This window comes from Aurantimonas sp. A3-2-R12 (genome assembly GCF_036016755.1).
Classification (GTDB): Bacteria; Pseudomonadota; Alphaproteobacteria; order Rhizobiales; family Rhizobiaceae; genus Aurantimonas; species Aurantimonas coralicida_A.
The window spans coordinates 1-41,025 of sequence record NZ_JAYXIH010000039.1; the positions used below are offsets into that span (position 1 = coordinate 1).

General features: G+C 65.7%; 36 protein-coding genes and 2 pseudogenes. 16 read left to right on the plus strand and 22 right to left on the minus strand.

The features are described 5' to 3' along the window. The first annotated feature begins 104 nt into the window (after positions 1-104). Together VSX60_RS17270 and VSX60_RS17275 are read left to right on the plus strand one after the other, a co-directional pair. Complete coding sequence (locus VSX60_RS17270) at positions 105-470, plus strand: secondary thiamine-phosphate synthase enzyme YjbQ (RefSeq protein ID WP_327625542.1); 366 nt, start codon at positions 105-107, stop codon at positions 468-470. 127 nt (positions 471-597) lie between these two features. Further along, positions 598-1,254, plus strand: a complete 657-nt coding sequence (locus VSX60_RS17275) for a response regulator transcription factor (RefSeq protein WP_327625507.1) — start codon at positions 598-600, stop codon at positions 1,252-1,254. Between the two features lie 27 nt (positions 1,255-1,281). Here the strand turns inward: VSX60_RS17275 and VSX60_RS17280 are convergent, their stop codons facing one another. Then, a complete protein-coding gene (locus VSX60_RS17280; protein ID WP_327625508.1) occupies positions 1,282-4,743 on the minus strand; it encodes a hybrid sensor histidine kinase/response regulator in 3,462 nt (1,153 codons plus the stop codon). 179 nt (positions 4,744-4,922) lie between these two features. Here VSX60_RS17280 and mscL point away from each other — a divergent pair, with 179 nt between their 5' ends. From mscL to VSX60_RS17295, 3 genes are all read left to right on the plus strand, one after another. Further along, positions 4,923-5,360, plus strand: coding sequence for a large conductance mechanosensitive channel protein MscL (mscL, locus tag VSX60_RS17285; protein ID WP_253962464.1), 438 nt, complete (start codon positions 4,923-4,925; stop codon positions 5,358-5,360). A 114-nt stretch (positions 5,361-5,474) separates the two neighbouring features. Next, a complete protein-coding gene (locus tag VSX60_RS17290; RefSeq protein ID WP_327625509.1) occupies positions 5,475-6,644 on the plus strand; it encodes a pyridoxal phosphate-dependent aminotransferase in 1,170 nt (389 codons plus the stop codon). Then, positions 6,641-7,753, plus strand: coding sequence for an AbrB family transcriptional regulator (locus tag VSX60_RS17295; RefSeq protein ID WP_327625510.1), 1,113 nt, complete (start codon positions 6,641-6,643; stop codon positions 7,751-7,753). Before VSX60_RS17290 ends, VSX60_RS17295 begins: the two co-directional genes overlap by 4 nt. Here the strand turns inward: VSX60_RS17295 and VSX60_RS17300 are convergent. The 4 genes and pseudogenes from VSX60_RS17300 to VSX60_RS17310 form a co-directional block, all read right to left on the minus strand. Then, complete coding sequence (locus VSX60_RS17300) at positions 7,721-8,098, minus strand: cupin domain-containing protein (RefSeq protein WP_327625511.1); 378 nt, start codon at positions 8,096-8,098, stop codon at positions 7,721-7,723. The two genes, VSX60_RS17295 and VSX60_RS17300, sit on opposite strands and share 33 nt — an antisense overlap. Positions 8,099-8,146: 48 nt before the next feature. Continuing rightward, a pseudogene (locus tag VSX60_RS22610) lies at positions 8,147-8,701 on the minus strand (aminotransferase class I/II-fold pyridoxal phosphate-dependent enzyme); the annotation flags it as partial. Positions 8,702-8,726: 25 nt separating this feature from the next. Beyond that, positions 8,727-9,533: pseudogene (gene hemA / locus VSX60_RS22615) on the minus strand (5-aminolevulinate synthase); the annotation flags it as partial. Between the two features lie 133 nt (positions 9,534-9,666). Next, complete coding sequence (locus tag VSX60_RS17310; protein ID WP_327625512.1) at positions 9,667-9,861, minus strand: hypothetical protein; 195 nt, start codon at positions 9,859-9,861, stop codon at positions 9,667-9,669. A gap of 150 nt (positions 9,862-10,011) precedes the next feature. Between VSX60_RS17310 and VSX60_RS17315 the strand changes: the two genes are divergently transcribed. After that, positions 10,012-10,566 carry a sugar transferase gene (locus tag VSX60_RS17315; RefSeq protein ID WP_327625513.1) on the plus strand — a complete coding sequence of 185 codons (555 nt, stop codon included), beginning with the start codon at positions 10,012-10,014 and terminating at the stop codon, positions 10,564-10,566. A gap of 124 nt (positions 10,567-10,690) precedes the next feature. Beyond that, the gene (locus VSX60_RS17320) at positions 10,691-12,007 is read left to right on the plus strand and encodes an NAD(P)H-dependent oxidoreductase (RefSeq protein ID WP_327625514.1); all 1,317 of its coding nucleotides are present in this window, start codon (positions 10,691-10,693) and stop codon (positions 12,005-12,007) included. A 33-nt stretch (positions 12,008-12,040) separates the two neighbouring features. Here the strand turns inward: VSX60_RS17320 and VSX60_RS17325 are convergent, their stop codons facing one another. The 4 genes from VSX60_RS17325 to VSX60_RS17340 all read right to left on the minus strand — a co-directional run bounded on the left by VSX60_RS17325 (position 12,041) and on the right by VSX60_RS17340 (position 15,751). After that, positions 12,041-12,481 carry a MarR family winged helix-turn-helix transcriptional regulator gene (locus tag VSX60_RS17325; protein ID WP_327625515.1) on the minus strand — a complete coding sequence of 147 codons (441 nt, stop codon included), beginning with the start codon at positions 12,479-12,481 and terminating at the stop codon, positions 12,041-12,043. Positions 12,482-12,680: 199 nt separating this feature from the next. Further along, positions 12,681-14,081, minus strand: a complete 1,401-nt coding sequence (locus VSX60_RS17330; RefSeq protein ID WP_327625517.1) for an amidase — start codon at positions 14,079-14,081, stop codon at positions 12,681-12,683. Positions 14,082-14,255: 174 nt separating this feature from the next. Further along, entirely contained in the window at positions 14,256-14,969 is a 714-nt protein-coding gene (locus tag VSX60_RS17335) for a class I SAM-dependent methyltransferase (RefSeq protein WP_327625518.1), read from the minus strand. A gap of 101 nt (positions 14,970-15,070) precedes the next feature. Continuing rightward, positions 15,071-15,751, minus strand: coding sequence for a glutathione S-transferase family protein (locus VSX60_RS17340; protein ID WP_327625519.1), 681 nt, complete (start codon positions 15,749-15,751; stop codon positions 15,071-15,073). A 340-nt stretch (positions 15,752-16,091) separates the two neighbouring features. Here VSX60_RS17340 and pncB point away from each other — a divergent pair, with 340 nt between their 5' ends. Continuing rightward, positions 16,092-17,396 carry a nicotinate phosphoribosyltransferase gene (pncB, locus tag VSX60_RS17345; protein ID WP_327625520.1) on the plus strand — a complete coding sequence of 435 codons (1,305 nt, stop codon included), beginning with the start codon at positions 16,092-16,094 and terminating at the stop codon, positions 17,394-17,396. A 12-nt stretch (positions 17,397-17,408) separates the two neighbouring features. Here the strand turns inward: pncB and ggt are convergent, their stop codons facing one another. Further along, positions 17,409-19,172, minus strand: a complete 1,764-nt coding sequence (ggt, locus tag VSX60_RS17350) for a gamma-glutamyltransferase (RefSeq protein ID WP_327625521.1) — start codon at positions 19,170-19,172, stop codon at positions 17,409-17,411. A gap of 262 nt (positions 19,173-19,434) precedes the next feature. On the opposite strand from ggt, the gene VSX60_RS17355 reads away from it, so the two are divergent. Together VSX60_RS17355 and VSX60_RS17360 are read left to right on the plus strand one after the other, a co-directional pair. Continuing rightward, entirely contained in the window at positions 19,435-19,707 is a 273-nt protein-coding gene (locus VSX60_RS17355) for a BrnT family toxin (RefSeq protein ID WP_327625522.1), read from the plus strand. Next, the gene (locus VSX60_RS17360; protein WP_327625523.1) at positions 19,667-19,954 is read left to right on the plus strand and encodes a BrnA antitoxin family protein; all 288 of its coding nucleotides are present in this window, start codon (positions 19,667-19,669) and stop codon (positions 19,952-19,954) included. Before VSX60_RS17355 ends, VSX60_RS17360 begins: the two co-directional genes overlap by 41 nt. A 29-nt stretch (positions 19,955-19,983) precedes the next feature. Here the strand turns inward: VSX60_RS17360 and VSX60_RS17365 are convergent, their stop codons facing one another. After that, on the minus strand, positions 19,984-21,132 hold the full coding sequence (locus VSX60_RS17365) for an acyl-CoA dehydrogenase family protein (RefSeq protein WP_327625524.1): 1,149 nt from the start codon (positions 21,130-21,132) through the stop codon (positions 19,984-19,986). A gap of 55 nt (positions 21,133-21,187) precedes the next feature. Then, positions 21,188-22,390 (minus strand): pimeloyl-CoA dehydrogenase large subunit, encoded by a 1,203-nt coding sequence (gene pimC, locus VSX60_RS17370; protein ID WP_327625525.1) that lies wholly within the window; start codon positions 22,388-22,390, stop codon positions 21,188-21,190. Positions 22,391-22,585: 195 nt separating this feature from the next. Between pimC and VSX60_RS17375 the strand changes: the two genes are divergently transcribed. Continuing rightward, complete coding sequence (locus VSX60_RS17375; RefSeq protein WP_327625526.1) at positions 22,586-24,661, plus strand: 3-hydroxyacyl-CoA dehydrogenase NAD-binding domain-containing protein; 2,076 nt, start codon at positions 22,586-22,588, stop codon at positions 24,659-24,661. A 274-nt stretch (positions 24,662-24,935) separates the two neighbouring features. Further along, positions 24,936-25,247: a hypothetical protein gene (locus tag VSX60_RS17380; protein ID WP_442873117.1), complete on the plus strand. Its 312-nt coding sequence runs from the start codon at positions 24,936-24,938 to the stop codon at positions 25,245-25,247. Between the two features lie 70 nt (positions 25,248-25,317). Here the strand turns inward: VSX60_RS17380 and VSX60_RS17385 are convergent, their stop codons facing one another. Continuing rightward, the gene (locus VSX60_RS17385; protein WP_327625528.1) at positions 25,318-26,211 is read right to left on the minus strand and encodes a quinoprotein dehydrogenase-associated SoxYZ-like carrier; all 894 of its coding nucleotides are present in this window, start codon (positions 26,209-26,211) and stop codon (positions 25,318-25,320) included. A 156-nt stretch (positions 26,212-26,367) separates the two neighbouring features. Beyond that, a complete protein-coding gene (locus VSX60_RS17390; protein WP_327625529.1) occupies positions 26,368-27,315 on the minus strand; it encodes a quinoprotein relay system zinc metallohydrolase 2 in 948 nt (315 codons plus the stop codon). A 615-nt stretch (positions 27,316-27,930) separates the two neighbouring features. Here VSX60_RS17390 and VSX60_RS17395 point away from each other — a divergent pair. The 4 genes from VSX60_RS17395 (at position 27,931) to VSX60_RS17410 (ending at position 32,211) form a co-directional block, all read left to right on the plus strand. Then, positions 27,931-29,778 (plus strand): methanol/ethanol family PQQ-dependent dehydrogenase, encoded by a 1,848-nt coding sequence (locus VSX60_RS17395; protein WP_327625530.1) that lies wholly within the window; start codon positions 27,931-27,933, stop codon positions 29,776-29,778. Positions 29,779-29,955: 177 nt separating this feature from the next. After that, entirely contained in the window at positions 29,956-30,669 is a 714-nt protein-coding gene (locus VSX60_RS17400) for a c-type cytochrome, methanol metabolism-related (protein ID WP_327625531.1), read from the plus strand. Between the two features lie 4 nt (positions 30,670-30,673). Then, on the plus strand, positions 30,674-31,561 hold the full coding sequence (locus VSX60_RS17405; RefSeq protein WP_327625532.1) for a substrate-binding domain-containing protein: 888 nt from the start codon (positions 30,674-30,676) through the stop codon (positions 31,559-31,561). Beyond that, positions 31,558-32,211, plus strand: a complete 654-nt coding sequence (locus tag VSX60_RS17410) for a PQQ-dependent catabolism-associated CXXCW motif protein (protein ID WP_327625533.1) — start codon at positions 31,558-31,560, stop codon at positions 32,209-32,211. Before VSX60_RS17405 ends, VSX60_RS17410 begins: the two co-directional genes overlap by 4 nt. 22 nt (positions 32,212-32,233) lie before the next feature. On the opposite strand, the gene VSX60_RS17415 is transcribed toward VSX60_RS17410, so the two are convergent. The 8 genes from VSX60_RS17415 to VSX60_RS17450 form a co-directional block, all read right to left on the minus strand. After that, a complete protein-coding gene (locus VSX60_RS17415) occupies positions 32,234-33,016 on the minus strand; it encodes a hypothetical protein (protein WP_327625534.1) in 783 nt (260 codons plus the stop codon). Positions 33,017-33,051: 35 nt separating this feature from the next. Beyond that, positions 33,052-33,897: an ABC transporter permease gene (locus tag VSX60_RS17420; protein ID WP_327625535.1), complete on the minus strand. Its 846-nt coding sequence runs from the start codon at positions 33,895-33,897 to the stop codon at positions 33,052-33,054. Further along, positions 33,894-34,706: an ABC transporter ATP-binding protein gene (locus tag VSX60_RS17425; RefSeq protein ID WP_327625536.1), complete on the minus strand. Its 813-nt coding sequence runs from the start codon at positions 34,704-34,706 to the stop codon at positions 33,894-33,896. Before VSX60_RS17425 ends, VSX60_RS17420 begins: the two co-directional genes overlap by 4 nt. 101 nt (positions 34,707-34,807) lie before the next feature. Then, on the minus strand, positions 34,808-35,401 hold the full coding sequence (locus VSX60_RS17430) for a hypothetical protein (protein WP_327625537.1): 594 nt from the start codon (positions 35,399-35,401) through the stop codon (positions 34,808-34,810). Between the two features lie 54 nt (positions 35,402-35,455). After that, positions 35,456-36,430: a YVTN family beta-propeller repeat protein gene (locus VSX60_RS17435; protein ID WP_327625538.1), complete on the minus strand. Its 975-nt coding sequence runs from the start codon at positions 36,428-36,430 to the stop codon at positions 35,456-35,458. Positions 36,431-36,578: 148 nt separating this feature from the next. Beyond that, entirely contained in the window at positions 36,579-37,217 is a 639-nt protein-coding gene (locus VSX60_RS17440) for a response regulator transcription factor (RefSeq protein WP_327625539.1), read from the minus strand. Further along, entirely contained in the window at positions 37,214-38,578 is a 1,365-nt protein-coding gene (locus tag VSX60_RS17445; protein ID WP_327625540.1) for a sensor histidine kinase, read from the minus strand. The genes VSX60_RS17440 and VSX60_RS17445 overlap by 4 nt, the downstream gene beginning before the upstream one ends. Before the next feature lie 195 nt (positions 38,579-38,773). Beyond that, positions 38,774-41,025: hypothetical protein (locus VSX60_RS17450; protein ID WP_327625541.1), on the minus strand; the 2,252-nt coding region annotated here is incomplete at its 5' end.

The following is a 41,025-nucleotide window of genomic DNA, read 5'->3' on the forward strand; positions in this document are numbered from 1 at the left end:
CGAAGGGGAACCGGTGCTGCCATGACAAACCTCCGTTTGCCACAGTGATTCAGAATTCTGTCAGCTTGGGAATCCCCGAAGAGTCGGCCTTCGCTCCCGTTGGTATCAGTCATCAGATCGCCGAATGTCTCGCCGCGGCGGGAGCCCGCGACGGCCTCGTCACGCTGTTCATCCGGCATACGTCCGCGTCTCTGACAATCCAGGAGAATGCCGATCCCGACGTCCAGCACGATCTGCTGGGGGCACTCGACCGCTTGGCGCCCGAGGATGCCCCCTATACGCACACGATGGAGGGGCCTGACGACATGCCCGCCCACATCAAGTCGGCGCTGACGGCGACCAGCCTCGCCGTGCCGGTTTCGGCGGGACGCATGATGCTTGGAACCTGGCAGGGCATCTACGTCGTCGAACATCGTGCGCGGCCGCATTCGCGCGAAATCGTCCTCCATTTCGCCGGAAGTATCCCGTGAAGCGGCTGCCATTAGGGAATGGTCTTGATCCGGAGGACCAAGAGGGTCAAGAAAAGCCGACAGCCGGGAGGACCGGCCGCCGCAGCGCCGCGGCGGCACCGGGAATACGACGGGAGGAACAACGGACATGAGCCATGTCTTCATCGTGGCCGACGACCATCCACTGTTTCGCGGCGCCCTGCGGGAAATCCTGACGGCGCTGCCGGACCCGGCCGAGATCGTCGAAGCGGCGGATTTCGACCAGGCCGCGGCGGCGCTGACGGCCAATCCGGACGCTGACCTGATGTTGCTCGATCTCAATATGCCGGGCACCAGCGGGCTGTCCGGTCTGGCATTGCTCAGGGCCGATCACCCCTCGGTTCCTATCGCGATCGTCTCCGGCAGCGAAGACGCGCCGATCGTGGCGCGGGCCCTCGATCTGGGTGCCTCGGGGTTCATCCCGAAATCGTCGAGCTTGGACACGATCCGTCAGGCGATCCTTTCGCTCCTCGCCGGCGAGGTCTTCTTGCCGCCGGACATTTCACTTGATGCCGAGCGCGACCCGGAGGTGACGCAGCTGATCCGGCGCATCCGGACACTGACGCCACAACAGACGCGGGTGTTGACCATGCTTGGCCGGGGGCTTCTCAACAAGCAGATCGCCTATGAACTCGGCATATCGGAGGCGACGATCAAGGCGCATGTCTCGGCCGTGCTCTTGAAGCTCGGCGTCGACAGTCGCACGCAGGCGGTGATCCGCCTCTCCAAACTCGGCATCGATCTGGAAGGCGGTTTCGCGGCCTGAGAGCATCTGGCCTGGCGCCAGGCTCGGCTACTCGGCTGCTTCGCGGCGATTGCTCCTGCGGCCCATCGCGGCTCGCAGGGAGGCAGGCTTCAGCGGCTTCGTCAGCACATCGACGTCCATGGCGAGGGCCTGTTCGCGCAGATCCGGCGACCGGTCCGCGGTGACGAGGATCACCGGAAGCTGCGGATCGAGCGTCCCGCGAAGCAGGCCGATGGCGTCGAGCCCGTTGCCGTCATCGAGATGGTAGTCGACGAGGGCGATATCCGGCAGGATACCTCGCTTCGAGAGCATGTCGACGGCCTCACCCGCCGAGCCGAAAGCTTCGACCTCGCAACCCCACCCGGTGAGAAGGACCCGCATCCCCTCGCGGATGGCGACCTCGTTGTCGATACACAGCACCCGCGTGCCGCCGAGCGCCAAGCCGGACCGCGCCGGTAGCAGCGGCGTTTCCGTCAGCAGAACGGGCTTAGCCTCGGCGACCGGCAGGGTGATGCGGAAGCGGGTTCCCCGCCCATGCTCCGAGGTCGCCTCGACCGGATGGTCGAGAACCCGCGCGATGCGGTCGACGATGGACAGGCCGAGGCCGAGACCGCGGGCGGTCCGGCTGCCTTCATCGAGTCGCACGAACTCCTGATAGATCGTTTCCAGCTTGTCGGCGGGGATGCCGATGCCGTTGTCGGCGATCTCGATGTCGACGCTGCCGCCGACCCGATGCCGGACTCCGACGACGACCTTGCCCGCGCGTGTGTATTTGACGGCGTTCGAGACGAGATTCTGGATCAGGCGTCGGAGCAGGTTACGGTCCGAGCGGACGGCGGCGCTGGTGCGCACGAAGCGCAGCACGATGGCCTTTTCCTCGGCGAGCGGCCGCATGTCGGTTTCGATCTGGCGTAGCAGCCGGTCGAGCGGGAAGTCCTCGACCTTGGCCTGCATTCCGCCGGCCTCGAGACGGGAAATGTCGAGTACCGCGCCGATGATCGCCTCGACGGCCTCCAGCGAGGAGCCGATATTGGCGGCGATCTCCCGGCCGGTACCGGTGTCCTGACGCTCTTGAAGCGCGGCCGCATAGAGCCGCGCAGCGTTGAGCGGTTGCAGGATGTCGTGTCCGGCGGCGGCGAGAAACCGCGTCTTGCCGAGATTGGCCGCGTCGGCCACTTGACGGGCCTTGGCGAGTTCGTTGTTGGCGTTCAGAAGTTCGCCGGTGCGCACACGGACCCGTTCCTCCAGGCTTTCGTTCATCTCGCGCAATGCCGCGGCCTGCATGACGCGCTCCGTCATGTCAGAGACGGTGGCTACCAACCCGCCCTCCGGCATCCGATTGGCGCGGAACTCCAGAACCCGCCCGGAGCGCTTCAGGCCGATCTGGCGCAAGGCGGGGGCGCGTGTCAGGCTCTCGAAGCTCACCTCGTATTCCTCGCGATCGATCTCGCCCGCGTCGAGCAGCTCGTCGAGCACGACGGTGAAGGGCGTGCCGATCTGGCCGAAATCCGGCGACAGGCCGACCAGATCGCGGAACTGGCGGTTCCAGAAGGTCAGCCGATAGTCGGAATCGAAGATCGCCAGCCCCTGGTCGACCTGATCGAGCGCGATCCGCAAGAGGTCGCGATTGTATTGCAGCGCTTCGGAGGCGTCGTCGAGGAGCCGAAGCGCCGACCGGCTGGAATCGGCGTGCCGCTGGAACAGGAGCGACAGGACCAGGCGGGAGGAGGCCGAGCCGATCGCGGAGGCCAGAAGCTGTTCGGAGAAGCGGATCGTCGCGCTGTCGGCGGTCGCGTTGGCGTCGAGCGTTCGGCCTTCCTCCTCGGCGAAGCGCGCCAGCGATCGTTCGGTGCGCTCGGCGCCGAGATAGCGCGCGATGGTCGCCGTCAGCTCGCCGACGCTGACGCCGGAGCGGGTGCGGCGCAAGCCGGCGGCCGGCCCGGCGTCCTTGGCCGCGAAGATGGCGCCCTGAATCCGCTCAAGGGGAGTCGCCGGGCGACTGAGCGAGCCGATGACGAGACAGGCGATATTGGCCAGCAGGCTGGCGAGGCAACCGAACAGCAGCGGATCGATGTCGGGTGTGGCCGCGGCCGCTGCCGCAAGGGATCCGGTGACCGCCGGCGCCTGGATCGCCGGCAGGAGCAGCGTATAGGCCCAGACCAGGATGCCGGCGATGAGCCCGGCCATGGCGCCGCGTGCATTCGCCCTCTTCCAGAACAGGCCGGCGAGGAAGGGCGGGGCGAGCTGTGCGATGGCGGCGAAGGACAGGAGCCCGATCGAGGCAAGACCGCTGCCCGTTCCGGCGAAGCGGTAATAGCCGTATCCCAGAAACACCACGACGAGAATCGCCGAGCGGCGCACGTTGAGGATCAGCCGGGTTTCGTCCTGGCGGGTGTCGATGCCGGGACCGCGGCGCTTGAGCAGCCACGGCAGGACGAGGTCGTTCGAGATCATGATCGACAGCGCGACACTGGCGACGATGACCATGGCGGTCGCCGCCGAGAGGCCGCCGATGAAGGCGACGAGCGACAGGGCGTCCTGACCCTGCGACAGGGGTAGCGACAGCACGTAGAGGTCGGCATCGACCGTGCCGCCAAGCTTGATCAGGCCGGCGGCGGCGATCGGGGCGACGAAGATGTTGATCAGAACGAGATAGAGCGGAAACAGCCAGCGGGCGCGGCGGATTTCGTCGCGGGTGCGGTTTTCCACCACGGTCATATGGAACTGCCGCGGCAGCAGCAGGATGGCCAGCGCGCTCAGGCCCATCGACGCGAGGAAGCGGCCTCCGATTTCCGAGCTGAAGGCGCTGGTCACGGCCGGGCTTGCCAGAGCGGCGCTCCAGAGTTCGCCGGGCTCGAACAGCACGAAAGTGACCCAGATCCCGATCGCCAGGAAGGCGGCGAGCTTGACGATCGATTCCATCGCCACGGCGAGGACGAGACCGTCCTGGTGCTCGGTGGCGTCGGCATGACGGGTGCCGAAAAGAATTGCGAAGATGCCGAGAACGGTCGCGACCAGCAGGGCGAGGTCGTTGAACAGCGGCGGCATCTCGGGGGTCGCGCGATAATGGGCGACCAGCGCGGCGACGCTGGTCGAAATCGCCTTGAGCTGCAGCGCGATATAGGGGACCGTGCCGATGATGGCGATCAGCGTGGCCAGGGCCGCGACCGAAGGGTTCTTGCCGTAGCGCGAGCCGATGAAGTCGGCGACGGTGGTGATGCGCTCGGCCTTGGCGTGCCGGACCAGCCGTTCGATGAAGGCCGGCGCGAGCAGGAACACGAGAATCGGACCGAGATAGATTGCCAGGAAAGACAGCCCGTCCCGCGCGGCGACGCCGACCGACCCGAAGAAGGTCCAGGAAGTGCAATAGACGGCGAGACTGAGCGCGTAGACGCCAGGCCGGCTCTGGTTTGCATGGCCGTCCGCGGCCCGCCGGTCGCCCCACCAGGCGACGGCGAACAGCAAAAGCAGATAGGCGATCGCCGTGACGACGATGATGCCACTGTTCAAATCCAGCCTCCCACGGCGGATGAGGTCCGCCGTCTGTCGGCGAACAGAACCACCGGGGCCGCCGCAAGTCCAGATATGGCGGGGAGAATGCCGCCGGTCATGCCGATTGTGTCGGCGCGGCGAGTTTGTATGATCGCGCGCAACCGCGCGACATCACGCCGTCGATATCAGGACGAAGAATGCTTCAGGAATTCAAGGAATTCGCCCTCAAGGGCAACATGGTCGATCTGGCGATCGGCATCATCATCGGGGCGGCGTTTTCCGGCCTCGTCAATTCACTGGTCAGCGACCTGTTCATGCCGCTGGTCGCGGTCCTCACAGGTGGCGTCGATTTCACCAACAAGTTCGTCGCCCTGTCCTCTGTCGTGACCGCGACGAGCCTTGAGGCCGCCCGCGAACAGGGGCCGGTCTTCGCCTATGGCAAGTTCGTGACGCTGACGATCAACTTCCTGATCGTCGCCTTCATCCTGTTCCTCGTGGTCAAGGGCATGAACCGGATGCAGCGCAAGGAAGAGGCCAAGCCTGTCGAAGTCTCCAAGGTGCCGCGTCAGGAAAAGCTGCTCGAGGAAATCCGCGATCTGATGGCGGTCGCTACCGACAGAGCGCCGCGCGCCTGAGACGCGTTCAAACATCCGTAAGTTGGGCGAAGGGATTGACGCGGCGCGCGCGAGGCGCGATGGCGAAATCCGCGAAGCTGTCGCGCCGCAATCTCCGTCCTTGAAGGCCGAACCATGAGCGATCTTACCCAGTTGCGCCGCGAAGCGGTCGCGGCACCGGAAAGCGGCATCGTCGCCGTGATCAACTATGCGCGGGAACGTGAGGGGCTGATCCCGATGTGGGCCGGCGAGGGCGATCTCGCGACGCCGGATTTCATCTGCGCCGCCGCGTCGGCGAGCTTGAGGGCTGGCGAGACGTTTTATACATGGCAGCGGGGGTTGCCGGAATTGCGCCAGGCGCTCGCCGACTACACCGCGCGGCTTTACGGACGACCCTCCTTGCCGGATCGTTTCTTCGTGACCGGTTCGGGGATGCAGGCGATTCAGATCACGCTGGCGGCGCTCGCTGGGGCCGGCGACGAAGTCGTCTGCTTCGGCCCGGCTTGGCCGAATTTCGCGGCGGCGACCGAGCTCCAGGGTGCAGTCGCGCGCGAGGTCGCGCTCGACTGGACCGAGGCGGGTTGGCAGTTGGATCTGCAGAAATTCAAGGATGCGATCGGCCCGAAGACCCGGGCAGTGTTCGTCAATACGCCGGCCAACCCGACCGGCTGGACGGCCGCCGAGGCGACATTGCGCGCCATCCTAGAAATCGCCCGTGATGCCGGTATCTTCATCATCGCCGACGAGATCTATAGCCGCTTCTACTATTCCGGCGGACGGGCGCCATCGTTTCACGATGTGATGGAGGAGGACGATCGGATCGTCTTCGTCAATTCCTTCTCAAAGAACTGGGCGATGACCGGCTGGCGGATCGGCTGGATCGAAACCAACGCCGCCTTTGGCGACATCATCGAGAACCTCATTCAATATTCGACCTCGGGCGTCGCTGCCTTCATGCAACGCGGGGCGCTCGCAGCCTTGGAACAAGGTGAGGCGTTCGTGGAAAGCCAGATCGCTCGTGCTGCCGAAGCGCGGGAGATTTTCGCCTCGCGGCTCCTGGCCACCAACCGGGTGTCGATGACGCCGCCTGACGGGGCGTTCTACGCCTTCTTCGCGATCGACGGCATCGCGGATACCCGCGCCGCGGCCTTTCGCATCGTCGACGAGGCCGGGGTGGTACTCGCGCCCGGCACCGCCTTCGGCCAATCCGGCCATCGGTTTCTCAGAGCCTGCTTCCATCGCCGGCTGGACGAGGTGGAAACTGCCGCCGACCGTCTCGTCGATTGGATCGGCCGGGCGGCGTGAGAGCCGTTGACGGTCGCACCCTCTCGCATCGCTTCGCAACGCTCGCCCTCGCCGGACTCGGCGGCCTTGCCGCCTCGGCGCTCGGTCTGCCGGTCGCCTGGCTGCTGGGACCGGTGCTCGCGGTGTCGGCGGCGAGCATCGCCGGGCTCGATACGGAACTGCCGCAGGTATTGCGCACGCTGGCGTTCTTCGTTCTTGGCGTCCAGGCCGGTTCCGGGGTGACGCCGGACGTGCTGGAGCAGATCGCCATCTGGCCGCTGTCCTTCGCCGTCCAGATGCTCGGAGTCGGCGTGGTCATCGTGCTGACCCACGCCTTCCTGCATCGCGTGCTGCACTGGGACAAGGACACCGCGCTGTTCGCTTCGCTTCCCGGCGCGCTGTCCTTCGTGCTGGCCGCCGCGTCCGAAACCCGGGCCGATCTCACCCGGATCACCATCGTCCAGAGCGTCCGGCTGCTCTTTCTGATCGGTGCCCTGACGCCGATCCTCGCCTGGCTGGAAGGCGGCGCCGACGTGGTCGCAATGGCGCGCGGTACGGAGGGGACTCTCGCCGACTACGCCTTGCTCTTCAGCCTATGCGCACTGGTTGCGTTCGCCGGTCATCTGATCCGGTTGCCTGGCGGGATGATGCTGGGCGCCCTGATCGGCAGCGGGGCGTTGCACGTCGGCGGCGTCTCGACGGTGGCGATTCCACCGGTGCTCGCGATCCCGAGCCTCGTTCTTCTCGGCACGCTGATCGGTTCGCGGCTCAAGGGGATCAATATCACGGCGTTTTCGCGACTGCTTCCGGCCGCCATAGGGTCCTTTGCGATCGGTCTGGTCGTCTCCGCGGCGGCGGCCGCTGTGGCCGTGGTGGCGCTCGGAATCGGCTTTGGAAAGGTGGCGCTCGCCTATGCGCCTGGCGCTCTGGAGGCGCTGACCGTGCTGGCATTCCAGTTCGACGTCGATCCTGCCTATGTGGCGGCCCATCATGTCGTGCGTTTCGTCAGCATCGCGATGGTGGTTCCCCTGCTCGCGAAGCGCCGCGCGCGACCGGGCGACACGGTCGCGCCCCCCATCGACGAGAAAGAACGCTTGTCAGGCGTCGATGGCAGCGAAGACCGAAGGTGAGGGCGCCGGCGCCTCGCCGCCCGGTGGTCCCCAGAAGACCACCCATGTGACGAAGTTGTCGGACATCCCCTCGAAGCGGTGCTCCGTCCCGGCCCGCACGAACAGCGCGTCGCCGGCTCTGACATGTCCGCGCTCGCCGTCCCTGACGACATCCGACTGGCCGGACGCGATGATGTAGAGCTCGTCCTGGCTGTGCGGACGCTGGCGGTCCTCGCCGCGCGGCGCGAAGATCTCGAGCGTCATGGTGCCGTGGGACAGGGCCTCGGCATGAAAGACGCCATCAGGCCATTCGGCGGTGGCCGGCAGCGGCAGCTTTCCCAGGAAATGATCGAGCGAGACTTTCATCAAAATACCCCGCAACGATGGTTGGACGAAGCCTTTTCTAGCCGGGGCTCAGCCGCCGGCTTGCGAAACGACCAGAGGCGTCACCTTCGCGGAGCGTTCGGCATGGGCCGGCCGCTCGGTCGCGAAGGGAATGCCGACGGCCTTCCATGTCTCGACCAGGGCGTCCTTCAACGTCTCGATCAGAGCGTCGGAATGCAATGGCGTCGGGGTGATCCGCAGCCGCTCGGTGCCGCGCGGCACTGTCGGGTAATTGATCGGCTGGATGTAGATTCCATGCCGCTGCAAGAGATGGTCGCTGGCCTTCTTGCACAGGTCGGGGTCGCCAACCGCCAGCGGAACGATATGCGTGTCGGACTCCATCACCGGCAGGTCGGCGCCGCGCAGCACGCTCTTGGCCTGAGCGGCCTGGCGCTGTTGCGCCTCGCGCTCGGCTTGGCTGGTCTTCAGGTGGCGGATCGAGGCGGTCGCTGCCGCCGCCAGCGCCGGCGGCAGCGCCGTGGTGAAGATGAAGCCCGGCGCGTAGGAACGCACGGCGTCGATCACCGCCTTCGTGCCGGCGATGTAGCCGCCGAGGACGCCGAAGGCCTTGGCCAGGGTTCCCTCGNGTGGTGAAGATGAAGCCCGGCGCGTAGGAACGCACGGCGTCGATCACCGCCTTCGTGCCGGCGATGTAGCCGCCGAGGACGCCGAAGGCCTTGGCCAGGGTTCCCTCGATCACGTCGATGCGCTGGGCGAGCGCGTCGCGCTCCGAGATGCCGCCGCCGCGCGGGCCGTACATGCCGACCGCATGGACCTCGTCGATATAGGTCATGGCGTTGTAGTATTCGGCGAGTTCGACGATCTTCTCGATCGGTGCGATGTCGCCGTCCATCGAATAGACACTCTCGAAGACGATCAGCTTCGGCTGCGCCGGGTCGGCGGCTTTCAGCAGCTCTTCCAGATGCTCCATATCATTGTGACGGAAGACCTGCTTCTTGGTTCCGGCCTTGCGGACCCCTTCGATCATCGAGGCGTGGTTCAACTCGTCGGAGAAGATGAGGCAGTTCGGCAGGAGCTTGGCGATGGTCGAGATCGAGGCTTCGTTGGAGACGAAGCCGGAGGTGAAGACGAGCGCCGCCTCCTTGCCGTGCAGATCGGCCAGTTCGCGCTCGAGTTCGACCAGCGGATGATTGGTGCCTGAGATGTTGCGGGTGCCGCCGGCGCCGGAGCCCATTGCCGAGACGGTCGCCGTCATCGCCGCGATCACATCGGCGTGCTGGCCCATCCCGAGATAGTCGTTGGAACACCAAACAGTGATCTCGCGAACCTTGCCGTCATGCCGCCAGAGCGCCTTCGGGAATTGCCCGGCGATCCGTTCGAGATCGGCAAACACCCGATAGCGCTTTTCGGCATGCAATGCCTCGATCGCCGACTCAAATTGGCTCTGGTAATCGATCATCGCGAACTCCTTGTCAGAACGGTTCTAAATGCGGCATGGCGCAAAGTCCACGTCCCGCCAGCATGATGCGGGAGTCCGAGGAACGTGACATTGACCAAGGTCAAGCGACCGCGCGGGTCGCCTCGAACCGTCACGAGTTCGGCTCGTCCCCCGGAGCGGAGGAGGGGCCGATTTCTGCGGCATCCGCCGGATCTCGCTCCGTGCTCTCGTCACGGCGCGCGCGGGCCTGCTCCTTGCGCCGGCGGAGATTTTCCCGCAATTGCGCCTCCAGCCGCTGCTGCCGCCTTGATTTTTGCTTGTCGCCCGCTGTACCGCCGTCGCTCATGATCCACCTCTTGCCAGCCTCATTCGATAGTGTCAGGGGCGGGGCGCCGTCAATTTCCTCTGCGTCGACTCCGATACTCCGGCGCAGTCTTGTCAGGACCATGGCCGGGTTTCGCTGCAAGAGCGGCCCCTGCGCCTCGCGGAAGCTGTGATGAAACGACTGTTCGACCTCTTCGCCAGCCTTGTCGGGCTGATCCTGCTCGGCTGGCTGGTCGGCGTCCTCGCCATTCTCGTGCGCCGCGACAGCGACGGCCCTGGCCTTTTCGCCCAGGAGCGGGTCGGTCTGCGGGGTCGAACCTTCGTCTGCTACAAGCTGCGAACCATGCATCGGGCGACCAAATCCGCCGCTTCCCACGAGACGCCCGCCGCGGCTGTGACCCCGCTGGGGCGGCGATTGCGGGCCTTCAAGCTCGACGAGCTGCCGCAATTGTGGAACGTTCTCAAGGGCGAGATGAGCTTTGTCGGGCCGCGCCCCTGCCTGCCGTCGCAGACGGTACTGATCGCCGAGCGGGAACGGCGCGGCGTCCTCGAGGTGCGGCCGGGTATCACGGGCAAGGCGCAGGTGATGGGTGTCGACATGTCCGACCCCGTTCGGCTCGCCGAGATCGATGCCACTTATGTCGCGGAGCGCAGCTTCGTCGGCGACCTCGTCCTGATCCTGCGAACCGTTACCGGCAGCGGCCGCGGCGACAGGGTCGCCCAGTGAGGGAACCGGCCGGCCCTGGTATGGTTGCCTCTGCGTCGCGCGAGCCAATTCCATTGGAGCCCATGTTGCTCTAGAACGCGCACACTCCGCCTTGCGGGGCCGCCACCTTAGGACTGTCTGCCTCATGATCGAACGCATCGGCTTTGCCGCCGAGCTCGCCGCCTACACCGACCGGCACGGACCGGTGACCATCGGTCTGGCCGGGGCCGGGCAGATGGGCACGGACATCGTCGTCCAGATCGCGCTGATGACCGGAATCCGCGTCGGCGCCGTCGCGGCGAACAGCGCCCGGCGGCCAATGCAGGCGATCGCCATGGCGGGCTACAGCGACGATCATGGCGTCGTCGCGGCTAGCGCGTCGGACATCGACCGGACGATCGAGGCCGGTCAAATCGCCGTGACCGATGATCTCGGCGCGCTGTGCGCGGCCGGCCGCATCGACGTCGTCGTCGATGCTACGGGCAGCCCGGAGGTCGGGACCTTCCTGGCGATGGAGGCGATCCGCAACGGCAAGCACATCGTGATGCTGAACGTGGAGGCCGACATCACCGTCGGCCGCCTGCTCGCCCGCAAGGCGCGGGAGGCCGGCGTGGTCTATACCGGATCGGCCGGCGACGAACCCGCCTCGACGCTGGAGCTGATCTCGTTCGCCCAGAGTCTCGGCATGGAGGTGGTTGCCGCCGGCAAGGGCAAGAACAATCCGCTGCGCCATTCCGCCATTCCCGAGGAATACGAGGAGGAGGCGCGGCAGCGGGACATGAACGCCCGCATGCTGGTGGAGTTCATCGACGGCTCGAAGACGATGGTGGAGATGACCGCCATCGCCAATTGCACCGGCCTCAAGCCGGACGTGCCGGGCATGCACGGCCCGGAAGCGACGGGTGACAATCTTGGCCAGGTGCTGTGCACGGCCGAGGATGGCGGCATCCTGTCGAAGACCGGATGCGTCGACTACACGATCGGCAAGGGGGTCGCGCCCGGCGTCTTCTGTGTCGTGAAGCCGCGCCACCCCCGCGCGATCGAGCGGATGGCGGATCTGAAGGTCGGCCCGGGCCCGTGCTTTGCGTTGATCCGGCCGTTTCATCTGACCAGTCTGGAGACGCCGTTGTCGGCGGCCCGCGCCGTGATGTATCGCCGTCCGGACATGGTGCCCGTGGATCGGCCGGTGGCCGAATGCGGCGCCATCGCCAAGCGCGATCTGAAGCCGGGCGAGATGCTGGGGCGGATCGGCGAGGCCGACTATCGTGGCTATGCGATGACCTGGGACGACGCGCGCGCCAGGCGGGCCTTGCCGCTCGGCCTGGTCGAGAAGGCGACGGTGGCGCGGCCGGTGAAAGCCGGGGAGCTTGTCACCCACGACAATTGCGCGCCCGACGACAGCCTGCTCGTCACAAGGATGCGGGCCGAACTCGACGCGGCCGACGGCCGGTTCGCCGACTAAATATCCAGATTGCGCCGGGCCGTTCGATCCGGGTCAAGAGGCGTCCGGCCTGTCCCCCGCCATCGTCGAGCGGATCGCGATATCGAGACCTTTCGCCAGGATCTGGCGCTCGTTCTCGCTCAGGGGCTCGAGCGCTGCCGCGATGGACTGCAGCGGGTCCTTCTTCAAAAGGACGACGCCCCGATCGGTCAGTTCCAGCTGTTCGGCGCGGCCGCGTCCGATCGTGCCCAGCTTGGCGAGATAGCCCTTGGTGATCAGGGTGCGGACGGTGCGCGCGACGGCACCCGACGCGAGGCCCTGGAAGCGGGCGAGATCGATCGCCGTGCGCAAGTGCGGCGGTGCCGACTGGACATAGCGCAGCGCCACCCACTGGGCCGGAAACAGCTGCGAGGTATAGCCCTGCGAGTGCAGCCGGCGCGCGATCTGTTCGAGCAGTCCGGCCAAATCGGCAGTGGAAACCGGGTCCGTGTCCAAAAATTCGCGCCATCGTCGTTGAATTACGCCTGCGTCTTATCGCGGAAGCGCAGGAATGTTCAATCTGATGCCGTCCGGAATGGGCGGGCGTCGGCGCGATCTTGCCGGAAAAGCGCCAAGAACCCGCCCAAGAGATGAACGACCCGTTAATCGGGACAATCAAAGGCTTTTGAAGCAGGCTGTTGCGAAGCTCCGACGCTCACGCAGCTGAGGGATGCAGGCTCGCCCAACGCGGCTGGGCATCGACGGCGTGGGTCAGCAAGGCGGCCAGCTTGAGAACAAAGCCGTCGGCATAGCGCGGTCCGATGATCTGCACGCCGATCGGCAGCCCGGTTCCGGTAAACCCACCATTGACGCTGATTGCCGGCTGCTCGCCGACATTCCACGGCAGAGTGAAGGCGATGTGCTCGAACGGCCGGGCGGGATCGTCGATCGGCGAGGCCGCTTCGGCCGGCCAGGATACCTGCGGGTTGACCGGCGAAAGAATGGCGTCGAACCGGGCGAAGGGCGCCGCGGCGGCCGCCTTGATCGCCTGGATCTGGTCGAAGGCCTCGGCGACATCGGTGCCGGAAAGGACCGCCGCGCCGGCCGCCCATTCCCGGATATAGGGCAGCACCATCGCGCCTTTGTCGTCGGGCAGGGCCGACATCGTCGCCCAAAACCGGGCGCGAAAGAAATGGTCGAAACCGTCCAGCATGGCGCGGGTGAGGATTCCCGGTATCGGTTCGATGACGGCGCCAGCCTCTTCCAGGGCGCGCGTGCAATCGGCGAGCGCCGTCGAGACGTCCGGACCGACGGGGAGGCCGCATCCAGCCTCCGCCATGACCCCGATCCGCAGCCCCTTCGGGTCGAGCGTGAAGTCGCTCCAGTCGATCGTCGACGGCGGCAGGCCTGTCGGATCGCGGACGTCCGGCCGCGATAGCGTCGCCATCATCAGCGCTGCGTCGGCAACGGTCCGGGTCATCGGTCCGGCGACGCGGCCGATATAGGTTGGATCGATCGGCACGCGGCCGTAGCTCGGCTTGAAGCCCACCGTTCCGGTGAGGCCGGCGGGAATGCGGATCGAGCCGCCGATGTCGGTGCCCAGATGCAGCGGCCCGAAGCCGGCCGCCGCCGCCGCGCCGGCGCCGGCGCTGGAGCCGCCGGGGTTGAACCGGATGTCCCAGGGATTGCGCGACAGTTTGTGGAAGCTCGACAGGCCCGACGACAGCATGCCGTAATCGGGGCAGGTGGTCTTGGCGAAGATGATCGCGCCGTCCTCGCGCAGCCGCGCGGCCGGCGGTGCGTCTTCAGGCGCGGGAACGAGCGTGGTCGCGGCGGTGCCGTTGGGCATTGGGGTGCCCTCTGTCGCGATCAGTTCCTTGATCGTCACCGGCACGCCGTCGAGCGGACCTTTCGGCGCGCCCTTGGCCCAGCGCTGTGTGGCTGCCGCCGCGTCCGCCCGGGCGCTCTCAGGATCGTAGGCCCAAAGCGCCGCGATCGACGGCTCCCAGATCGCGATGCGGCGTTCGACGTCGGCCCAGACCTCCGTTGGGGACGTTCCGCGGCTGCGGAACATGGCGAGAAGGTCGCTGGCCGGAATGTCGCTGAGATCCGTCATGGGGAAAAGCTCATGGTCTGCGCGCAAGGCGGTTCGCCAGAAGACTCCGCTCCGGGAAAAGCATTACCGGCCGCGGCGTCGAGAGTTTTTGCCGGCCCTTGCATCGGGCGTTGCCATTTCGGTTGAAAATTTGGAGTGGCGCAAGCGCGCTTCGCGATGTTGTCGGTGTGTCCCTCAAGCGGGCAAGCGCAGCCAGTAGATTCTGAGCGGTTGGGCGAGGATGTTGGCGCCATCTTGCTGTGCTGCCTTCGCCGCGAACAGGCGCTCGACCTCGCCGCGCTTGGCTTCGACCGTCGCCGCGCGGGTCGGATCGACGGACACCACCCGGCGGATAAACGCATCCACGTTGGCAAAGCGTTCCTTGCGCTCGAAGACGACGTTGCCGCGCAGCTCGAACCGGCCATCCCGGCAGGCATCCGCCACCGCGCGGTTCGCCGCCTCGCGAATGTCGGTCTCGTCATCGATCGGGCGCACCGCCTCGAAGAACGGACCTTCGGCGAGCGGCTCGACGACGAGAACGGTGCCGCCTGCCCGCGTGACGCGCGCGGCCTCGCCGAGCGCATCGAGCATCCGGGCCTTGGGCACATGATGCAGGGAATTGAGGAATACGGCGGCGTCGAAGCTGTGGTCCGCGAAGGGCAGTTTCTCACCGGGGGCCACCGCGAAGTCGGCCTCGGGCGCAGCCGTTCGGGCCGCTTCGATCGCCGCCTCGCCAGGGTCGATGCCAGTGACGCGAAAGCCACGCGCCGTCAGAGCTTTGGCAAGGCCGCCATGGCCGCAGCCGATGTCGACGACGGTGGTTGCGCCGTCCATGGCCAGCGTTTCGGCGATGACAGCGGCGGTATCGCCGGCCGCGAAGGCTGCGTTGAGTGCGGTGGGTGGTTGCATGGCGGATCCCTTCGGCGTGGGTGAGAGCGCTTACCGTCTCCCGGTCGCTCGGATGGACAGCCGCCCCCGACAGGGCGAGGGGCGGCATCCGATGGTCCGTCTCAGGCGGTTTCGGCGTAGTTCGACGGGAACAAGGCGCGCAGCGCGGCTTCGTCGCGCTCCGACTTGAAGGAGACGTCCTTGGCGATCTGCCGCGCCTCGGCGACGGCCGGGCGCGCGTTGACGCTATCGAACCAGCGCTTGAGGTTTGGATAGGCGACGAGTCCATTTTCGCCGAGCACGTTGGCGACCCGGTCGATCCAGCCCCAAGCGGCGATGTCGACGATGGTGTAGCTGTCACCGACAAAGAATTCCCGGCCGGCCAGGTGGTCGTCCAGCACCTTGTAATGGCGCTGCGCCTCGCGCGTGTAGCGGTTCTCCGCATAATCGGACTTGCCCTTGGCCGCCGTGCGGAAATGCACCGACTGACCCGAATACGGACCGAGGCCGGTGGCGACGAACATCAGCCAGGACAACAGCTCACCCCGGTCCTCCGGCTTGCCGCCGAATTGGCCATGCTTGTCGGCGAGATAGAGCAGGATGGCGTTGGAATCGAACACCCGCTTGCCGTTATCCTCGATCGCCGGCAGCTTGCCGTTGGGGTTGATCGCGCGGAAGGCCGGCTGGTGCTGTTCACCCTTCAGCGTGTCGACCGGCACCAGTTCGTAATCGAGACCGGCCTCTTTCAGGAACAGCGCGATCTTCATCGAGTTCGGCGTCGGGTGGAAGTGGAATTTCAGCATTGGATCTCCTGTATCGCGATCTGAGCGAATATCGTGACGTGACGGCGTTTCGACACCATTCGGGGCGGTGAGGCAAGCGGATCGGCCGCGACCCCGGAGGCCGCTGAACGGTTTGACGACGGCGCGGCGCCATGTTCAGCCTTCGCCAGGCTGGGTTGGCGGAGCCCCACGACAAGGACGACGATCCGTTCACGATGATCGCGCCGCCGCGGCAGGGGTCGCTTTATCCGCGTCGCGTTCTCCTGTAACGGCTGAAACGTTGTCATTCGCAACGGCAGACCCTCTTGGAGGGCAGGGCAGCGTATCCGCCTCGACGCGGCGCGAATGAGAGGAGCCGAAGATGATTGCGACCGACATCGCGACGCGCGTCTGGAACCATACCTTCAAGCTCGACACGATCGTGCGCAGCCTGCTCGATACGGATTTCTACAAGCTGCTCATGCTGCAGATGATCCACGGGCTGCATCCGGATGTCGCGGCGACGTTCGCGCTGAACAACCGCAGCAAGCACGTGCGTCTCGCCGAGGTGATCGACGAGGGGGAACTGCGCGAGCATCTCGACCATACCCGCTCGCTCTCCTTCACCAAGCGCGAGATGATCTGGCTGGCCGGTAATACCTTCTACGGCACGCGACAGATATTCCGCCCGAAATTTCTCGAGTGGCTGGAGGATTTCCGGCTGCCCGAATACGAACTGCGCCGGGTCGACGGCCAGTTCGAGCTGTATTTCCATGGGCCCTGGACCCACACGATGATGTGGGAGATTCCGGCGCTGGCGATCATCAATGAACTGCGCTCGCGCGCTGCGATGAAGGATTTCAAGCGCTTCGAGCTCGACGTCCTCTATGCCCGCGCCAAAGCCAAGATGTGGCAGAAGGTCGAGCAATTGCAGGCGCTCCCCGATCTGCGCATCTCCGATTTCGGTACCCGCCGCCGGCATTCCTTCCTGTGGCAGCGCTGGTGCGTGGAAGCGCTGAAGGAAGGTCTGGGCGACCGGCTGATCGGCTCCTCCAACGTGCTCTTGGCCATGGAAACCGATCTGGAAGCGATCGGCACCAACGCCCACGAGCTGCCGATGGTGCTGGCGGCGCTCGCCGACAGCGACGAGGAACTGCGCCGGGCGCCCTACGACGTCTTGAAAGAGTGGCAGAGCTATTACGGCGGCAATCTCCTGATCGTCCTGCCCGACACCTTCGGCACTCCGGCCTTTCTGAAGAACGCGCCGGCCTGGCTCGCGGAGTGGACCGGCTTGCGGCCCGACTCCGCCCCGCCGATCGAGGGCGGTGAGGAAATCATCGCCTGGTGGAAGCAAATGGGCGAGGACCCGCGCGAGAAGCTGCTGGTGTTTTCCGACGGTATGGATTCCGACACGATCGAGCGGACCTACCGGCATTTCGAGGGCCGGGTGCGCATGAGCTTCGGCTGGGGCACCAATCTGACCAACGATTTCCGCGGCACGGCGCCGGAGCCGATGAGCGGCCTCGACCCGATCTCGCTCGTCTGCAAGGTGGTCTCGGCGAATGGCCGGCCGGCGGTAAAGCTGTCGGACAACGCCGCCAAGGCCAGCGGCGAACCCTCCGCAATCGCCCGCTATCGCCGGGTGTTTGGCGAGGCCGCCTATGCGGAGCGCGCACTGGCGGTGTGAGGGCCTTGTTCGTCAATCGCCGATGGCGACACCCTCGCGGCGTGGGTCGGCGCCGCCCATCCGGCCGTCCGGGCCGATGACGATGCCGTGCAGGCCGGAGGTGAGTTCGCGCGCCTCGACCTCGAAGCCGAGATCGCGCAGCGGCTGGGCGAGGGCCTCGGCGGAAGTGCCTTCCTCCACATCGAACGTGCCGAAACGATTGACCAGATGCGGCATCGCGACCGCTTCCTGAACGTCCATGTCCCAGTCGATCAGTCCGATCAGTGCCTGGGCGACATAGCCGATGATGCGGCTGCCGCCCGGCGAGCCGATGGCGATGACCGGCTTGCCGTCCCGCATGACGATGATCGGCGCCATCGACGAGCGCGGCCGCTTGCCCGGCGCCACGGCATTGGCGATCGGCCGGCCATCCTCATCATGGGTCTCGAAGGAAAAGTCGGTGAGCTCGTTGTTGAGCAGAAACCCGCCGGTCATCAGCCGCGAGCCGAAGCCGTTCTCGATCGTCGTGGTCATCGAGACGACGTTGCCGGCGGCGTCGACGATCGAAAAGTGACTGGTCGAGGGCAGTTCGATCGCCGTGTCGTCGCCCATCAGCATCGCGTGGTCCCAGGGCGGCGAGCCGGGTTCGACTTCATCCTTCGACAACGCGCTTTCGCCCGACAGCCGCCTAGACCGGTCGTTCAGATACGCTTCGTCCAGAAGCCCCTTGAGCGGCATCGGCACGAAGTCGATGTCGGCCATGTAGCGGCCACGATCGGCGAAGGCGAGGCGCGAGGCATCGCCGATGAGGCGCCAGGCCTCGGGGCTCGTCGGGCCGAGCGCTGCGATGTCGAACGGTTCGATCAGGCCGAGGATCTGGCCGACGGTGAGTGCGCCGGAGGAGGGCGGACCCATGCCGCAGACATCGTATTGGCGATAGTCGACGCAGACTGGTGCGCGCTCGACCACCCGATAGGCGGCGAGGTCGGCCAGAGCGAGCTTGCCGGGATTGTCTGTCGCGTTCTGCACGGTCTCGACGATAGCTTGCGCGATCGGACCTTCGTAGAAGCCCTCCGCGCCCTTCTCGGCGATGGTCTCAAGAGTTTCCGCATAGGCCTCGTTTTTCAGCAGCGTGCCGACCGACAGCGGTTCGCCGTCGGTGCCGAAGAAGTAGTCGCGGGTCGCCGCAAAGCGGCCGAGGCGCTCCTTGTCCTCGGCGACGAGGTCGTTGAGGCGTTGCGAGACCTCAAAGCCGTTGCGTGCGAGGTCGATTGCCGGCTGGACGACATCCTTCCATGGCAGTTTGCCGTAGCGCTCGTGCGTGTCGAAGATCAGTTTCACCGTTCCCGGCGTGCCGACCGAGCGGCCGCCGACGACCGCGTCGTAGAATTTCAGCGGCTGGCCGGCATCGTCGAGAAACAGCTTCGGCGTCGCGGCGGCGGGCGCGGTCTCGCGGCCGTCGAAACTGGTGAGATTGCCTGCGCCGGCGTCAAAATAGACCAGGAAGGCGCCGCCGCCGAGACCCGACGATTGCGGCTCGACCAGACCGAGGACGAGCTGGACGGTGACCATCGCGTCGATGGCGCTGCCGCCCTGGCGCAGGATGTCCAGTCCGGCCTCGGCGGCGAGCGGATTGGCGGCGGCCACCATCTGCTTGTCGGCCCTGACCAGTGTCCTTGCGCCGGCCTCGGACGCGATTTCCGGCTGGATCGCGTCGGTGGCCTGCTCCTGGGCAAAGGCAAATGACGGGAAAAAGAGGCTGAGCCAGAGCAGGGCGGCAAGGGGTATCCTGGACATCAGCGCATCCTCTCCTGGCTGATCGGGGCCGAGCCTAGGCCAGTCGCGCGGCGGTGCAAAGCCCGGGCCGGACGCTTCGGTCGCGAGCCCCGCCGAACTTGCGATCATCTTCATCGTCCGATGCTCGCACGGGGCCGGTTATTCCGTTGGCTCAGTCTATTTGGTCGACGGCAGAATGCTGAAGACTGTGCACTCTCGGGGCTATCTTGAGCTCCTGTGAAACTCCTTGATATAATGAATAAATGTCGCTACATAAAATAACGTGAGGATCACCTGCGATCCCGCGAAGCGCGAGACGACGTTGCGCGAACGCGGTCTCGATTTCATGCAGGCCGAGCGGGTGTTCGCGGGCCGCACGCTGACGCTCAAGGATGATCGCCGAGATTACGGCGAGACCCGGTTTCAGACCTACGGCGTTCTCGACGGCCGGGTCGTCATGGTCGTTTGGACACCGCGGGAAGACGTCCGCCACGTCATATCCATGAGGCACTGCCATGACCGTGAAGCCCAAAAAATCCGTCGTCGCCTGGGTTGATCAGGACGATGCACCGGCGTGGACGGACGCCATGTTCGACCGGGCCGAACTGGCCGAAGGCGGCAAGGTCATTCGGCCCGCAACCGGCACCGTTGCGCGGGGGCGTGGCCGGCCGCCTTCCGAAAACCCCAAGACACGGCTGACGCTCAGGCTCGACGCCGAGATCGTTCGGCATTTCCGCGCCACCGGTCCCGGCTGGCAGTCGCGGATCAACGATGCCTTGAAGGAACTGGTCCGGCGGGGATAGCGGGCGCCTCATCGGGCGCGCGACAGCCCCTACAGCCCCCGTAACCCGCCCTGTTCCGCCAACACCTCCAAATGATGATCCGCATCCCCAAAGGCGAGATCGATCATCGCCGTGCGCTTGAAGTGGTGGGCGACCTCGTATTCCATCGTCACGCCGACGCCGCCATGCAGCTGCACCGCGTTCCGGCCGATAAACGTCGCCGAGCGGCCGATCTGCACCTTCGCTGCTGAAATGGCCTCGCGCCGCGTTTCAGCGTCCGGCTCTGCGGCGTTCATGGTGGCGTAGAGCATCATCGAGCGGGCTTGTTCCAGCGCCATGTACATTTCGGCGCCGCGATGCTGGAGCACCTGGAAATCGCCGATCGGCACGCCGAACTGCTTGCGCTCCTTGAGATAGGCGATGGTCAGTTCGTGCATCCGCGCCATCGAGCCGACCGCTTCGGCCGAGAGCGCGGCGATGGTCTCGTCGACGACGCGTGCGATCGCCGGAAAGGCGCCCGCCGGATCGCCAAGGACATGGGAGGCCGGGACCGACACGGCCTCGAAGCTCAGCTCCGCCGCGCGCATGCCGTCCTGGGTCGGATAGCCCCGGCGCGACAGGCCGCTCGCCCCGGCCGGAACATAGAACAGGCCGATGCCGGCCTCCTCGCCGGGCGCGCCGCTGGTGCGGGCGGTGACGATGAAGCCGTCGGCGCTGTCGCCGGAGAGCACCAGCGTCTTTTCGCCGGAGAGCTTGAAGCCGTCCCCGTCAGGCGTGGCCTTCAGCGCGATGAAGGCGGGATCATAGCGCGAATTCCGCTCGGCCCATGCGAAGGCGAGGCGGATCGAGCCGTCGGCAAGGCCCGGCACCCACGCGGCGCGCTGTTCGGCACTGGCGGCATGGCGGATAGCGCCGCCGGCCATGACGATCGAGGCCAGATAGGGCTCGACGACGAGGCCGCGGCCGAAGGCCTCCATGACGATCATCGTCTCGACCGGCCCACCACCGAAGCCGCCGTCCTCCTCGGCGAAGGGCACCGCCGTCAGGCCGAGCTCGGCGAAGGCTGCCCACATGTCGCGGCTGAAGCCGGGCTCCTCGGCGCGGTATTTGTTGCGCTGCTCGAAGCCGTAGTTGTCAAAGATCAGCCGCTCGACCGAGTCCTTGATCATGGCCTGTTCGTCGGAGAGGTCGAAATCCATGCGGTTGTGTCCTGCGTGAAAGGCTGGGGCGCGGCCGGTCGTGCCGGGGGCGAGTTCAGAGGCCGAGGATCGCCTTGGCGATGATGTTCTTCTGGATCTCGTTGGAGCCGCCGTAGATCGACACCTTGCGGTAGTTGAAATAGCCGGGCGCCAGCGGCGCGGCGTAGTCCGGCCCGACCGGCGGCTCGTTTCGCCCCTCTTCGCGCGACGGCTCGTAGGGCAGGGCGTAGGGGCCGATCGCCTCCATCAACAGCTCGGTGGTCGCCTGCTGCAGCTCCGAGCCCTTGATCTTGAGGATCGAGGAGGCCGGGTCCGGCTTGCCGTGGGCGCGCTTGGCCTCGGCCGACAGCACCCGCAGCTGGGTCATTTCCAGCGCCTTCAACTCGATTTCCACCGCCGCGACCTTCTCGCGGAAGCGGCGGTTCTCCCAGACCGGTACGGAGCCGGCGAACTCCATCCTGGCGATTTCCTTGAGGCGGCGGATGCGCTCCTTGGAGGCGCCGACGCGGGCGATGCCGACCCTTTCGTGGCCGAGCAGGAATTTTGCGTAGTCCCAGCCCCTGTTTTCCTCGCCGACCAGATTGTCGACCGGCACGCGCACATCGTCGAAGAACACCTCGTTGACCTCGTGGCCGCCGTCGATGGTCTGGATCGGGCGGACGGTGACGCCCGGCGTCGTCATGTCGATCAACAGGAAGGAGATGCCCATCTGCTTCTTCGGCGCGGTTGGGTCAGTGCGCACCAGGCAGAAGATCCAGTCGGCATATTGGCCGAGCGTCGTCCAGGTCTTCTGGCCGTTGACGACGTAATGGTCGCCATCCTTCTCGGCTTTCGTGGTCAGGCCGGCGAGATCGGAGCCGGCGCCCGGCTCGGAAAAGCCCTGGCACCACCAGTCGTCGAGATTGGCGATGCGCGGCAGGAATTTGGCCTTCTGCGCGTCGTTGCCGAAGGTGTAGATGACCGGGCCGACCATGTTGTGGCCGAAGGGCAGCATCTGCGGGGCGGGCGCCTGCTGCAGTTCGTCCTGGAAGATGTACTGCTGGACCGGCGACCAGCCGGTGCCGCCGAACGCTTCCTGCCAGTGTGGCACCGACCAGCCCTTGTCGTTGAGAATGCGGGTCCAGCGCACCATCGCGTCCTTGCCGACCGAGCGGCCATCGTGCAGCGCGGCGGTGACGTCCTCCGGCACATGATCACGGATGAAGGCGCGGACCTCGTCGCGGAACGCCGTCTCTTCCTCGGTGAATCGCAGATCCATGGGCTTGGTCCTTCGTTCCGGCCGCGACGGCGCGCGGGCAATGCGCGGATCGCGAAAAACCACGGTCCGCCATTTGCCTCAGATGTGACGCCGCCCTAGCGTGGTGTCAACGCGATCCGGCCACCCATGCGGCCCGGATAACCGCCGGCCTTTGCTGCGCCGGGATCGCTGCAATTGCGAATGGATACGCTCGACATGCTCCTGATCAACGACGCGGCAACGCTGGACAATGACGGCGCCATCGCCCTTCTGATGCTGCACAACCCGCCGGTGAACGCGTTGTCGCAAGTGCTGCGCGAGGGCATCGCGGCGGGCATTGAAGCGGCCGTCGCCGACGATGCGGTCAAGGCCATCGTGCTGATCTGCGAGGGCCGGACCTTTATCGCCGGGGCCGACATCAAGGAGTTCGGCAAGCCGATGGAAGGCCCGTCGCTGCGCGAGCTGGAGGACATCGTCGAGAACTGTCCCAAGCCGGTGATCGCGGCGCTGCACGGCACGGCGCTCGGCGGCGGGCTGGAACTGGCGCTCGCCTGCCACTACCGCATCGCGCTCCCTTCGGCGAAACTCGGCCTGCCGGAGATCAAGCTCGGCATCATTCCCGGCGCGGGCGGCACCCAGCGGTTGCCGCGGATGATCGGCTTGAAACGCGGGCTCGACATGATCCTCACCGGCACCCCGGTGGGCGCGGCGACGGCGCAAATGCTCGGTATCGTCGATGAACTGGCCGTTGGCGAATTGCGCGCCGAGGCGGTGCGGTTCGCGAACGACATCCTCCGGGAGGGACGGCCGCTGCGCAAGGTCAGCGAGGAAGACGACCGGCTGGCGCGCGAGGACATCGAGGCGGCCATCGCTGAAGCCCGCGCCGCCCACGGCCGCAAGATGAGGGGCTTCGACAGTTTCGACGAGGCGCTGGAGGCGGTCGCCAACGCGGCGCGGCTGCCCTTCGCGGAGGGCATGGCGCGCGAGAGCGACATCTTCGCCGAGCTGCTCGGCGGCATCCAATCGAAGGCGCAGCGCTATGTCTTCGGCGCAACACGGGCGGCCGCCAAGATCCCCGATATTGCGGCCGATATGCCGACCCGGCCGATCCGCACCGTCGGCATCATCGGCGCCGGCACGATGGGCGGCGGTATCGCCATGAATTTCCTCTCGGCCGGCATCCCGGTAACCATCGTCGAGGCCAAGCCGGAGGCGCTGGAGCGCGGCACCGGCATCATGCGGACAAACTACGAGGCTTCCGCGAAAAGGGGCCGCATCCGCCCGGAAGACGTCGACAAGGCGATGGGCCTGCTCTCGCCGTCGCTGGACATGTCCGATCTCGCCGATTGCGACCTGATCATCGAGGCGGCGTTCGAGGAGATGGCGGTGAAGAAGGACATCTTCGCCAGGCTCGACGGCATCGCCAAGAAGGGCGCGATTCTCGCCTCCAACACCTCCTATCTCGATATCGACGCAATCGCCTCGAGCACCAAGCGGCCCGAGGACGTCATCGGCCTGCATTTCTTCTCGCCGGCCAACATCATGAAGCTGCTGGAGGTGGTGCGCGGCGAGAAGACCGCGACGGACGTGATCGCCACGGCGATGAAGCTGGCCCGCGACATCGGCAAGACGGCGGTGCTGGTCGGCGTCTGCCACGGTTTCGTCGGCAACCGCATGCTCAACGCTCGCCAACGCGAGGCGAACAAGCTCATCCTGGAAGGCGCGATGCCCTGGGACGTCGACAGGGTGCTGACCGATTTCGGTCTGCCGATGGGGCCGTTCCGGATGGCCGACCTCGCCGGCCTCGACCTTGGCTGGAACCGCGAAACCTCGAAGGGCGAGACCATTCGCGAGCAGCTGTGCGAGGCGGACCGGCGCGGCCAGAAGACCGGCGCGGGCTTTTACGACTACGACGACAAGCGCAAAGGCTCGCCATCCAGGCTGGTGGAGAAAATGATTCGCGCCAAGTCGCGCGAGGAGGGCATCAAACGCCGGAATATCTCCGACGACGAAATCCTCGAAAGGCTGGTCTATCCAATGATCAACGAGGGCGCGAAGATCCTCGACGAGGGCATCGCGCTCAGGGCATCGGACATCGATGTGGTCTGGATCAACGGCTATGGCTGGCCGGTTTATCGCGGCGGACCGATGTTCTTCGCCGACACGATCGGGCCGGAGGTGGTTCTGGCGAAGATGCGCGAACTGGAGGAGCGGATGGGCGCGGATTTTACACCCGCGCCGCTGCTGGAGCGGATCGTCGAAGAGGGGCGGAGCTTTACCGGCTCGGCCTGAACGGCCCCCGGTCTTTCGATCGCGGGACTTTTTCCCGTATCCGCTTGGCGGGGAGCCGAAAGTCCACGGACCCCTTCACCTGGCCGGGATGCCGTCATACTCATGGGAAAATGGCGAGAACGGCAGGAGGGAGGACATGATGGCCAACAGCCGCTCACGCATCAGGTGGATCGCCGCGATGGTCGTGTCCGCCCTGCTTCTGCCTGCCGGATATGCCAGCGCTCAATCGGCGCTTCCGCCGGACAGGATTGTCGGCCCCGCCGGCGCGTTCAAGATCCCGACGACCGGCAGCGTGCCGAATGCCGCCACAGCCGACTATCCGACCGACGTGACGGCCGACTACGTGTTCGGCTGCATGGCGAGCAACGGCAACACGCGCACCGCGCTGGAGCAATGCTCCTGCTCCTTCGATGTCGTCGCCTCGCTGCTTCGCTATGAGCGCTACGTCGAAGCCTCGACATTCCTGTCGATGGGGCAGGTGACGGGGGAAAAGGGCGTCCTCTTCCGCACCAGCGCCGAGGCCAAGTCGGCCATCGGCGATCTCAGGCGGGCCCAGGCCGAAGCGGAAATCCGCTGCTTCGATTGAGAACGCCGCGCGCGGCCGCCATCATACCGTCAGCCGCGTGGGCTCGCGCACGCCCTGGCTGGGGCAGACCTCAGGACTGTTCGGGGACAAAGGTCTTTTCGAAGACCTTGCCCTCGGTGTCCGTGGCCTTGGCGTGGAACGGCACCGACAGATCGCCGCGATAGTTGAAGCGGAAGCTCGGATCCTCGGAAATCGAAATTCCGCCGGTCATCGAGAACAAGCGCTCGCCGCCCCGGTCGACCGCGAGATCGGTGATGAAATGCGCCGGGATATAGAGAAGCGTCACCTGATCCTTCTGCAACCCGGAATTGTTCGGATGCCGGATCATCAGCTGCGCTTCATGCGTCGCCGTGCCGCCGATATCCGCCGCGGCGAAGGCCCGCAGCTTCATCTGGCCCATCTGCTTTGCGGCGACTTCCGCGTCCTTCGCCGCCGGGGCGGCGCAGCCGCCGGCCGCCTTAACGTATTGCTTGGTGACGTAAAGCGTGCCGTCGGCCGCTTCGGCGATCGCGTGGATAACGGTGTAGGCGTTGACCCTGACACGGGTCGACAATTCGGTGAGGCCGGCGCCTTCGGCGATGTCGAAGGTGGCGGCCACTGGGGCGGGATTCTCGTCGATGACCAGCGTCACCTTGCGAATGTTCATGGCCGGATCGAGCGTCAGCTTGATCGGCACGATCGCCGGGTCAGTGGCGCGGCTTGGCGCTTCCAGCATGATCGCATCGGTGCCCTCGACCAGCTGTCGGTCACCGAACAGATCGCCCTTCAGGCCGGGCCAGGCGGATTCCATGGCGGCGGCCGCCGCTTCGGCGGGCGAGAGCGTCGATTGGGCGAACGCGGCGGGGCCAGAGAGCGTCAAAGCGGAAACGGCGAAAACGGCGAGCGAAAGAACGCTGGCCAGCGAGGTCCGCCGACGGGACCCGTGCGTCGCCTGGCGGTGCGGCCCAGCATGAGCGTCCAGCATGACAATCTCCCAATTTTCGTCGCGAGTGCCCGTTCGCTCCTCAGCTAATGTGACGGCATTGCCATGCGAGGACAAGGGAGGGCCGTCTCAACTCGCCTTGATCGATTCGCCTTGATCGCTTTGGAGAGCCGGACAGAAGCCGCGCCTTGCGCGGGGTCATTCCCATTCAAGTTCGGCGAAGGCGGCCGTGGCGTTGCGGGCGTTGAAGGCGTCGAAGACTTGCCATTTGCCGGCCTCGCTCCGGCCGGCGGTCTTGACTGCGTCGGCGAGTGGAACGCCATCGGCGATCGTCTGGCGGAGATCGGATGCGAGCCTTTCAAGATAGGCCGTCTGTGGCGCGAGCGCCTGCGGCCATGGCGCGCTGGCCGGCCCGTGGCCGGGTACGACGCGGCTTGCCGGAAGCGCCGCGAGCTCCGGCGTCTGGGCTAGCCAGCCCTTGATGCTGCCGTCGATCGCCGGCACATGCTTCATGAAGACGAGATCGCCGGCAAACAGCGTTCCGGTTGCCGCGTCGAGGACAGTCAGATCGTTGTCCGTATGGGCGGTGCCCCAGGCCGTCAGCGTCAGCTTGCGATTGCCGAGATCGATGATGCGCTCGTCCTCTACGGTCTCGTCCGGAAGTGTGACCGTGACCTCGTCGGCGAGCGCCGGGCCGAGCTGTTCGCGCATCGACTGCTTGTAGAAATCCGCCCGTGCGGCGAGCGCGGCGGGCAGCTTGCGATGTCCGATCAACGTCGCGCCGGCCTCCTTGAACACCTGGTTCCCGAAGATGTGATCGGGATGCATATGGGTGTTGACGAGGTAGCGGACCGGCTTGTCGGTGACCGCACGGATCGCCTGCAAGGCCGAGCGGGCGACCGCGACGCTGCCGCCACTGTCGATCACCGCCACGGCGTCGTCGCCGATCACGACACCGATATTGGCGATGTCGCCCTGGTTTTGAGGGCTGGTCTCCTCGACCAGACCGGCGTGGACGTAGATTCCGGGGACGATCTCCTCCAACGCCAGTGGCGCGGCAAATGCGGCGGTGGCGGCAGCCGAGGCGGCGAGGGCAACCAAGGTCGCCGTCGCGCAGCGCCGGAGGAATGTGAGACAGGTCGACATTGTTCCATCAGACATGCCCGCGCGCTGCGGGGCAAGACCACCGGCGGTTCCACGGCACGTGATCCATCCTGCGGCGATTCGACACGATCACAGGCGTACCGTCTCGCCCGAAGACGCCGCAGACCGGCGACGGGGATGTGGCTTGGTGACGCGGTGCCATTGCCTGGAGAGCCGACGGACAGTTTTCCTGCCGTCGGCCCAGTGGCGCGCGCGCTGCCGCATCAGCCGCCGGACAAGCAAATCTCATGCAAGCCGCTAAGTATTAAGGAGGTTCCCGGGGGCTGTGTGAACCGCACCCGCCCTACCGAATGATGGTATATTGCGACGCACCCTAAAAATGCTGCGACGCACATAGGAAAAGTGCCATTCGGAGCTTGCGCAGGAAAAATTCCCGAACTAGCATCGCCTCATGGTTTCCGGCTTCAAGGTCGCAGTGTTGGGAGCGCTGCGAATCCTCGAAGGCCACGGTAGGTGTCGATCAACGGTGCCCACCAAGACCCCTATTGGCGGTCGTGACACGCTGCCGGAAACCTTCCCCCAGACTATCGTTGGCTCAACGTTCGTCGGCAATCCTGCCGTCACGCGTCACCGCTACAGTTCCTTGGGAGGACACAGATGTTCAAGACAATCACGAAGGCCGCACTGGCATCCAGCCTGCTCATCTCGTTAGGGGCCGGGGCCTCGGCGAACGAGAAGCTGCAGGAGATGCAGGGCGACGCCGCACAGTGGGTGATGCCCACGGGCAACTACGCCAATCAGCGCTACTCGACGCTCGACAAGATCAACAAAGACAACGTCAAGAGCATGGTCCCAGCCTGGGGCTTTTCGACCGGCGTTCTGCGCGGCCACGAGGGCAACCCGCTGGTCGTCGGTGACACGATGTACGTGCACACGCCGTTCCCGAACATCGTCTATGCCCTCGATGCCAAGAATGACGGCGAGATCAAGTGGAAATACGAGCCCAAGCAGGATCCGAACGTCATTCCGGTGATGTGCTGCGACACGGTCAATCGCGGCGTCGCCTACGCGCCCGCACAGGGTGATGGCGGCAAGGATCTGGTGATCCTGCACCAGGCCGATACCACCGTCGTCGCGCTCGACGCCGCGACCGGCGAACAGGTCTGGTCGGTGCAGAATGGCGACCCGTCGAAGGGCGAAACCGGCACCGCGGCGCCGATGGTGTTCAAGGACAAGGTGCTGATCGGTATCTCCGGCGGCGAGTTCGGCGTGCGCGGCTCCGTCACCGCCTACAACGTTTCCGACGGTTCGCAGGCCTGGCGGGCCTATTCGACCGGTCCGGACGACGAGATGCTGTTCGACCCCGAGAGCACCACGGAACTCGGCAAACCGGTCGGTGCGGATTCCTCGCTCAAAAGCTGGGAAGGCGACCAGTGGCAGATCGGTGGCGGCACGACCTGGGGTTGGTTCGCCTATGATCCCGAACTGAACATGATCTATTACGGGACCGGCAACCCCTCGACCTGGAACCCGGCGCAGCGCCCGGGCGACAATAAATGGTCGATGACGATCATGGCCCGCGACGCCGATACCGGCATGGCGAAGTGGGTCTATCAGATGACCCCGCATGACGAGTGGGACTTCGACGGCGTCAACGAGATGATCCTCGCGGACATCGATGTCGGTGGCACCGCGACCAAGGCGCTCGTCCACTTCGACCGCAACGGTTTCGCCTACACGATGAACCGTGAAACCGGCGAGTTGCTGGTCGCCAAGAAGTACGATCCCGCCGTCAACTGGGCGACCGAAGTCGTCATGGACAAGGAATCCGACCAGTACGGCCGCCCGCAGGTGGTCGCGGAGTATTCGACCGAGCAGAACGGCGAGGATACCAACTCGACGGGCATCTGCCCGGCGGCGCTCGGTACCAAGGATCAGCAGCCGGCAGCCTATTCGCCGGAAACCAAGCTGTTCTACGTGCCGACCAACCACGTCTGCATGGACTACGAGCCGTTCCGCGTCGCCTATACGGCCGGACAACCCTATGTCGGCGCGACCCTGTCGATGTACCCGGCGCCCGACAGCCATGGCGGCATGGGCAACTTCATCGCCTGGGACGCCGGTAAGGGCGAGATCGTCTGGTCGCTGCCGGAGCAGTTCTCGGTATGGTCCGGTGCGCTGGCCACCAAGGGCGGTATCGTCTTCTACGGTACGCTCGAGGGTTATCTGAAGGCCGTCGACGCCGACACGGGCGAGGAGCTCTACAAGTACAAGACCCCGTCGGGCATCATCGGCAACGTGATGACCTACGAGAATGAAGGCAAGCAGTATGTCGGCGTTCTCTCCGGCATCGGCGGCTGGGCTGGTATCGGCCTCGCAGCGGGCCTCACCGATCCCACTGCCGGTCTCGGCGCGGTCGGCGGATATGCGGCGCTGTCGAAATACACCGCCCTCGGCGGCACGCTGACGGTGTTCACGGTTCCGGATCAGACGGCCGCGAAATAAGCCACAAGACGGGGGCCCCACTCTTTGCGGAGCGGGGCCCCGATGCGTGACGAGAGGGCCCGATATCAGGCTTCGGCCTCGATGCCGGGCCCTCGTTTTGGAAGGCGGTGGGGCCCTGCCATCATCGCCGAGAAGCCGGGCCGAGGATTCGCCCGCGTGTCGATCCGTGAGGTTTGAATGAATTCCAAGTTGATTGCGTTCGCTGGCGTCGTGCTTCTATCGGCCAGTAGCCTGACCTTCGCGCAGAGCGACGGAACCACCATCGTGCCGGCGGGCCAACAGGCGCCCGACGCGGCCAAGCCGGCCGCTGATGCGCCGGTAACGGCCGATGGCACGACAACGACCGCCAAGGAAGCCCCTGCCGAGGCCTCCACCGCAAGCGGCGAAAAGGCGATGGCGAGCGGCGAGACCATGAAGGTCGACGCGCATCCGTCGAAAGATACGGCGAGCGAAGGCAACCAGCCGAGCGAAGGCGAAGAGGGCAAATTCGTCGATCCTGCTGGAAACCCGACCTACAGCATGACCGAAGACGGCACCGCCGACTGGTACACCTGGCGGGGCTACAAGAAGTTCGGCGCCAACTGCCTGCAGTGCCATGGCCCGGACGGGATGGGCTCGTCCTTCGCCCCGAACCTGACGGAATCGCTGCAGACCCTGAGCTATTTCGACTTCGTCGGCATCGTCGTCAGCGGTCAGCAGAACCAGTGGAACTCGTCGGGCAATTCGATCATGCCGGCCTGGGGCGAAGATCCCAACGTTATGTGCTCACTGGATGCAATCTACATCTACCTGCGGGCCCGCACCGACGGAGTGGTCGGCCGCGGCGAGCCGAAGCGCCCAAAGAAGAACGAGGCGGGGCAGAAGGCCGAATACGATTGTCTGGGATTTTGATGCGATGATCCGCTTCGTCACAGCGGCTGTCGGCATCGCGAGCGCCTTGGCACTGGCGATACCGGCGGCGGCCCAGGATCGGGAGTTCGGCGGCGAGATCGAGCTCGTCGATCCGAACGTGCTGCGGGTCTGCGCGGACCCCAACAACTTGCCGTTTTCCAACGAGGCCGAAGCGGGCTTCGAGCAAGAGGTCGCCCGGTTCCTGGCCGACAAGCTGGGGCGGCAATCGGTGTCCTATACCTACTTTCCGCAGGCGACCGGCTTCGTGCGGATGACGCTCGGCTCCAATCTTTGCGACGTCATCATGAGCTATCCGCAGGGCGACGAGCTGGTTCAGAACACCAACGCCTATTACCGGACGGCCTATGCACTGGTCTATCCGAAGGACGGCGATCTCGCCGACGTCGAGACGATCGCGGACCCGAAGCTGAAGGACAAGCGCATCGGTATCGTCGCCGGCACGCCGCCGGCGACCTATCTCGCCCGCGCCGGCCTGATCGGCAAGGCCAAGCCCTACCAGTTGATGATCGACACGCGGTTCGACAATTCCGCCAAGGCGATGATCGACGATCTCGACAGTGGCGAGATCGACGCGGCGATCCTCTGGGGGCCGATGGCCGGCTATTACGCCAAGGAGTCGGGCAAGGACTACGCCGTCGTGCCGCTGACGCACGAGGGCAAAGGCCCGGCGACGACCTTCCGGATCACCATGGGCGTCCGCGCCTCCGACCAGCAGTGGAAGCGCACGCTCAACCAGGCGATCCAGGATTATCAGGGCGAGATCGACGAGATCCTGTTGTCCTACGGCGTGCCGCTGCTCGACGAAGAGGATCGGCCGATCGTGTCGAAGAGCGGTGAGCCGGCGCCGGAATCGCGGGAGCCGAAGGGATGAGAGCGGCCCGCCCGCCGGCCGGCCTGTTTGGCTTGGTTCGCACGAGGGCTCTCATCTGGATACTCTTGGCGCTCGTCCTCGCGCCGTCGTCAGCGTCGGCAAAGGAAGATGCTGTGGTCCCGGCGCCCGAGATCGCCGTCGAAGAACCAACTACCGCAACCGTTCCCCAGCCCGAGCCCGAGGACTATCGGACCGAGGCCTATCGCGCGCCGGTCCCGCCCAGTCTTGCGGGCGGTACCGTCGTCGATACGGCAGCCGCCAAGACGCTGCATGACGAGGGTGCGGCCTTCGTTGACGTCCTGCCGCGCGCGCCACGGCCGAAGGGCCTGCCCGCCGATACCATCTGGCGGCCGAAGCCACGCAGCAATATTCCGGGCTCGATCTGGCTGGTCGACACCGGCTATGGCGAGCTGGCGCCGACGATGGAGCGTTATCTCATCGACGGGCTCGTCGCAGTCACGCAAGGCGACAAGAGCCGCCCCATGGTCATCTACTGCCTGCGCGATTGCTGGATGAGCTACAACGCCGCCAAGCGCGCGATCCGCGCCGGCTATGCGGCCGTCCACTGGTATCCGGACGGCACCGATGGCTGGGCGGAAGCCGGCTACGCGCTGGCGCCGTCCGAGCCGGAGCTGCGGCCGGACGAATAGGCGCGCGTTTCGATCCGTCCGGTCACAGCGCGCTGGCGATCGCCCGGCCAAGGCCGAAGGCGCGCTGCTCGATCAGCACGGGCACTTCGCAGACATAGGTGAGAGACTGCCGACGCTCGTCGAAGATGCGGGTGTCCCAGAGAAGCGCCTGACGGGCGTTCTCGATCTCGGTCGGCGCCGCGTCCGGCTGTTGCCGCAGTCTGGCGAATTCGCTGCTTTGTTCGCGCAGCCTCTTCGCCAGCGCCTTCTGCTTGGCGCCGTAGCGCTCGATACCAACCATCACCTCGCCGCGCTCCTTGTTCAGGCGGTCGAGGATGTCGGTAACGATCGCGGTCGCCGTCGCCCCGCGCCCGTTCTCGGGAAGCTCGGCGACGAAGTCCTTGACCATCATTGCGGCTTCATCGAGCGGCAGCCGGCGCGCGACAATTTGGTCGGCCAGCACTCGCATCGCGTCGGTCCGCTCGACATTCGCTGCATTGGCGACGTCCGGGCCATTCCAGATCTGCGCCGGGGAGATCGTCTCGACGCGGCGCTGGATGCAGGGCCAGTCGGTGGTGCCCTTTTCCGGTGTCCGGGCGAAGCTCATCGGGCTGACCGGAGTTTCGGCTGGCGACGGCGGCTTCGCCTCCTCGGCTTCCGGCGCGTTGACGGGCGGCGGACCGGGCAGCACGAAGCCTTCGGGGATGTCGCGCGGCGCCGCGCCGTCCTGGGCGGTCGCGGGAAGAACGGCCAAGTGCAATAGAAGCGCGAGCGAACCCGCGACAAGCGCGGTTCCACCCATCCGACGGTGTGCGTTCGTGGACATGAAAGCCTCCCTTCGATAGCGGCTCAGGTGGCGTCTCACTGGCGTTTGCGGCTGATCAGGCCGCGCGCCGGATCGTAGGCGAGGATGGCGCCGCCGAGAAAGACGGCCGTGCAGCCGATGACGACGGCCAGCGCTTGCCAGTTGATCTCGCCGTAAAGCGCGAAGCGCACCAGTTCCACCGCGTGCGTGAACGGGTTGAACAGGGTGATCGTATAGAGCGGCGGGCTCGACTCCTGTACCCGCCAGAGCGGATAGAGCGCGGACGAGGCGAAATACATCGGGAAGATCACGAAGTTCATGACACCGGCGAAATTCTCCAGCTGCTTGACCAGCGAGGACAGCAGCATACCGAGCGAGCCGAGCATCAGGCCGGTCAGAATCAGCGCCGGCAGCACAGTGAGATACCCCGTCCAATGCGGCTGGACCTCCCAGAACCAGGCAATGGCGAAGAACACATAGACCTGGACGACACCGACCGCGACGCCGGCGGCGAGCTTGGAGACGAGCAGGAACCAGCGCGGCAGCGGCGAGACGAGCAGCGTCTTCATGGCGCCGGTCTCGCGGTCGTAGACCATCGACAGCGACGACTGCATGCCGTTGAACAACAAGATCATGCCGACGAGGCCGGGCGTGATGTAGACCTCGTAGAGAATGTAGGTCTGGTAGGGCGGCGTGATCGAGACACCGAGCACCTGGCGAAAGCCGGCGGCGAAGATGAACAGCCAGAGCAGCGGGCGCACCAGCGCCGAGACGAAGCGCTCGCGCTGATGCAGAAAGCGCAGCGCCTCGCGCCAGACGATGCCGCGAAAGCAGATGAGATAGGCAGATAGCGGAAAGCCGCTGGGCGTTGCGTCCGCCGGAACGCTTGCCGGGGTGCTCACGAGGCCATCTCCGGTTCGACGGTGCTCTTGGCCAATCCGGTGAGGCGGGTAAAGGCATCGCGGATCGAGCCGGCGCTTTCCGCAGCGACGATATCGGGGACGTTCCCCTCGGCCAGAACCTTGCCATTGTGGAGCACCACGACCCGGTCGGTCTCGTCGATCTCGTCGATGAGATGGGTGGCCCACAGGACGCTGACGCCTTCGTCTTTCACGAGCCGCCGCACTTCCGAGACGATCTCGGCGCGCGAGCGGATGTCGAGCCCAACCGTCGGCTCGTCGAGCAGGATGAGGCGCGGCCGGTGCATGAAGGCCCGGACGATCTCGATACGGCGAAGCTGGCCGCCGGAGAGGTTGCGCGCCTTCTCGCCCATCCGGTCGACGAGTTCGGAGCCGCGAAGGATTTCCGCGATCCGGCGACTGGCTTCGGCGCCGGTCATGCCGTGCAGGGCGGCGTGATATTTGAGGTTCTGGCGGATCGACAGGTCGAGATCGAGCGTGCGGGCCTGGAAGACCACGCCGAGGCGGCGCAGCGCCTCGCCCGGCTCCTCGTTCAGGCGGCGGCCGAGAATGCGGATTTCGCCGTCACGGACGTTGAACAGCCGGGTCACAAGCGAAAACAGCGTCGACTTGCCGGCGCCGTTGGGGCCGAGGAGGGCGGTGAACGAGCCCTGCGGCACCGCGAACGACACGCCGTCGAGTGCCTTGCGGTCGCCATAGGAATGGCTGACACGACGAACGTCGAGCGCGGGAGGGGCGTCCGGCGCCCCGGCGCTGAGATCGGGTGTCATGATCGCGGCATCCAAGGCCATCGTGCTCCATTGCGGTCGGTGGGACCCGCCGGCAAGCCTATCGCGGGGCCGGTCGGGAAGACAGTGGCGGTGGGTGCTCCTTGGCGGCGCCCGATGCCGCGCTATGGAACGATGGTGATCGTGCCCTTCATGCCCTGTTCTTCGTCGAGGCCCTCGACATACCAATCGTAGCGGCCGGGCCGGGTGGTCTGAAACTGCACGGTGATCACGCCGGTCGCGTCGAATTCCAGCCAGGCCGGCGGGCCGGCCATATGCACCTCGAGGTCGGCAATGACGATCTGGTTTATCCAGACATTGCGGAAGAAGCCGGGCGCGTGGAACTTGTACTCGAGCCCGCCTTCGGAGGCGATGTCCCAGCGGTAGGCCTGGTTGGCCCTGAGATAGATGTCGGTGTGGCTGACGGCGAATTCGCTGTCGGGGGCGCCGAGGACCAGCGGCGTGACGATCTGGCTCGACAGCGAGACGGGCGGCAGGCCGATCTGGTCGCCGTTCAGGGCGCTCGCCGGCATCAGCTCCGAGCCCTTCGGGATGGTCAGTTCCTCGGCCGTCGGTACCATCGCGGCGCCGGTCGCGTCATCGTCGTCGTCACTATCAGCGGCCGCCTCTCCGGCTGCTCCCGCGTCCTGCGCGGCAACGACCGTGATCGGCGCGAAGGCGAGGATTGCCGCCATCAGCAAGAGCCAGATTCGTTTCATCGCTCGGTTCTCTCCCAAAAAGTCCGCGTTATGCGCCTCGCTCCGTCCGCCGACTCATTCGCCAGGCGTGACGGCGACGCCCCAGGGCTGCTGCCCGACCTGGACAGACTTGATCACCTCGTCATCCTCGACGTCGATGATCGAGATGTCGTTGGAGACGCCGTTGGTGGTGAAGAGATGCGTTTCGCCCGGCGAGAAGGCGAGCTGCCAGACCCGCTGGCCGACGAGCAGATAGTCGACCACCTCATAGGTCTCGGCATCGATCACCGCGACGCGGTTGGCCGGCCCGAGCGCCACATAGGCCTTGTTGCCGTCGGCGGTGATCCGCACACCGACCGGCTGGATCGCCTCGGAGCGGATTCCTTGAATTTCGAAGGTGATCTTCGCCTTGATCTCCTTCGTGGCCGCGTCGATCACGCTCACCGTGCCGCCGATCTCGGCCGATACCCAGACCTCCGAGCCGTCCCGCTTGTATTCGGCGAAACGGGGCCGGGAATCCACGAGGACATTGGCGGTGATCTGGTGGCTGTCGCTGTCGATGAAATGGGCCATGTTCGTCGTTTCCGACGTGTTGACGATGGTCGCGCCGTCGGGCGAGACCGCCATCCCCTCCGGCTCGACGCCGACCGGGATTTCCGCGAGGCGCGCGCCGGTTTGAAGATCGATGGCGGTGACGAGATTGTCGTCCTCATTGGCGACGTAGAGCCGCTTGCCGTCCGGCGACAGGATCAGCAGTTCGGGATCGGGGCCGGAGGGCAGGGTCTTGAGAAACTTGTAGGTCGCCGTGTCGTAGACCTGGATGGTGTCGTCGTCGCTGGCGCAGACGAAGATCTGGCTGCCGTCGGCGCTGACGGCGATGCCGCGCGGCCGCTGGCCCACCTTGAAGGTGTCGATGACCTCGAAATTCTCCGAGTCGAGGACGGTGATGTCGTTGCCCTTCTCGTTGGACACGAAAATCTTGTAGGCGAAAGCCGGAGTCGCGGAGAGCGCGAGCAGGCCAGCCAATGCCATCAAAGGCAGTCGTTTCATCACCCGCTGGTTCCTCCCCTGCGATGGGCCACAGATTGCGCTCTTCCGTCCGCGCGCCGACCGCTTGGGCGCTACGCTATCCCGCCGTTTCCAGGCGTTACAACGGGATAACTTCCCGTCTTCCCGAAAGTCGTGGGGTCGGCGAAACTCATGGCCGTTCGCGATCGAGCATGCGGCCGCCTTTGCTCTCCAGCGCGAAGCGGACCAGGTCGGAGGTGCGGTCGACGCCGAGCTTCTCCTTCATACGCGACGAGGTGTTGGCGATGGTCTTGTAGGCGACGCCGAGGCCTTGCGCGATGTCGGTGAGGCTCTTGCCCTCGCCGAGCATGTGCAGGATCTGCAATTCGCGCCGCGACAGCTCCTTCGTTCCCCCCTCGGAGGACTCGTGGCGGGCCATCAGCGCCGTCGTCTCGCTGTCGACATAGGTTTCGCCAACCAGCGCCTTTTCGATCGCCACCAGCAGTTCGTCGGTCGGCGCGCTCTTCGAGACATAGCCGAGCGCGCCGTCGCGCCGGGCCGAGGCGGCATAGACGATGTCGGAATACATCGAGAACACGACGATTTTCGCCTTCGGGTCGTCGGCGCGCAGGCGCCGCAGGGCGTCGAGGCCGCTGCCGTTCTTCAGATTGATGTCGAGGATGGTCACGTCCGGCCGGAATTTGCGGAACTCCGCCAGCGCCTCGGACGGCGTCTCCGCCTCGGCGATCGCAGTGGCCGGCAGCGCCTCGACCAGCCGCCTGACGCCGTCGCGCACCACCGTGTGATCGTCGACGATCAGGATCTTCATGCCGCGTCTCCACCCATGCCGGAGACTACCGCGCCGGGGGGCGCGCTGTCACGGGGAAGCGGCACCCGTCCTTCCAACCGCACGCCGGGCGGGAACGGCACCTGCGACATCGTCAGTTCGCCGCCGGCCGCCTCGACCCGCTCGCGCATGCCGAGAAGGCCGAATCCGCCTTCTGTCCCTGGCTCGGCGAGGCCGCCGCCATCGTCGACGACGCTGAAGGCGAGATGGTTCTCGCCTGGCGCCACGCGGACGGCGACCCGCGTCGGCGCGCTGTGGCGCAGCGCGTTGTTCAGCCCCTCGCGCACCGCCCGGTGGACCAGCACCTCCAGCGGCCCGCCCCAGTCGCCTTCGGCCAGCTCGGCGGAAAAGGCCACGTCGCCGTGGCGGCGGGAAAGCTCCGCGATCAGTTCCTCGATCGCCGCCTTGAGGCCCAATCCCGGCGTCAGGCCGGGCCTCAGATCGGAGAGGATGCGCCGTACCTCCTGACGGGCGCGATGGGCGGCGGTCTTGATCGCCTCGGCGCGGCCCGTCACCTTGTCGTCGGCGCTCCTGGCGAGGCGGGCGATCGCCGAAGCGTCGACGTCGATGGCAAACAGCAGCGGCCCGATGTCGTCGTGGAGATCGCGGGCGAGCTCGGCCCGCTCCTCGTCCTGCAGCCGCAACAGCTGTTCCGACAGGCGGCGGTTGCGGGCGGAAATTTCGGCAAGCCGCGCCGCCATCTCGTTGCAGCGGGTGGCGAGCACCCGCATTTCCGGCGGGCCGGACGGCGCGACGCGGCTTGCATAGTCGCCGGTGCCGATGCGGGCGAAGGCGGCCTGGATCGCCCCGAGCGGCCTCAGCGCCCGGTCGGCGACCACCCAGATGGCCGCGAAGGCGAGCAACACGAACAGGACGAGGCTGCCGAGGCCGAGGCCAAGATCGGTCCAGCTGGTGGCGATCTCGTTGCGCGGATCGATCGAGACGGCGACGGCGGTCATCGGCAAGGCGGCGCCCGACAGCGGCATGACCGTGGTCGAGGTATCCGGCGCGAGCAGGCGGACGAACCAGTCCGGCAGGGCGCCGTAATCCTTGGCCGGGGTGGAGAAATCCCGGACAGCGCCGGTGGAATCGATCAGCAGCACCTGCACATGCCGGTCGCCGTTGAAGGCGCGCACGAAGCTGGAAAGCTCCGCCGCCGTGTCGCGCGAGGCGGGCAGCTTGGCGACGAGCTGGGCGACCCGGTTGGCGGCGACGCTGCGGGCGGCGGAGAGCTCGGCGGCGACGTTCTTCGTCGCCTGATCGTAGGTCAACAACCCGCCGATGATCAGGATCGCGACGAACGCGGCGCTCAAGGTGGCGGCAAGGCGGGCTTTGAGGGACACGGGAAGGCAGGACCGGGGTTCGACGAGGGGCTGAGCGCGGGGGTGCCGGCGGAGGCTATGCGGGAAGCGGGGTGGAGGGAAGGGTGGGGGCTCTGGGGGCCCCTATTTGGCTGGGAGCGGAATGGCGGCTTCGGTGCAGCGACGGCGCGAGAGTCGCGGGTTGGCTTCCGACCCATCCAAAATATTGGAGTGTTTCTAAGGCCGCTCGAACAACACACGATATATTGGCCAGACTTCCTTCAGGTCGGAGGCGGCGCCTGTTCGATGGGTAAGAACCACCGGCGCAAAGTCGCCGTTGATCGCTAGGCTTTCCAAGATGACGGTGCCGCCCTCTCCACGCCGCAGGCGCTTGAAGTAGCGGTCATCGGCCATGTCGCCGGCGATGACGGGGCGTCCGTTCAGGCTACTCAGGGCGTCCTCCGCCGAGATCGGATCGCCGATCATGAGCATCTGGCCGTTGAGGGCGGATGGCTCGGCGCTGTCCCCAGAAACCTCCACGAGACCCTTCACATTGGTTGCATAGCGCTGGATAACGGCCTCGCCGCCGCAGTCGCAGATCTCGCCTTCGCTCGCTATGGCCGTTGGGCTATCGTCAAACAGCACGCCGATAACCTTGTGCAGCTCGAGCGTCGCTTTCTTGACGACAATGGGCGGTGCAATCTGCCGGGGATTGACGGCTCGGGCTGTAAGCACCGCGATGTCGCTATGGTTGTCGGCGATTTCAAAACGCCGCGCGACAACGCGGTCCTCGCATCTTGCGACCACAAGCGACCGTGGGGACGGTTCGCCAATTTCGTTCACTAGCAGGATGTCGCCCTTCCGGGCGACCGGCTCCAGCGTGGGCGCATTGAGTCGGAAAGCGAAATGACGGCCAAGCACGAGCGATTTCGTGCTGGCACCGAAGAGATCGAGTTCCACTCTTCCATCAGCGGTTTTGCCTCCGGTCAGAGCAGCAGCACGGCCTAACAACTCAAACCGCAGACTTTTGATCTTCTCAGTATAGCCTTCAGGCAGTTCACAGCTCGGCTCGCTTGCGTAAAGCGCGCGCAGGCCCCCGTGGATAAGCTGATGGTCGCGCGCCAACTGAAATGCGCGCTTAAGGGCTGGCGAAAGCTTCTTGCGCCAATGTTCTTCGACCCCATGAGCCTCGGCAATGCCGAGATTTATTCGCCCCGAGTGGTGAGCCATCTCCATATGTCTGATGGGTGGTTTCTCCTTTTCCAGTTCGCGGACGAGGCCCTTGAATTCGGACTTGTCCCAGGGTGCAAGCCCAGCCTTATGAAGTTCACTAATTCTATTCCGGGCGTCGCCCATGACGAAGCCGGAGTTTGCCCACTGCACATCAGCCGCATTTCCCCGTAGCATCAGCCTTAGAAGCCCCTCGACGTAAATGCGGACGACGCTGATGTAATCTTGGCCGGCAGACGCCGTGTTCTCGTCAATGGCCTTTTTCCACCTCCGATCGAGCGAGGCCCCTTCGAAGATTCCGGCGCGTCCGAGTTCGGATCCCGCTGAGACGACGATCGCCTCGCGAGCCTCGACCCCGTCGATCTTTAGAAGCTCGACAAAAATTTCATCATGAGTGACGAGCATGACTTGAGCTGGCGTTGAGCGCGCTTGAAGGCCTACGATCTCCAGCCCCCAACGGTGACGATGTTCGGCATCGAACGTCGCTTGAGGGTCGTCCAGCAGCAGCAAGGGCAAAGGGTCGGCACCGAGTTGGTTGATGGCTTCGTCACGAAGAGCAAACAGAAATGCCCACAGTACCGCCCGCAGCCAGGAGGTATTAGCAACGAGTGTGGCATCAATCTTAAAATCCTCGTCGAAGGCGGCTTGGACCTCCAAGCCCGCTTTGCGCTGGAGCTTGGCCCCCTTGAACGACAGTCTCTCGGTCAAGTGGATACGCTTGAGAATCGTCCCAATGTCCTCAGATAAGGTCTCAATCGCCAGCCGTGCCTGCGCATCGGCCAGTGCTCCGAGCGACTTGAGTGGCGCTAGATGGCCAGCGATGGCCTCCCGCTCTTCCTGTATCTTTTGAAGGCGACGAGCCTCGCGTCCGTGCTTCCAAGCCCGCGCCAAGGCGTCGGCGGCCCCTCGATAAGGCTCGGCTTCGCTGGTTGCATTAGATAGCCGCGTGAGGTGCTCGGCGAATGTCTCGCGGCGGCCCTTTGCTGTCCCGCCGGGTGTCGCTTCTTTCTCGCCCATAGTGGATGCGCCGCCAGCAGCGTCGGTCCACCAAGTCTCCCAAGCGGGGGCGTTGTCGCGGCGCCATTGTTCGAGCAACAGGAGTCGCCTCACCGCCGCGATGCGGGTTTGCACGCGCTGAGTGGCGTCCAGCGGACTAGAGCATCCGGCGAATAATTTGAATCGACGGGTTCCCATTTGATGTTCGGTTTGATTCTCTGTGAGCAGGAGGTGCTCTATGGGAAAGGCTGTTTCATCAGATT

What these genes read in the sequence shown, in the direction of transcription:
- pncB (WP_327625520.1), top strand. Translation starts at nt 16,092, where the DNA reads ATGATTGCGACCGACATCGCGACGCGCGTCTGGAACCATACCTTCAAG.
- VSX60_RS17365 (WP_327625524.1), bottom strand. Translation starts at nt 21,132, where the DNA reads ATGGATTTCGACCTCTCCGACGAACAGGCCATGATCAAGGACTCGGTC.
- VSX60_RS17310 (WP_327625512.1), bottom strand. Translation starts at nt 9,861, where the DNA reads ATGAGCGACGGCGGTACAGCGGGCGACAAGCAAAAATCAAGGCGGCAG.
- VSX60_RS17395 (WP_327625530.1), top strand. Translation starts at nt 27,931, where the DNA reads ATGTTCAAGACAATCACGAAGGCCGCACTGGCATCCAGCCTGCTCATC.
- VSX60_RS17405 (WP_327625532.1), top strand. Translation starts at nt 30,674, where the DNA reads ATGATCCGCTTCGTCACAGCGGCTGTCGGCATCGCGAGCGCCTTGGCA.
- VSX60_RS17440 (WP_327625539.1), bottom strand. Translation starts at nt 37,217, where the DNA reads ATGAAGATCCTGATCGTCGACGATCACACGGTGGTGCGCGACGGCGTC.
- pimC (WP_327625525.1), bottom strand. Translation starts at nt 22,390, where the DNA reads ATGGATCTGCGATTCACCGAGGAAGAGACGGCGTTCCGCGACGAGGTC.
- VSX60_RS17315 (WP_327625513.1), top strand. Translation starts at nt 10,012, where the DNA reads ATGAAACGACTGTTCGACCTCTTCGCCAGCCTTGTCGGGCTGATCCTG.
- VSX60_RS17290 (WP_327625509.1), top strand. Translation starts at nt 5,475, where the DNA reads ATGAGCGATCTTACCCAGTTGCGCCGCGAAGCGGTCGCGGCACCGGAA.
- VSX60_RS17430 (WP_327625537.1), bottom strand. Translation starts at nt 35,401, where the DNA reads ATGAAACGAATCTGGCTCTTGCTGATGGCGGCAATCCTCGCCTTCGCG.
- VSX60_RS17385 (WP_327625528.1), bottom strand. Translation starts at nt 26,211, where the DNA reads ATGCTGGACGCTCATGCTGGGCCGCACCGCCAGGCGACGCACGGGTCC.
- ggt (WP_327625521.1), bottom strand. Translation starts at nt 19,172, where the DNA reads ATGTCCAGGATACCCCTTGCCGCCCTGCTCTGGCTCAGCCTCTTTTTC.
- VSX60_RS17375 (WP_327625526.1), top strand. Translation starts at nt 22,586, where the DNA reads ATGCTCCTGATCAACGACGCGGCAACGCTGGACAATGACGGCGCCATC.
- VSX60_RS17415 (WP_327625534.1), bottom strand. Translation starts at nt 33,016, where the DNA reads ATGTCCACGAACGCACACCGTCGGATGGGTGGAACCGCGCTTGTCGCG.
- VSX60_RS17335 (WP_327625518.1), bottom strand. Translation starts at nt 14,969, where the DNA reads ATGCAACCACCCACCGCACTCAACGCAGCCTTCGCGGCCGGCGATACC.
- VSX60_RS17435 (WP_327625538.1), bottom strand. Translation starts at nt 36,430, where the DNA reads ATGAAACGACTGCCTTTGATGGCATTGGCTGGCCTGCTCGCGCTCTCC.
- VSX60_RS17340 (WP_327625519.1), bottom strand. Translation starts at nt 15,751, where the DNA reads ATGCTGAAATTCCACTTCCACCCGACGCCGAACTCGATGAAGATCGCG.
- VSX60_RS17410 (WP_327625533.1), top strand. Translation starts at nt 31,558, where the DNA reads ATGAGAGCGGCCCGCCCGCCGGCCGGCCTGTTTGGCTTGGTTCGCACG.
- VSX60_RS17320 (WP_327625514.1), top strand. Translation starts at nt 10,691, where the DNA reads ATGATCGAACGCATCGGCTTTGCCGCCGAGCTCGCCGCCTACACCGAC.
- VSX60_RS17400 (WP_327625531.1), top strand. Translation starts at nt 29,956, where the DNA reads ATGAATTCCAAGTTGATTGCGTTCGCTGGCGTCGTGCTTCTATCGGCC.
- VSX60_RS17300 (WP_327625511.1), bottom strand. Translation starts at nt 8,098, where the DNA reads ATGAAAGTCTCGCTCGATCATTTCCTGGGAAAGCTGCCGCTGCCGGCC.
- VSX60_RS17330 (WP_327625517.1), bottom strand. Translation starts at nt 14,081, where the DNA reads ATGACGGATCTCAGCGACATTCCGGCCAGCGACCTTCTCGCCATGTTC.
- VSX60_RS17425 (WP_327625536.1), bottom strand. Translation starts at nt 34,706, where the DNA reads ATGGCCTTGGATGCCGCGATCATGACACCCGATCTCAGCGCCGGGGCG.
- mscL (WP_253962464.1), top strand. Translation starts at nt 4,923, where the DNA reads ATGCTTCAGGAATTCAAGGAATTCGCCCTCAAGGGCAACATGGTCGAT.
- VSX60_RS17390 (WP_327625529.1), bottom strand. Translation starts at nt 27,315, where the DNA reads ATGTCGACCTGTCTCACATTCCTCCGGCGCTGCGCGACGGCGACCTTG.
- VSX60_RS17360 (WP_327625523.1), top strand. Translation starts at nt 19,667, where the DNA reads ATGACCGTGAAGCCCAAAAAATCCGTCGTCGCCTGGGTTGATCAGGAC.
- VSX60_RS17275 (WP_327625507.1), top strand. Translation starts at nt 598, where the DNA reads ATGAGCCATGTCTTCATCGTGGCCGACGACCATCCACTGTTTCGCGGC.